At 68.4% G+C, this 53,310-nt stretch carries 67 protein-coding genes and 1 tRNA gene (2 of these 68 cut by a window edge); 10 read left to right on the plus strand and 58 right to left on the minus strand.

Annotated features, from left to right (window positions below; genetic code table 11):
* A protein-coding gene (locus tag AUV07_RS00275; protein ID WP_062632855.1) for a Bug family tripartite tricarboxylate transporter substrate binding protein crosses the window boundary here: on the minus strand, positions 1 to 820 show its 5' portion. Its footprint begins 200 nt before the window's first position; only the first 820 of its 1,020 coding nucleotides appear in the window; it begins with the start codon at positions 818 to 820; its stop codon lies beyond the left edge, outside the window.
* A gap of 160 nt (positions 821 to 980) precedes the next feature.
* Between AUV07_RS00275 and AUV07_RS00280 the strand changes: the two genes are divergently transcribed.
* Positions 981 to 2,201: a PAS domain-containing protein gene (locus AUV07_RS00280; protein WP_062632857.1), complete on the plus strand. Its 1,221-nt coding sequence runs from the start codon at positions 981 to 983 to the stop codon at positions 2,199 to 2,201.
* Between the two features lie 53 nt (positions 2,202 to 2,254).
* Here AUV07_RS00280 and rplQ read toward each other — a convergent pair whose 3' ends face one another.
* From rplQ to AUV07_RS00485, 42 genes are all read right to left on the minus strand, one after another.
* Entirely contained in the window at positions 2,255 to 2,827 is a 573-nt protein-coding gene (gene rplQ, locus AUV07_RS00285) for a 50S ribosomal protein L17 (RefSeq protein WP_062632861.1), read from the minus strand.
* 34 nt (positions 2,828 to 2,861) lie between these two features.
* Positions 2,862 to 3,851, minus strand: a complete 990-nt coding sequence (locus AUV07_RS00290) for a DNA-directed RNA polymerase subunit alpha (RefSeq protein WP_025102386.1) — start codon at positions 3,849 to 3,851, stop codon at positions 2,862 to 2,864.
* A gap of 152 nt (positions 3,852 to 4,003) precedes the next feature.
* Positions 4,004 to 4,402 carry a 30S ribosomal protein S11 gene (gene rpsK / locus AUV07_RS00295; RefSeq protein WP_045249905.1) on the minus strand — a complete coding sequence of 133 codons (399 nt, stop codon included), beginning with the start codon at positions 4,400 to 4,402 and terminating at the stop codon, positions 4,004 to 4,006.
* Positions 4,403 to 4,432: 30 nt separating this feature from the next.
* The gene (rpsM, locus tag AUV07_RS00300; RefSeq protein WP_062632862.1) at positions 4,433 to 4,807 is read right to left on the minus strand and encodes a 30S ribosomal protein S13; all 375 of its coding nucleotides are present in this window, start codon (positions 4,805 to 4,807) and stop codon (positions 4,433 to 4,435) included.
* A gap of 178 nt (positions 4,808 to 4,985) precedes the next feature.
* Positions 4,986 to 5,102 (minus strand): 50S ribosomal protein L36, encoded by a 117-nt coding sequence (gene rpmJ / locus AUV07_RS00305; protein ID WP_005050492.1) that lies wholly within the window; start codon positions 5,100 to 5,102, stop codon positions 4,986 to 4,988.
* A gap of 97 nt (positions 5,103 to 5,199) precedes the next feature.
* A complete protein-coding gene (gene infA, locus AUV07_RS00310) occupies positions 5,200 to 5,421 on the minus strand; it encodes a translation initiation factor IF-1 (protein WP_018171468.1) in 222 nt (73 codons plus the stop codon).
* A gap of 172 nt (positions 5,422 to 5,593) precedes the next feature.
* Entirely contained in the window at positions 5,594 to 6,265 is a 672-nt protein-coding gene (locus tag AUV07_RS00315; RefSeq protein ID WP_062632864.1) for a DsbA family protein, read from the minus strand.
* Positions 6,265 to 7,116, minus strand: a complete 852-nt coding sequence (gene map, locus AUV07_RS00320) for a type I methionyl aminopeptidase (protein WP_062632866.1) — start codon at positions 7,114 to 7,116, stop codon at positions 6,265 to 6,267. Before map ends, AUV07_RS00315 begins: the two co-directional genes overlap by 1 nt.
* Position 7,117: 1 nt before the next feature.
* Positions 7,118 to 7,762, minus strand: coding sequence for an adenylate kinase (locus tag AUV07_RS00325; RefSeq protein WP_062632869.1), 645 nt, complete (start codon positions 7,760 to 7,762; stop codon positions 7,118 to 7,120).
* On the minus strand, positions 7,759 to 9,081 hold the full coding sequence (secY, locus tag AUV07_RS00330) for a preprotein translocase subunit SecY (protein WP_025102391.1): 1,323 nt from the start codon (positions 9,079 to 9,081) through the stop codon (positions 7,759 to 7,761). The genes AUV07_RS00325 and secY overlap by 4 nt, the downstream gene beginning before the upstream one ends.
* 153 nt (positions 9,082 to 9,234) lie before the next feature.
* Complete coding sequence (gene rplO, locus AUV07_RS00335; protein ID WP_082758410.1) at positions 9,235 to 9,852, minus strand: 50S ribosomal protein L15; 618 nt, start codon at positions 9,850 to 9,852, stop codon at positions 9,235 to 9,237.
* Positions 9,852 to 10,037, minus strand: a complete 186-nt coding sequence (rpmD, locus tag AUV07_RS00340) for a 50S ribosomal protein L30 (RefSeq protein ID WP_017201575.1) — start codon at positions 10,035 to 10,037, stop codon at positions 9,852 to 9,854. Before rpmD ends, rplO begins: the two co-directional genes overlap by 1 nt.
* Positions 10,037 to 10,711, minus strand: a complete 675-nt coding sequence (gene rpsE / locus AUV07_RS00345) for a 30S ribosomal protein S5 (protein WP_200838869.1) — start codon at positions 10,709 to 10,711, stop codon at positions 10,037 to 10,039. The genes rpmD and rpsE overlap by 1 nt, the downstream gene beginning before the upstream one ends.
* A gap of 20 nt (positions 10,712 to 10,731) precedes the next feature.
* On the minus strand, positions 10,732 to 11,091 hold the full coding sequence (gene rplR / locus AUV07_RS00350) for a 50S ribosomal protein L18 (protein WP_025102394.1): 360 nt from the start codon (positions 11,089 to 11,091) through the stop codon (positions 10,732 to 10,734).
* A 2-nt stretch (positions 11,092 to 11,093) separates the two neighbouring features.
* Positions 11,094 to 11,630, minus strand: coding sequence for a 50S ribosomal protein L6 (rplF, locus tag AUV07_RS00355; RefSeq protein WP_062632873.1), 537 nt, complete (start codon positions 11,628 to 11,630; stop codon positions 11,094 to 11,096).
* 6 nt (positions 11,631 to 11,636) lie between these two features.
* Entirely contained in the window at positions 11,637 to 12,035 is a 399-nt protein-coding gene (rpsH, locus tag AUV07_RS00360) for a 30S ribosomal protein S8 (protein WP_025102396.1), read from the minus strand.
* Between the two features lie 132 nt (positions 12,036 to 12,167).
* Positions 12,168 to 12,758, minus strand: a complete 591-nt coding sequence (gene rplE / locus AUV07_RS00365) for a 50S ribosomal protein L5 (RefSeq protein WP_025102397.1) — start codon at positions 12,756 to 12,758, stop codon at positions 12,168 to 12,170.
* Entirely contained in the window at positions 12,758 to 13,117 is a 360-nt protein-coding gene (gene rplX, locus AUV07_RS00370; protein WP_025102398.1) for a 50S ribosomal protein L24, read from the minus strand. The genes rplE and rplX overlap by 1 nt, the downstream gene beginning before the upstream one ends.
* A 2-nt stretch (positions 13,118 to 13,119) precedes the next feature.
* A complete protein-coding gene (gene rplN, locus AUV07_RS00375; protein WP_025102399.1) occupies positions 13,120 to 13,488 on the minus strand; it encodes a 50S ribosomal protein L14 in 369 nt (122 codons plus the stop codon).
* A complete protein-coding gene (gene rpsQ / locus AUV07_RS00380; RefSeq protein WP_025102400.1) occupies positions 13,485 to 13,802 on the minus strand; it encodes a 30S ribosomal protein S17 in 318 nt (105 codons plus the stop codon). The genes rplN and rpsQ overlap by 4 nt, the downstream gene beginning before the upstream one ends.
* Positions 13,802 to 14,119 (minus strand): 50S ribosomal protein L29, encoded by a 318-nt coding sequence (rpmC, locus tag AUV07_RS18070; RefSeq protein ID WP_025102401.1) that lies wholly within the window; start codon positions 14,117 to 14,119, stop codon positions 13,802 to 13,804. Before rpmC ends, rpsQ begins: the two co-directional genes overlap by 1 nt.
* Positions 14,119 to 14,538: a 50S ribosomal protein L16 gene (rplP, locus tag AUV07_RS00390; protein WP_025102402.1), complete on the minus strand. Its 420-nt coding sequence runs from the start codon at positions 14,536 to 14,538 to the stop codon at positions 14,119 to 14,121. Before rplP ends, rpmC begins: the two co-directional genes overlap by 1 nt.
* A complete protein-coding gene (gene rpsC, locus AUV07_RS00395) occupies positions 14,538 to 15,290 on the minus strand; it encodes a 30S ribosomal protein S3 (RefSeq protein ID WP_025102403.1) in 753 nt (250 codons plus the stop codon). The genes rplP and rpsC overlap by 1 nt, the downstream gene beginning before the upstream one ends.
* On the minus strand, positions 15,290 to 15,688 hold the full coding sequence (rplV, locus tag AUV07_RS00400) for a 50S ribosomal protein L22 (protein WP_025102404.1): 399 nt from the start codon (positions 15,686 to 15,688) through the stop codon (positions 15,290 to 15,292). Before rplV ends, rpsC begins: the two co-directional genes overlap by 1 nt.
* A gap of 25 nt (positions 15,689 to 15,713) precedes the next feature.
* Positions 15,714 to 15,995, minus strand: a complete 282-nt coding sequence (gene rpsS, locus AUV07_RS00405) for a 30S ribosomal protein S19 (protein WP_017201589.1) — start codon at positions 15,993 to 15,995, stop codon at positions 15,714 to 15,716.
* 12 nt (positions 15,996 to 16,007) lie between these two features.
* Entirely contained in the window at positions 16,008 to 16,847 is an 840-nt protein-coding gene (rplB, locus tag AUV07_RS00410; protein ID WP_025102405.1) for a 50S ribosomal protein L2, read from the minus strand.
* A gap of 20 nt (positions 16,848 to 16,867) precedes the next feature.
* Positions 16,868 to 17,191: a 50S ribosomal protein L23 gene (rplW, locus tag AUV07_RS00415; RefSeq protein WP_025102406.1), complete on the minus strand. Its 324-nt coding sequence runs from the start codon at positions 17,189 to 17,191 to the stop codon at positions 16,868 to 16,870.
* Positions 17,188 to 17,850 (minus strand): 50S ribosomal protein L4, encoded by a 663-nt coding sequence (gene rplD, locus AUV07_RS00420; protein ID WP_025102407.1) that lies wholly within the window; start codon positions 17,848 to 17,850, stop codon positions 17,188 to 17,190. The genes rplW and rplD overlap by 4 nt, the downstream gene beginning before the upstream one ends.
* 2 nt (positions 17,851 to 17,852) lie before the next feature.
* Positions 17,853 to 18,512 (minus strand): 50S ribosomal protein L3, encoded by a 660-nt coding sequence (gene rplC, locus AUV07_RS00425; protein WP_062632874.1) that lies wholly within the window; start codon positions 18,510 to 18,512, stop codon positions 17,853 to 17,855.
* Between the two features lie 8 nt (positions 18,513 to 18,520).
* The gene (rpsJ, locus tag AUV07_RS00430; protein WP_017201594.1) at positions 18,521 to 18,829 is read right to left on the minus strand and encodes a 30S ribosomal protein S10; all 309 of its coding nucleotides are present in this window, start codon (positions 18,827 to 18,829) and stop codon (positions 18,521 to 18,523) included.
* Between the two features lie 865 nt (positions 18,830 to 19,694).
* A complete protein-coding gene (locus AUV07_RS00435) occupies positions 19,695 to 19,907 on the minus strand; it encodes a hypothetical protein (RefSeq protein ID WP_062632875.1) in 213 nt (70 codons plus the stop codon).
* Between the two features lie 144 nt (positions 19,908 to 20,051).
* Entirely contained in the window at positions 20,052 to 21,245 is a 1,194-nt protein-coding gene (gene tuf / locus AUV07_RS00440; protein WP_062632876.1) for an elongation factor Tu, read from the minus strand.
* Positions 21,246 to 21,421: 176 nt separating this feature from the next.
* On the minus strand, positions 21,422 to 23,536 hold the full coding sequence (fusA, locus tag AUV07_RS00445; RefSeq protein ID WP_062632877.1) for an elongation factor G: 2,115 nt from the start codon (positions 23,534 to 23,536) through the stop codon (positions 21,422 to 21,424).
* Positions 23,537 to 23,632: 96 nt separating this feature from the next.
* Complete coding sequence (gene rpsG / locus AUV07_RS00450; RefSeq protein WP_017201608.1) at positions 23,633 to 24,103, minus strand: 30S ribosomal protein S7; 471 nt, start codon at positions 24,101 to 24,103, stop codon at positions 23,633 to 23,635.
* Positions 24,104 to 24,108: 5 nt separating this feature from the next.
* Positions 24,109 to 24,477 (minus strand): 30S ribosomal protein S12, encoded by a 369-nt coding sequence (gene rpsL, locus AUV07_RS00455; protein ID WP_013584051.1) that lies wholly within the window; start codon positions 24,475 to 24,477, stop codon positions 24,109 to 24,111.
* A gap of 227 nt (positions 24,478 to 24,704) precedes the next feature.
* Positions 24,705 to 25,352 (minus strand): hypothetical protein, encoded by a 648-nt coding sequence (locus tag AUV07_RS00460; RefSeq protein WP_062633037.1) that lies wholly within the window; start codon positions 25,350 to 25,352, stop codon positions 24,705 to 24,707.
* 49 nt (positions 25,353 to 25,401) lie between these two features.
* Complete coding sequence (locus tag AUV07_RS00465; RefSeq protein ID WP_231868156.1) at positions 25,402 to 25,830, minus strand: hypothetical protein; 429 nt, start codon at positions 25,828 to 25,830, stop codon at positions 25,402 to 25,404.
* A 71-nt stretch (positions 25,831 to 25,901) separates the two neighbouring features.
* Positions 25,902 to 26,963: a hypothetical protein gene (locus AUV07_RS00470; protein ID WP_062632879.1), complete on the minus strand. Its 1,062-nt coding sequence runs from the start codon at positions 26,961 to 26,963 to the stop codon at positions 25,902 to 25,904.
* A 109-nt stretch (positions 26,964 to 27,072) separates the two neighbouring features.
* Positions 27,073 to 27,225, minus strand: a complete 153-nt coding sequence (locus AUV07_RS17705) for a hypothetical protein (RefSeq protein WP_197462085.1) — start codon at positions 27,223 to 27,225, stop codon at positions 27,073 to 27,075.
* Between the two features lie 88 nt (positions 27,226 to 27,313).
* Complete coding sequence (locus AUV07_RS00475; protein WP_062632881.1) at positions 27,314 to 28,216, minus strand: sugar ABC transporter permease; 903 nt, start codon at positions 28,214 to 28,216, stop codon at positions 27,314 to 27,316.
* A 1-nt stretch (position 28,217) separates the two neighbouring features.
* Positions 28,218 to 29,822 (minus strand): maltose ABC transporter permease MalF, encoded by a 1,605-nt coding sequence (gene malF / locus AUV07_RS00480; protein ID WP_062632883.1) that lies wholly within the window; start codon positions 29,820 to 29,822, stop codon positions 28,218 to 28,220.
* A 72-nt stretch (positions 29,823 to 29,894) separates the two neighbouring features.
* Positions 29,895 to 31,106: a sugar ABC transporter substrate-binding protein gene (locus AUV07_RS00485; protein WP_062632885.1), complete on the minus strand. Its 1,212-nt coding sequence runs from the start codon at positions 31,104 to 31,106 to the stop codon at positions 29,895 to 29,897.
* 222 nt (positions 31,107 to 31,328) lie between these two features.
* On the opposite strand from AUV07_RS00485, the gene AUV07_RS00490 reads away from it, so the two are divergent.
* On the plus strand, positions 31,329 to 31,745 hold the full coding sequence (locus AUV07_RS00490) for a hypothetical protein (protein ID WP_062632886.1): 417 nt from the start codon (positions 31,329 to 31,331) through the stop codon (positions 31,743 to 31,745).
* Positions 31,746 to 31,776: 31 nt separating this feature from the next.
* On the opposite strand, the gene AUV07_RS00495 is transcribed toward AUV07_RS00490, so the two are convergent.
* Positions 31,777 to 32,250 carry an NUDIX domain-containing protein gene (locus tag AUV07_RS00495; protein ID WP_231868157.1) on the minus strand — a complete coding sequence of 158 codons (474 nt, stop codon included), beginning with the start codon at positions 32,248 to 32,250 and terminating at the stop codon, positions 31,777 to 31,779.
* 84 nt (positions 32,251 to 32,334) lie between these two features.
* On the opposite strand from AUV07_RS00495, the gene AUV07_RS00500 reads away from it, so the two are divergent.
* A complete protein-coding gene (locus tag AUV07_RS00500) occupies positions 32,335 to 32,823 on the plus strand; it encodes a YajQ family cyclic di-GMP-binding protein (RefSeq protein ID WP_025102421.1) in 489 nt (162 codons plus the stop codon).
* 114 nt (positions 32,824 to 32,937) lie between these two features.
* Here AUV07_RS00500 and AUV07_RS00505 read toward each other — a convergent pair whose 3' ends face one another.
* Positions 32,938 to 34,215, minus strand: a complete 1,278-nt coding sequence (locus AUV07_RS00505; protein ID WP_082802800.1) for a type II toxin-antitoxin system HipA family toxin — start codon at positions 34,213 to 34,215, stop codon at positions 32,938 to 32,940.
* Entirely contained in the window at positions 34,115 to 34,420 is a 306-nt protein-coding gene (locus AUV07_RS00510; protein WP_062632891.1) for a helix-turn-helix domain-containing protein, read from the minus strand. The genes AUV07_RS00505 and AUV07_RS00510 overlap by 101 nt, the downstream gene beginning before the upstream one ends.
* A gap of 504 nt (positions 34,421 to 34,924) precedes the next feature.
* Here AUV07_RS00510 and AUV07_RS00515 point away from each other — a divergent pair.
* On the plus strand, positions 34,925 to 35,557 hold the full coding sequence (locus tag AUV07_RS00515; protein ID WP_062632893.1) for a GntR family transcriptional regulator: 633 nt from the start codon (positions 34,925 to 34,927) through the stop codon (positions 35,555 to 35,557).
* On the opposite strand, the gene AUV07_RS00520 is transcribed toward AUV07_RS00515, so the two are convergent.
* Genes AUV07_RS00520 through AUV07_RS00540 form a run of 5 tightly spaced genes read right to left on the minus strand, consistent with a single transcriptional unit; the run spans position 35,548 to position 40,432 of the window.
* Entirely contained in the window at positions 35,548 to 36,558 is a 1,011-nt protein-coding gene (locus AUV07_RS00520; protein WP_062632896.1) for an alpha/beta hydrolase, read from the minus strand. The two genes, AUV07_RS00515 and AUV07_RS00520, sit on opposite strands and share 10 nt — an antisense overlap.
* Before the next feature lie 57 nt (positions 36,559 to 36,615).
* A complete protein-coding gene (locus AUV07_RS00525; RefSeq protein ID WP_062632898.1) occupies positions 36,616 to 37,989 on the minus strand; it encodes an FAD-dependent oxidoreductase in 1,374 nt (457 codons plus the stop codon).
* 58 nt (positions 37,990 to 38,047) lie between these two features.
* Positions 38,048 to 39,109 carry a polyprenyl synthetase family protein gene (locus AUV07_RS00530; protein WP_062632900.1) on the minus strand — a complete coding sequence of 354 codons (1,062 nt, stop codon included), beginning with the start codon at positions 39,107 to 39,109 and terminating at the stop codon, positions 38,048 to 38,050.
* Between the two features lie 43 nt (positions 39,110 to 39,152).
* Positions 39,153 to 39,872, minus strand: a complete 720-nt coding sequence (locus tag AUV07_RS00535; RefSeq protein WP_025102427.1) for a class I SAM-dependent methyltransferase — start codon at positions 39,870 to 39,872, stop codon at positions 39,153 to 39,155.
* Positions 39,869 to 40,432 carry a DUF402 domain-containing protein gene (locus AUV07_RS00540; protein ID WP_062632902.1) on the minus strand — a complete coding sequence of 188 codons (564 nt, stop codon included), beginning with the start codon at positions 40,430 to 40,432 and terminating at the stop codon, positions 39,869 to 39,871. The genes AUV07_RS00535 and AUV07_RS00540 overlap by 4 nt, the downstream gene beginning before the upstream one ends.
* A gap of 35 nt (positions 40,433 to 40,467) precedes the next feature.
* On the opposite strand from AUV07_RS00540, the gene AUV07_RS00545 reads away from it, so the two are divergent.
* Positions 40,468 to 41,721 (plus strand): isochorismate synthase, encoded by a 1,254-nt coding sequence (locus AUV07_RS00545; RefSeq protein WP_062632905.1) that lies wholly within the window; start codon positions 40,468 to 40,470, stop codon positions 41,719 to 41,721.
* A 10-nt stretch (positions 41,722 to 41,731) separates the two neighbouring features.
* Here AUV07_RS00545 and AUV07_RS00550 read toward each other — a convergent pair whose 3' ends face one another.
* From AUV07_RS00550 to AUV07_RS00560, 3 genes are read right to left on the minus strand one after another with little or no spacing between them, the layout of a single operon-like run.
* Positions 41,732 to 42,574, minus strand: coding sequence for a polyphosphate kinase 2 family protein (locus AUV07_RS00550; protein WP_062632907.1), 843 nt, complete (start codon positions 42,572 to 42,574; stop codon positions 41,732 to 41,734).
* Positions 42,575 to 42,590: 16 nt separating this feature from the next.
* Positions 42,591 to 44,240: a 2-succinyl-5-enolpyruvyl-6-hydroxy-3-cyclohexene-1-carboxylic-acid synthase gene (gene menD, locus AUV07_RS00555; RefSeq protein ID WP_062633039.1), complete on the minus strand. Its 1,650-nt coding sequence runs from the start codon at positions 44,238 to 44,240 to the stop codon at positions 42,591 to 42,593.
* Positions 44,241 to 44,254: 14 nt separating this feature from the next.
* Entirely contained in the window at positions 44,255 to 44,605 is a 351-nt protein-coding gene (locus AUV07_RS00560; protein WP_062632909.1) for a PLD nuclease N-terminal domain-containing protein, read from the minus strand.
* A gap of 74 nt (positions 44,606 to 44,679) precedes the next feature.
* Between AUV07_RS00560 and AUV07_RS00565 the strand changes: the two genes are divergently transcribed.
* The 3 genes from AUV07_RS00565 (at position 44,680) to AUV07_RS00575 (ending at position 47,941) form a co-directional block, all read left to right on the plus strand.
* A complete protein-coding gene (locus tag AUV07_RS00565) occupies positions 44,680 to 45,102 on the plus strand; it encodes a hypothetical protein (protein WP_062632911.1) in 423 nt (140 codons plus the stop codon).
* 63 nt (positions 45,103 to 45,165) lie between these two features.
* Positions 45,166 to 45,819 carry a DsbA family protein gene (locus tag AUV07_RS00570; RefSeq protein ID WP_062632913.1) on the plus strand — a complete coding sequence of 218 codons (654 nt, stop codon included), beginning with the start codon at positions 45,166 to 45,168 and terminating at the stop codon, positions 45,817 to 45,819.
* 49 nt (positions 45,820 to 45,868) lie between these two features.
* The gene (locus AUV07_RS00575; RefSeq protein WP_062632916.1) at positions 45,869 to 47,941 is read left to right on the plus strand and encodes a bifunctional lysylphosphatidylglycerol flippase/synthetase MprF; all 2,073 of its coding nucleotides are present in this window, start codon (positions 45,869 to 45,871) and stop codon (positions 47,939 to 47,941) included.
* Positions 47,942 to 47,979: 38 nt separating this feature from the next.
* On the opposite strand, the gene AUV07_RS00580 is transcribed toward AUV07_RS00575, so the two are convergent.
* Complete coding sequence (locus tag AUV07_RS00580) at positions 47,980 to 49,254, minus strand: MFS transporter (protein WP_231868158.1); 1,275 nt, start codon at positions 49,252 to 49,254, stop codon at positions 47,980 to 47,982.
* A 70-nt stretch (positions 49,255 to 49,324) separates the two neighbouring features.
* Between AUV07_RS00580 and AUV07_RS00585 the strand changes: the two genes are divergently transcribed.
* Positions 49,325 to 49,990: a TetR/AcrR family transcriptional regulator gene (locus AUV07_RS00585; protein ID WP_062632920.1), complete on the plus strand. Its 666-nt coding sequence runs from the start codon at positions 49,325 to 49,327 to the stop codon at positions 49,988 to 49,990.
* On the opposite strand, the gene arfB is transcribed toward AUV07_RS00585, so the two are convergent.
* The 3 genes from arfB to AUV07_RS17455 all read right to left on the minus strand — a co-directional run bounded on the left by arfB (position 49,956) and on the right by AUV07_RS17455 (position 52,368).
* Positions 49,956 to 50,396: an alternative ribosome rescue aminoacyl-tRNA hydrolase ArfB gene (gene arfB, locus AUV07_RS00590; RefSeq protein ID WP_062632922.1), complete on the minus strand. Its 441-nt coding sequence runs from the start codon at positions 50,394 to 50,396 to the stop codon at positions 49,956 to 49,958. The two genes, AUV07_RS00585 and arfB, sit on opposite strands and share 35 nt — an antisense overlap.
* 283 nt (positions 50,397 to 50,679) lie before the next feature.
* Positions 50,680 to 51,669: an Abi family protein gene (locus AUV07_RS17200; protein WP_082802801.1), complete on the minus strand. Its 990-nt coding sequence runs from the start codon at positions 51,667 to 51,669 to the stop codon at positions 50,680 to 50,682.
* 623 nt (positions 51,670 to 52,292) lie between these two features.
* Positions 52,293 to 52,368 (minus strand) — tRNA-Met (locus tag AUV07_RS17455).
* Between the two features lie 220 nt (positions 52,369 to 52,588).
* Here AUV07_RS17455 and AUV07_RS00600 point away from each other — a divergent pair.
* Positions 52,589 to 53,310, plus strand: partial view of an SDR family oxidoreductase gene (locus AUV07_RS00600; protein WP_062633042.1) — the 5' portion only. The gene runs 106 nt beyond the window's last position; 722 of the gene's 828 nt are visible here — the first part of the coding sequence; it begins with the start codon at positions 52,589 to 52,591; its stop codon lies off the right edge, out of view.

Here is a 53,310-nt window from a genome sequence, read left to right on the forward strand (position 1 = left end):
GCGCGATCACGCCGCGCCAGTTGGTGAGCACGACGTCGTATCCGGAGTCGGTGATCGTGTCGACGTCCGGCAGCTGCGTGACCGGTTCCTCCGACGAGACGGCGAGGGCCTTCATGGTGCCGGCCTCGATGTGCTGCAGGAACTCGCCGACACCGGAGATGCCTGCCGAGACCTTGCCGCCCAGGATCAGCGAGGTCGCCTCGCCGCCGCCCGAGTTGGGCGTGTAGTTGAGCTTCTCGGCGATCTCCGCGCCGTCGAGCCCCGCCTCCTCGAGCAGCAGTCCGGCGAGGATGTGGTCGGCTCCCCCGGCGGAGCCGCCCGTGATCGTGACCTCCTGACCCTTGTCCACGACGTCCTCGACGAGGTCCTCCAGGGTGTCGTACGCGGAGTCCGCGGGGACCACCACGACGAGGGGCTCGTCCGTGAGGCGGGCGATCGGGGTCATGTCCTCGATGCGCACGGCCGAGGCGTTGGTCTCCACCGCACCCACCATCACGAGGCCCATGACCATGAGGGTCGCCGGGTCCTTCTCGTTGGCGAGCTGCGCGAGACCGACCGTACCCCCGGCCCCGCCGACGTTGGTGACCGGCGCCGAGCCGACGATGTCCTCCTGGGTGAGCAGCTGGGAGAGGGCACGACCGGTCTGGTCCCAGCCGCCGCCCGGGTCGGCGGGGACGACGATGTTCACGTCGGTGATGGCGACCGCCTCGTCGCCGCCGTCGGAGCCGACGGTTCCGCCGTCCGCGGTCGAGCACGAGGTGAGGACCAGGGCGGTCGCGGCGACGGCCGCGGCGAGGGTCCCGATGCGGGCGTGATTCATGGCGCTCCTCCTTGAGCGTTCGGGTGCAATCCGTCCACTGTCAAGGCGCGGATGCGCCCGCTCAAGCTTCAGAAACCATTGGTCGCGTTCCGTAACTATTGGTCGTGAACACCTCCGCCGGCGGCTCGCGGCCCGTCCGCCCACCCGGGAGAATGGACCCGTGGCCTCGAAGATGACGCTCCGTGTGCAGCTGCTCGCGCTGCAGGCGCTGATCGTGTTCCTGGTGACCCTCGCCACCGGCATCGCCGCCGGGGCGTTCCAGGAGAACGCGCTCCGCGAGGCCTACAAGGACCGCATGCAGGCGGTCGCCCAGTCCGTCGCCGCTCTTCCCGTCGTCCTCGACGCGTTCGACGACGAGGACCCGGCCGCCGCCATCCAGCCGGTCGCCGAGGTCATCCGCGAGGCCTCCGATCTCGCCTATGTGGTGGTCGCCAACGACGAGGGCATCCGGTACTCGCATCCGAACACCGACCGCATCGGCGAGCGGGTGTCCACCGACCCGTCGATCCCGCTGGGCGGCGACATCTTCGTGGGCACCCAGACCGGGACGCTCGGGACCTCGTGGCGCGTGAAGGTGCCCATCCGCGACGAGGACGGCACGGTCATCGGCACCGCCTCCGTCGGCATCCTGGAGTCCGAGCTGAACGAGGAGTTCACCAGCAACCTCGTCGGACTCATCTCCGCCATGCTCGCCGCGGCGGTTCTCGGGGTCTTCGGCGCCGCGTGGGTGACGTCGTTCATCCGGCGCCGCATCTACCGGCTCGAGCCGCACCAGATCGCTGCCCTGGTCAAGAACCAGGAGACGACCCTGCACGGGTTGAGCGAGGGCGTCGTCACGGTGGACGGCACAGGGCGGATCACCCTGGTCAACGATGCGGCCGCCCGATTCCTCGGCCGCGACGCCGCCGATCTCGACGGCACTCCCGCGGACGAGGTCCTCGGGGAGGAGCTCAGCACGGTGCTTCGCGAGGGCGAGGCCGCGGGACGCCCCGTCATCGTCGGCTCGCACGTGCTCGTCGCGCGGAGCACGGCCTCCGGGAACGGGTCCGCCGACGTGGGGGCGACGCTGCTGCTCCGCGACCACACCGAGCTGCACGACGTCGTGCGCCGGGTCGAGGCGGCCGACGCGATCATCGCCTTCCGGGAGCGGTACGGGCTACCGAAGGGGCTGAGCGCCGAAACGCTGGAGCGGGTCTCCGCCGCCCTCACCGCCCGACCGGACGCCTCCGCGACCGAGATCGGAGAGGACCTCGCCATCTCCCGCGTCAGTGCGCGCCGCTATCTCGAGCACCTCGCCGCCACGGGCCAGGCGGTGCGGTCTCTGGATTACTCCACCAAGGGGCGCCCCGGGGCACGCTACCGGGTCACCGACCCCCGCTGAACGACGAAGCCCGCCACCCCGGAGGGGCGGCGGGCTTCGTGGGAGATCTGTCCTTACTCGGACTTCTTCTCGACAGCGTCCTCGGCGGCGGCCTCAGCGGCCTCGCCCTCGGCCTGCGACTCGGCGCCGGCCTCGGCAGCCGTGTCCTCGGCAGGAGTCTCGTCCGCGGGGGCCTCGACGGTCTCCTCGGCGGGAGCCTCCTCGGCAGCCGGCTTCTCGTCCTTCGGGGCCGCAGCGGCCTTCTTGGTCGACTTCGCCTTCGGGGTGACGGGCTCGAGGACGAGCTCGATCACGGCCATGGGGGCGTTGTCGCCCTTGCGGTTGCCGACCTTGGTGATGCGCGTGTAGCCACCCTCGCGGTCCGCGACGAGCGGAGCGATCTCGTTGAACAGGACGTGCACGACTTCCTTGTCACCGATGACCGACAGCACGCGACGGCGGGCGTGGAGGTCTCCGCGCTTGGCGAAGGTGATGAGGCGCTCGGCGAGCGGACGCAGGCGCTTGGCCTTCGTCTCGGTCGTCTTGATCGACTTGTGGGTGTACAGCGCAGCGGCGAGGTTGGCAAGCAGCAGGCGCTCGTGGGCGGGGCCGCCTCCGAGGCGGGGACCCTTGGTGGGCTTGGGCATAATCGTCTAACTCCTGGTCAGAAAGGGTCGGGTATCAGAAGGACTCGTCTTCGCTGCCGCCGTAGAAGTGGGCGCCGTCGAAACCGGGCACCGAATCCTTGAGCGACAGACCGAGCGAGATGAGCTTGTCGCGCACCTCGTCGACCGACTTCTGGCCGAAATTGCGGATGTTCATGAGCTGCGTCTCCGACAGGGCGACGAGCTCAGAAACGGTGTTGATGCCCTCACGCTTCAGGCAGTTGTACGAGCGGACCGACAGGTCGAGGTCCTCGATCGGCATCGACAGCTCGCTGGAGTTCACAGCCTCCACCGGCGCCGGGCCGATCTCGATGCCCTCGGCCTCGACGTTCAGCTCACGGGCGAGACCGAACAGCTCGGTGAGCGTCTTGGCAGCCGAGGCGACGGCGTCGCGGGGGCTGATCGCCGACTTGGTCTCGACGTCGAGGATGAGCTTGTCGAAGTCGGTGCGCTCACCGGCACGGGTGGCGTCGACGCGGTAGCTGACCTTCAGCACGGGCGAGTAGATCGAGTCGATCGGGATCTGACCGGCCTCGGCGTACTCGTTGCGGTTCTGCGTCGCGGAGACGTAGCCACGGCCGCGCTCGATGGTGAGCTCGAGCTCGAACTTGGCGGTGTCGTTGAGCGTCGCGATGACGAGCTCGGGGTTGTGCACCTCGACACCGGCCGGAGCCGAGATGTCGGCGGCGGTCACTTCACCGGCACCGGTCTTGCGGAGGTACGCGGTGATGGGCTCGTCGCGCTCGCTGGAGACGACCAGCTGCTTGATGTTGAGGATGATCTCGGTGACATCCTCCTTCACGCCGGGGATCGTGCTGAACTCGTGCAGCACACCGTCGATGCGGACGCTGGTGACAGCGGCGCCGGGGATCGACGACAGCAGGCTGCGACGCAGCGCGTTGCCGATCGTGTAGCCGAAGCCGGGCTCCAGAGGCTCGATGATGAACCGGCTCCGGTTCTCGACGATCTTTTCCTCGGTCAGTGTGGGACGCTGTGCAATAAGCACTCTGTGTTCCTTTCGATCACATGCCCGCTATATGACATGTGGTGGGGTGAGGTCTTGAGTTGTGGAAGTCGATGCCCCACGCGGGGCGCCGAGCCGCTCAGCCCGTCATGGCTCCCTGAGCCTGTCGAAGGGCGAGCGGCTCGGCACACGCATCAGACGCGGCGACGCTTCGGCGGACGGCAGCCGTTGTGCGCCTGCGGGGTGACGTCCTGGATCGAACCCACCTCGAGGCCGGCGGCCTGCAGCGAGCGGATCGCGGTCTCGCGGCCGGAGCCCGGACCCTTCACGAAGACGTCGACCTTCTTCACGCCGTGCTCCTGCGCCTGGCGGGCGGCCGACTCGGCGGCCATGCCTGCGGCGTACGGGGTCGACTTGCGGGAGCCCTTGAAGCCCACGCCACCCGACGACGCCCAGCTGATGACAGCGCCGGACGGGTCGGTGATCGAAACGATGGTGTTGTTGAACGTCGACTTGATGTGGGCCTGGCCCAGCGCGATGTTCTTCTTCTCCTTGCGGCGCGGCTTGCGCGCGGCGGCCTTGGGTGCAGCCATGAAAGTGTTCTCCTAGTCCCTGGCCGCTGCTTAGCGGGCCTTCTTCTTGCCGGCGACGGTGCGCTTCGGGCCCTTGCGGGTACGGGCGTTGGTCTTGGTGCGCTGACCGCGGACCGGGAGGCCACGACGGTGGCGGAGGCCCTCGTAGGAGCCGATCTCGACCTTGCGGCGGATGTCTGCGGCCACCTCGCGGCGCAGGTCACCCTCCACCTTGTAGTTGCCTTCGATGTAGTCGCGGAGGGCGACGAGCTGGTCGTCGCTGAGGTCCTTCACGCGGATGCTCTCGTCGATGTCGGTCGCCTTGAGGATCTCGACCGAGCGGGTACGGCCGACGCCGTAGATGTAGGTAAGGGCGATCACCACGCGCTTGTCGCGCGGGATGTCAACGCCGGCAAGACGTGCCATGCGGTTCTCCTGGGTGTTGTGGAGGTGTGGAGCAGGATCGGTGCCCGGGCCTCCGCCCCGAGGTGTCAGCCCCCACGGCTCCGCCGGTCACCCGGTCGCTGAGCCTGTCGAAGCGTCTGATCCTGCCGTGTCGTATTGAGTTATGAGATTGCGAGAGCGGCGCTCACGCAGCGGGGGCTCAGCCCTGGCGCTGCTTGTGACGCGGGTTGCTCTTGCAGATCACCATCACGCGGCCGTGGCGGCGGATCACCTTGCAGTGATCGCAGATCGGCTTGACGCTGGGGTTGACCTTCATGATGTTTCCTGTTCGCTGTCTTCGTGCTGCCCGATGTCCGACCTCCGAGACCTGGGTCCCTGAGCCCGTCGAAGGGCAGCCGTTACTTCTCGACCGATCAGCGGTAGCGGTAGACGATGCGGCCGCGGGTCAGGTCGTAGGGGCTGAGCTCCACGACCACGCGGTCCTCGGGGATGATGCGGATGTAGTTCTGCCGCATCTTTCCGGAGATCGTCGCCAGAACCTTGTGTCCATTGCTGAGCTCAACGCGGAACATCGCGTTGGGCAGAGCCTCCGACACGACGCCCTCGATCTCGATGACACCGTCTTTCTTAGCCATAGCCTCGCTGACGCTTCTGCAGACCGGTCGATCTGCGGTGGGTGGGTGATGTGCGGTACCGGGCCGGATCGGACACGCCGAACGCATGGCACAAGGCACCAAAGATCTATGTTATCCGACGACGCCCCATCCGGCAACTTGGCCGGACGGGGCGTCGAGGGGTCAGTGCGTGTCAGCCGAGCAGGTCGGTGAACCGCTTCATGTCTTCCTGGTTCTGGAGGTCGAGCCGCTCGCCGTCGATCTCGACGGTCGGGGTGCCCTGGATGTCGTTGGCCTTCGCCTGCGCGGCACCGAACTTGCGGTACGTCTCGTCCGTGATGCAGGACACCACATCGTCGCCCGCGCCGACCTGGGTGGCGAACTCGGCGAGCTGCTCGTTCGTGAGGCCGGGGCTGTTCTCCGCCGGCTGGTTCTCGAACAGGACCTTCGCGTAGTCGAAGTAGAGGTCGGAGTCGGACTCGGCGACGCAGAACGCGGCACCGGCCGAACGGGAGGAGAACTCGGTGCCCTGCGAGAAGCGGTCCAGGATCGCGATGGGGTGCTGCTCGAGGGTGATCTCGCCGCTCTGCGCCTTGGCCTCGAGGGCGGCGCCGAACTGGTCCTCGAAGGACTTGCAGACCGGGCACTGGAAGTCGAGGAAGACCGACACCGTGGTGTCGCCGTCACCCATGGAGATGGAGCCGGCCTCGGCGTCGAAGTTGTCGCTCGCGGTCGGGGTGGCGCCGGGAGAGGTCGCCTGGTTGTTGAGGAACACCACGAGTCCGCCGAGGGCCACCAGGACCACGACGACGGCGATGGAGACGCCGATCGCGAACCAGTTGGTGTTGCTCTTCGCCGCTGCCATTACTTTCCGATCTCTCGAGGCTCGACCCCGAACGGGGCGAGTCCGGCTCTTCCACCATCGGGCGCGGTGAGCACCCAGATGCCCCCATCATGCAGGGCGACGCTATGTTCCCAATGTGAGCCGTCCGTGCCGTCGACCGTCGTGACGGTCCAGTCGTCGTCCTCCACGAAGGTCGCCTCGCCGCCGGCGGTCACCATGGGCTCGATGGCGAGCACGAGTCCGGGCTTCACGTCCGCGCCGCGGTCGGGTGTCCGGTAGTTGAAGACGCTGGGCGCCTCGTGCATCTTCCGCCCGATGCCGTGGCCGACGTACTCGCGGAGGATCCCGTAGGGCTCGCCGCTCACGGCGGACGGCCCCTGCGCCTCGATGTAGTCCTGGATGGCGGCGCCGATCTCGTCGATCGAGGATGCCGTCGCCATCGCGGCGATGCCCGCCCACATCGACCCCTCGGTCACGCGGGAGAGCTCCTCGCGGCGGGCGACGAGCTCCGGGCGCTCGGGATCGGGGACGACGACCGTGATCGCGCTGTCACCGTTCCAGCCGTCGAACTGGGCGCCGCAGTCCACCGAGACGATGTCGCCCGGCTGGAGCACCCGCTCCCCCGGGATACCGTGCACGACCTGTTCATTGACCGAGACGCAGATCGTGTGGTGGTAGCCCTTGACGAGCTGGAAGTTCGACTCCGCTCCCCGCTGCACGATCGCGCGGTTGGCGGCGGCATCGAGCTCGATCGTCTTCACTCCGGGCTTGATGAGGGCGCTGACGGCGTCGAGGGCCTCGGCGGTGATGAGGCCGGGCTCGACCAGGGCTCGGAGCTGAGCCGGGGTCTTGTAGATCGAGCGGCGGAACATCTCAGGCGGCGGAGGCGGCGGAGCGCAGTCCGCGAGCGGCCAGGGCAGCGGCGATGCGCTCCGTGATCTCCTCGAGGGACCCCACGCCGTCGATGCGGTCGACGATCCCGCGGCTGCTGTAGACCTCGATGATCGGCGCCGTCTCCTTCTCGTAGATGTCGAGTCGGTGCGCGATGGCCTCGTCGGTGTCGTCGGAACGGCCCTGCTCGGCGGCGCGGAGGGCGAGGCGGGCGATGCTCTCCTCACGGGGGACGTCGAGGAGGATCACCGCGTCCAGCGCCTCGCCGCGCCCTTCGAGGAACGCGTCCAGGTGCGACACCTGCGCGGTGTTGCGGGGGTAGCCGTCGAGGAGGAAGCCGTTCTGCGCGTCGTCCTGGCTCAGCCGGTCGCGCACGATCTCGCTCGTCAGCTCGTCCGGCACGAGATCGCCCTTGTCGAGGATCGCGGTGACCTGCTGGCCGAGCGCCGTCCCCTCCTTGATGTTCGCGCGGAAGATGTCGCCGGTCGAGACGACGGGGATGCCGTAGGACTCGGCGATGCGCACACCCTGCGTGCCCTTGCCGGAACCCTGCGGACCGACGATGAGCAAACGGGCAGTGGGTCGGTGCCCTTCGACGGGCTCAGGGACCAGGTGGGGCACTGTCATCGGAGAAGTCCTTCGTAGTGTCGCTGCTGCAGCTGGGCGTCGATCTGCTTGACCGTCTCGAGACCCACGCCGACGATGATGAGGATCGACGCGCCACCGAACGGGAAGTTCTGGTTGGCGCCGACCGTCGCGAGGGCGATCAACGGGATGAGGGCGATCAGGCCCAGGTAGAGGGAACCGGGGAGCGTGATGCGGGTGAGCACGTAGTCCAGGTACTCCGCGGTCGGACGGCCGGCCCGGATCCCGGGGATGAAGCCGCCGTACTTCTTCATGTTGTCGGCGACCTCGACGGGGTTGAACGTGATCGCGACGTAGAAGTAGGTGAACCCGATGATCAGCAGGAAGTATGCCGCCATGTAGATCGGGCTGTTGCCGGTGGTGAAGTTCGCGCTGATCCAGCTGACCCAGGCGGGCGGCGTCGAACCGTCCTGCGGGGTGTTGAACTGGGCGATGAGCGCGGGGATGTACAGCAGCGACGAGGCGAAGATGACCGGGATCACGCCCGCCATGTTGACCTTGATCGGGATGTACGTGTTGGTGCCGCCGTACGTCCGGCGTCCCACCATGCGCTTCGCGTACTGCACGGGGATGCGCCGCTGGGACTGCTCGACGAAGACGACGAGACCCATCACGATGATGCCGACGAGGAGCACGAGGAGGAACACCTCGAAGCCGCGGGTCTGCCAGATGATCGACATCGCACCGGGGAACGTCGCGGCGATGGAGGTGAAGATCAGCAGCGACATGCCGTTGCCGATGCCGCGCTCGGTGACGAGCTCGGCGAACCACATGATCAGACCGGTGCCGGCCGTCATCGCCATGATGATGAGCACCTGCGCCCACCAGACGTCGTTCGTGAGGAGCTGGGTGCACGCGCCGATGTCGGTCGTTCCGAAGAGCTGACCGGTGCGGGCGACGGTGACGAGGGTCGTCGACTGCAGGAGCGCGAGGGCGATCGTGAGGTACCGCGTGTACTGGGTGAGCTTGGCCTGCCCGGCCTGGCCCTCCTTGTGCAGCGCCTCGAAGTGCGGGATGACGACGCGCAGGAGCTGCGTGATGATCGTCGCCGTGATGTACGGCATGACACCGAGCGCGAAGATCGACAGCTGCAGCAGAGCGCCGCCGGAGAAGAGGTTGACGAGTCCGAGCAGACCCTCGGTGCCGGCATTGGCCGCGAGACACTGCTCCACGTTCGGGAAGTTGACGAACGGCGCGGGGACGTTCGAGCCGAGACGGTAGATCGCGATGATCGCGAGAGTGAAACCGATCTTCCGACGCAGGTCGGGCGTGCGGAAGATCCGCGCGATGGCGCTAAACAAGAACGTTCCTCCTGAAAAGGTGGCCGAACCCCCGAGGGGCGGCTGAAACACCAGGGTAACCCACTCCGAGGTCCGGGGAATGCGGGCGGTCGGCTCCTCCCCCACCGAACCAGAAGAGGGGCCGGAGAATCTCCGACCCCTCTTCCGCAGTGGTTACTTGACGGATCCGCCCGCAGCCACGATCTTCTGCTCGGCAGAACCCGAGACCTTGTCGACCGCGACGGTGAGCTTCACGGCGATGTCGCCGTTGCCGAGAACCTTGACCTTCTCGTTCTTGCGAACCGCACCCTTGGCGACCAGGTCGCTCACGGTGACGTCGCCACCCTGGGGGTAGAGCTCCGCGAGCTTCTCCAGGTTCACAACCTGGTACTCGACGCGGAACGGGTTCTTGAAGCCACGCAGCTTCGGCGTGCGCATGTGCAGCGGCATCTGGCCACCCTCGAAGCCGACGCGCACGGTGTTGCGGGCCTTGGTGCCCTTCGTGCCGCGACCGGCCGTCTTGCCCTTCGAGCCCTCACCGCGACCGACACGGGTCTTCGCGGTGTTGGCACCCGGGACCGGACGCAGGTGGTGGACCTTCAGCACGCCGGGGCGGGACGCCGGGGCGTCCTTCTTCGGCGCAGCCTTGGCGGAGCCGTCGGCCTTCGCGTCGGCGGCAGCGGTCTTGGCCGGTGCCTTCTTCGCGGCGGGCTTCTTGGCGGCGTCGGCCTTGGGAGCCGCCGCCTTCTTCGTGGCCTTCTCGGCCTCGACGGCCTCGTTCTTCTCAGCCATTAGTCGATCTCCTCAACCTTGACGAGGTGGGCGACGGTCTTGACGTAGCCGCGCGTCTGCGCGTCGTCGGGGCGGACGGTGGTGTCACCGATCCGCTTGAGACCGAGGCTGCGCAGCGTGTCGCGCTGGTTCTGCTTCTCGCTCACCTTGGACTTGATCTGCGTGACCTTGAGTCGCGCGGCCATCAGGCACCTACCTTCTGTGCGGCGATGGCCTCGGCCTCGGCGCGGACGAGCCGGGCCGGGGCGACCTGGTCGAACTCGAGACCACGACGTGCGGCGACGGCGCGGGGCTCCTCGAGCTCCTTCAGGGCGGTGACCGTCGCGTGCACGATGTTGATCGTGTTCGACGAGCCGAGCGACTTGGACAGCACGTCGTGGATGCCGGCGCACTCGAGCACGGCGCGGACCGGGCCACCGGCGATGACACCGGTACCGGCAGCGGCGGGGCGCAGGAGCACCACACCGGCGGCCGACTCACCCTGCACGGGGTGCGGGATGGTGCTGCCGACGCGCGGGACGCGGAAGAAGTTGCGCTTGGCCTCTTCGACACCCTTCGAGATCGCCAGGGGGACCTCACGGGCCTTGCCGTAGCCGACGCCCACCAGACCGTTGCCGTCGCCGACGACCACGAGAGCGGTGAAGCTGAAGCGACGACCACCCTTCACGACCTTCGAGACGCGGTTGATGGTGACGACGCGCTCCAGGAACTGGTTGTCGCCGCGGTCGCGCGAGTTGCGGTCGCGGCCGCCCTGGTTGCGGTCACGTCCGCCGCGGCGGCCGTCCCGCTGGTCGCGAGTGGGCTCAGCCTGCGTGGTGCCGGCGGCCGTCTCGGAAGTGGCAGCAGCCGCTTCGGTCACTTCGTTCTCCTTGTTGTCACTCACAGTGCCAGACCCCCTTCACGGGCGCCGTCGGCGATGGCGGCGACACGACCCGCGTAGCGGTTGCCGCCACGGTCGAACACTGCCTCGGAAACGCCTGCGGCCTTCGCACGCTCGGCGAGGAGCTCGCCGACCTTGCGAGCCTTGGCGGTCTTGTCGCCATCCAGCGAACGCAGGTCGGTCTCGAGCGTCGAGGCCGAGGCGACCGTGTGGCCCTTGCTGTCGTCGACGAGCTGCACGAAGACGTGACGCGCCGAACGGTTGACGACGAGGCGCGGACGCACCTCGGTGCCCACGATCTTCTTGCGAAGACGGGCGTGACGACGCGCGCGGGCGTCGGACTTCGACTTCACAGCCATGGTTACTTACCAGCCTTTCCGGCCTTGCGACGCACGACCTCGCCGGCGTAGCGCACACCCTTGCCCTTGTACGGCTCGGGCTTGCGGATCTTGCGGATGTTCGCAGCCGCCTCGCCGACGGCCTGCTTGTCGATCCCGCTGACGGTGAGCTTGTTCGTGCCCTCGACCGTGAGCGTGATGCCGGCGGGCGGGTCGACCAGGACCGGGTGCGAGAAGCCGAGGGCGAACTCGACCGAGTTGCCCTTCTGCTGCACGCGGTAACCGGTGCCGACGACCTCGAGACCCTTGGTGTAGCCCTGGGTCACGCCGATGATGTTGTTGTTGATGAGCGTGCGGGTCAGGCCGTGAAGCGACCGCGACTCGCGCTCGTCGTCGGGGCGGGTGACGAGAATCTGGTTCTCCTCGACCGACACCTCGATGGGGCTGGCCACCGTGAGGGTGAGCTCACCCTTGGGGCCCTTCACCGCGACCTCACGGCCGTCGACCGAAACGGTCACGCCCGCGGGAACGTCGATGGGAAGTCGTCCAATACGCGACATTTCGGATTACCACACGTAGGCGAGAACTTCTCCGCCCACGCCCTTCTGCTCAGCCTGGCGGTCCGTGAGGAGACCGGAGGAGGTGGACAGGATGGCCACGCCGAGGCCGCCGAGGACCGTGGGGATCTCGGTCGACTTCGCGTACACGCGGAGGCCGGGCTTCGACACGCGCTTGATGCCCGCGATCGAGCGCTCGCGGTTCGGGCCGTACTTCAGCGTCAGCGTGAGGTTCTTGCCCACGCGCGCGTCGGAGGTCTCCCAACCGGCGATGTAGCCCTCCTGCTGGAGGATCTCTGCGATGTGCGTCTTGAGCTTGCTCGACGGCAGCGTCACGGTGTCGTGGTGCGCCGAGTTCGCGTTGCGCAGACGGGTCAGCATGTCTGCGACCGGGTCTGTCATTGTCATTGTTGTCTACTTTCGTTCATGAGGTTCCGGCTGCCGTTACACGACAGACGGCCTGCGATGAGCACGCAATCTTCAATTGTACGTGCACATCGACGGGCTCAGTGACACGAGACCACTGAGCCCGTCGAAGGGTCACGCCTGGGCGTCGTCCGCGCGGAACGGGAAGCCGAGGTGACGCAGCAGCGCCCGACCCTCGTCGTCCGTCTTCGCCGAGGTCACGACGGTGATGTCGAAACCACGGACGCGGTCGATCTTGTCCTGATCGATCTCGTGGAACACGCTCTGCTCCTGGAGACCGAAGGTGTAGTTGCCGTTGCCGTCGAACTGCTTGGCCGACAGACCGCGGAAGTCGCGGATGCGGGGCAGCGCGAGCGAGACCAGGCGGTCCACGAACTCCCACGCACGGTCGCCACGGAGGGTGACGTGCGCGCCGATGGCCTGGCCCTCACGCAGCTTGAACTGCGCGATGGACTTGCGGGCCTTGGTGACGATCGGCTTCTGGCCGGTGATCTTGGTGAGGTCGTCGACCGCACCATCGATCACCTTGCTGTCGCGAGCAGCCTCGCCGACACCGGTGTTCACGACGACCTTGACCAGGCCGGGGATCTGCATGACGTTCTCGTAGCCGAACTCGTCCTGCAGAGCCTTCTTGATCTCGGCGTTGTACTTCGCCTTCAGGCGGGGCTGGATCTTGCCAGCCACCGCAGCGTCGGTCGTTGCCATCAGAGGTCCTTACCGCTCTTCTTCGCGAAGCGCACGCGGACGGTGCGCTTCACGCCGTCCTTGGTCTGCTCCTCGACCCGGTGGCCGACCTTGGTCGGCTTCTTGGTCGAGGGGTCAACGAGTGCGACGTTCGAGATGTGGATGGGCGCCTCGACGGTCTCGAGGCCACCCGTCTTCGTACCACGCTGCGTCTGACCGACGCGCGTGTGCTTGGTGACGTAGTTGACGCCTTCGACGACGACACGGTTCTGCTCGACGAGGACGTCGAGGACCTTGCCCTGCTTGCCGCGGTCGCCACCACGCTCGGGCTTGGCGCCCGAGATGACCTGAACCAGGTCGCCCTTCTTGATCTTCGCCATGATCAGATGACCTCCGGTGCCAGCGAGACGATCTTCATGAACTTCTTGTCGCGAAGCTCACGGCCGACCGGCCCGAAGATACGGGTGCCGCGGGGCTCCCCGTCGTTCTTCAGGATGACGGCGGCGTTCTCGTCGAACTTGATGTAGGAGCCGTCGGGACGACGGGTCTCCTTCTTGGTGCGGACGATGACCGCCTTGACGACGTCGCCCTTCTTGACGTTGCCACCGGGGATCGCGTCCTTGACGGTCGCGACGATGGTGTCGCCCAGACCGGCGTACCGGCGGCGCGAGCCACCGAGGACGCGGATCGTGAGCAGCTCCTTGGCGCCGGTGTTGTCGGCGACCTTGAGACGGGACTCCTGCTGAATCACTTGGCCTTCTCCAGAATCTCCACCAGACGCCAGCGCTTGGTGGCGCTCAGCGGGCGGGTCTCGTTGATCAGGACCAGGTCGCCGATGCCGGCGGAGTTCGCCTCATCGTGCGCCTTGACCTTCGACGTCCGGCGGATGACCTTGCCGTAAAGCGGGTGCTTCACGCGGTCCTCGACCTCGACGACGATCGTCTTGTCCATCTTGTCGCTGACGACATAGCCACGACGGGCCTTGCGGTACCCGCGGGCGTCGGCGTCGCGCACGTCGTGAGCGGCGTGCTCAGCCTCGACGGCGGCTTCCTTCTTGGTGGCCATCACTCAGCCTCTTCCTTCGGGGCGTCCTCGGCGGCGTCCGCCTTCTTCGCCTTCGACTTGGTCGCCTTCTTCGCGGGAGCCTCGACCGGAGCGGGCGTCGCACGGATGCCCAGCTCGCGCTCGCGGATCACCGTGTAGAGGCGCGCGATGTCGCGCTTGACGGCGCGGATGCGGCCGTGGCTCTCCAGCTGGCCGGTGGCCGACTGGAAACGGAGGTTGAACAGCTCCTCCTTGGCCTTGCGCAGCTCCTCAACGAGGCGCTGGTCTTCGAACGTGTCGAGCTCTGCCGGAGCGAGCTCCTTGGTGCCGATCGCCATTACGCGTCGCCCTCCTCGCGCTTGATGATGCGTGCCTTGAGCGGCAGCTTGTGGATTGCACGGGTCAGTGCCTCGCGAGCGAGCTGCTCGTCGACACCCGCGACCTCGAAGAGGACGCGGCCCGGCTTGACGTTGGCGACCCACCACTCGGGGGAACCCTTACCGGAACCCATGCGGGTCTCGGCCGGCTTCTTCGTGAGCGGACGGTCCGGGTAGATGTTGATCCACACCTTGCCGCCACGCTTGATGTGACGGGTCATCGCGATACGAGCGGACTCGATCTGACGGTTCGTCACGTACGCGGGGGTGAGGGCCTGGATGCCGAACTCGCCGAAGGAGACCTTCGTGCCGCCGGTGGCCTGACCCGAGCGCCCCGGGTGGTGCTGCTTGCGGTACTTGACCTTACGGGGGATGAGCATTATGCCGACGCTCCTTCTGCAACAGGTGCCTCGTTGCGCGGGGCACGGCGGCGGTCACCACGGTCGTCACGGCGCGACTTCGGCGCGTTGGCCTGCTCGCGCGCGAGCTCCTTGGCGGTGAGGTCGCCCTTGTAGATCCACACCTTCACGCCGATGCGGCCGAAGGTGGTCTTGGCCTCGTAGAAGCCGTAGTCGATGTTCGCGCGCAGCGTGTGCAGCGGCACACGACCCTCGCGGTAGAACTCCGACCGGCTCATCTCGGCGCCGCCGAGACGGCCCGAGACCTGGATGCGGATGCCCTTGGCGCCGGCGCGCTGCGCGCCCTGCAGACCCTTGCGCATCGCGCGACGGAACGCCACGCGAGCCGAGAGCTGCTCGGCGATGCCCTGGGCGACCAGCTGAGCGTCGGCCTCGGGGTTCTTGACCTCGAGGATGTTCAGCTGGATCTGCTTGCCCGTGAGCTTCTCGAGGTCGCCGCGGATGCGCTCGGCCTCTGCACCACGACGACCGATCACGATGCCCGGGCGGGCGGTGTGGATGTCGACGCGGACGCGGTCACGGGTGCGCTCGATCTCGATGTTCGAGACGCCGGCACGGTCGAGCTGCGTCTGCAGCAGGCGACGGATCTTGATGTCCTCGGCCACGTAGTCGGCGTAACGCTGACCCGGCTTCGTCGAGTCGGAGAACCAGCGCGACACGTGGTCCGTGGTGATGCCGAGGCGGAAGCCGTACGGGTTGACCTTCTGTCCCATTACTTGCTCGCCTTCTTGTTGCTGTCGCCGGCCGCGGCAGGAGCCGCCTCCGGCGTCGAGAGCACGACCGTGATGTGGCTCGTGCGCTTCTTGATCTGGAAAGCGCGACCCTGTGCACGGGGCTGGAAACGCTTGAGCGTCGTGCCCTCGTCCACGTACGCGTTCTTCACGTACAGGTCCTGCTCGTCGAGGTACTCGCCGTCACGATCCGCCTTGACCTGCGCGTTGGCCATGGCCGACGCGACAAGCTTGTAGATCGGCTCACTGGCGGACTGCTGAGCGAACTTCAGGATCGCCAGAGCCTCCTGGGCCTGCTTGCCCTTGATGAGCGCGACGACACGACGAGCCTTCTGAGGGGTCACGCGGATGTGTCGCACGCGTGCGATGGACTCCACCATTTCTCTCTCCTCTATCGCCGCCGCGTCAGCGGCGACGGCCCTTCTTGTCGTCCTTCTCGTGGCCGCGGAAGGTGCGGGTGGGCGCGAACTCGCCCAGCTTGTGACCGACCATGGTCTCGGAGACAAACACGGGGATGTGCTTGCGACCGTCGTGGACCGCGATCGTGTGACCCAGCATGGCCGGGATGATCATGGACCGGCGGGACCAGGTCTTGATGACGTTCTTCGTGCCGGCTTCGTTCTGCACGACCACCTTGCGAAGCAGGTGCTCGTCGACGAAGGGGCCCTTCTTGAGACTGCGAGGCATCTTCTCTTACTCCTACTTGCGCTTCTTGCCGGCGTTGCGACGACGCACGATGTACTTGTCGCTTTCCTTGTTGGCGTGGCGGGTGCGGCCCTCGGCCTGACCCCACGGGGAGACGGGGTGACGTCCACCGGACGTCTTGCCCTCACCACCACCGTGCGGGTGGTCGACCGGGTTCATCGCGACACCGCGGACGGTCGGGCGGACGCCCTTCCAGCGCATGCGGCCGGCCTTGCCCCAGTTGATGTTCGACTGCTCGGCGTTGCCGACCTCGCCGATGGTCGCGCGGCAGCGCGCATCGACGTTGCGGATCTCACCGGAGGGCAGACGCAGCTGGGCGTAGGGGCCGTCCTTGGCGACGAGGCGGACCGACGCACCGGCCGAGCGCGCCATCTTCGCGCCGCCGCCGGGGCGGAGCTCGATGGCGTGGATGACGGTACCCGTGGGGATGTTCTTCAGCGGGAGGTTGTTTCCCGGCTTGATGTCCGCCGCGGGGCCCGACTCGACGATGTCGCCCTGCTTCAGCTTCGCCGGCGCGAGGATGTAGCGCTTCTCGCCGTCGAAGTAGTGCAGCAGCGCGATGCGCGCGGTGCGGTTGGGGTCGTACTCGATGTGCGCGACCTTGGCGTTCACGCCGTCCTTGTCATTGCGACGGAAGTCGATGACGCGGTACTGGCGCTTGTGGCCACCACCGATGTGACGGGTCGTGATGCGGCCCTGGTTGTTGCGACCACCGGTCTTCGAGATCGGGCGCAGCAGCGACTTCTCCGGCGTCGATCGGGTGATCTCGGCGAAGTCAGCCACCGACGAGCCGCGACGGCCCGGGGTCGTGGGCTTGTACTTGCGAATAGCCATGATTGTCCTTATCCCCCGGATCAGCCGATTGCCGTGAAGATGTCGATGGTGCCCGACTTCAGGCTCACGATGGCGCGCTTGGTGTCCTTGCGCTTACCGGTGCCGAAGCGGGTGCGACGGGCCTTGCCGACGCGGTTGATCGTGTTGACGGACGCGACCTTGACGCCGAAGATCTTCTCGATGGCGAGCTTGATCTCGGTCTTCGAAGCGCGCGGGTCGACGAGGAAGGTGTACTTGCCCTCGTCGATCAGGCCGTAGCTCTTCTCGGACACGACCGGCTTCAGGATGATGTCGCGCGGGTCCTTGTTCAGGGCCGTCTGGAGAACAGATGCCTGCTCGCTCATGCGGAGACCTCCTGGTTGGCGCCGGACTTGGAGGCGATGAAGCCCTCGAGCGCGGCCTGGGTGAAGACGATGTCGTCGGAGACGAGCACGTCGTAGGCGTTGAGCTGGTCGAACGTCAGCACGTGGACGTGGCCGAGGTTGCGGATGCTCTTGAGCGCGAGCTCGTCGCCGCGCTCGATGACCACGAGGACGTTCTTCGACGTGGCGACCTGGGCGAGGAAGCCCGCGGCGGCCTTGGTCGACGGCGCGCCGTCGGTGCCGAACGTGTCGATCGCGTGCAGACGGTCACCGCGGAAGCGGTCGCTGAGCGCGCCCAGCAGGGCGGCCGCGATCATCTTCTTGGGGGTGCGCTGCGAGTAGTCGCGCGGCTTCGGGCCGTGCACGATGCCACCGCCGGTCATGTGCGGCGCGCGGATCGAGCCCTGACGGGCGTTACCCGTGCCCTTCTGCTTGAAGGGCTTGCGGCCGGCACCCGAGACCTCGCCACGACGCTTGGTCGAGTGCGTGCCCTGGCGAGCCGCCGCGAGCTGCGCGACGACGACCTGGTGGATGAGCGGGATGTTCGTCTTGACGTCGAACAGCGCGGCGGGAAGCTCGACGGAGCCTGCCTTCTTGCCGTCTGCCTTGAGGACGTCGAGCGCGAGAGTGGAGTCAGCCATGATCAGGCACCCTTCACTGCGTTGCGGACGTAGACGATGCGGCCGCGAGCACCGGGGACGGCGCCCTTGACGAGCATGAGTCCCTTCTCGATGTCGATGGCGTGCACCGTGAGGTTGAGGACGGTCACGCGCTCGCCACCCATACGGCCGGCCATGCGCATGCCCTTGAAGACGCGGCTCGGGGTCGACGATGCGCCGATGGAGCCGGGCTTGCGGTGGTTGCGGTGCGCACCGTGCGATGCCGAGACGCCCTTGAAGTTGTGGCGCTTCATGACACCGGCGGTGCCCTTGCCCTTGCTCGTGCCGACGACGTCGACGAGCTGGCCGGCCTCGAACGTGCCGTCCACCGTGAGCTCCTGGCCCAGCGTGTAGTCGGCGGCGTCGGCCGTGCGGACCTCGGTCACGTGGCGACGCGGCGTGACGCCGGCAGCCTCGAAGTGAGCCGAGAGGGGCTTGTTCACCTTGCGCGGGTCGATCTGGCCGTACGCGATCTGCACGGCGTTGTAGCCGTCCTTCTCGGGGGTACGGATCTGGGTGACCACGTTCGGCGCGAGCTCGATGACGGTGACGGGAACGAGCTTGCCGTTCTCGTTCCAGACCTGGGTCATGCCGAGCTTGGTGCCGAGCATGCCCTTAGAAACCTTGGAGTTGATGTCAGCCATGTCGAACCTCAGAGCTTGATCTCGATGTTGACGTCGGCCGGCAGGTCGAGACGCATCAGCGAGTCGACGGCCTTGGGCGTCGGGTCGACGATGTCGATCAGGCGCTTGTGGGTGCGCATCTCGAAGTGCTCGCGGCTGTCCTTGTACTTGTGGGGCGACCGGATGACGCACACGACGTTCTTCTCGGTCGGAAGGGGCACGGGTCCGACGACGGTCGCGCCCGCACGGGTCACGGTGTCGACGATCTTGCGTGCGGACGTGTCGATGACCTCGTGGTCATACGACTTCAGGCGAATGCGGATCTTCTGTCCCGCCATTGTCTGCTCTCTCTCTTTAAGCGTCTTACCGTCCGGGACCGGGTGGCCCTGGGGCATTGGACGCACGTCGGCGCTGTTCGCGCCTCGGCACTCGTCTTCTCGGGCCCTCGACCTCGCGGTCGGGGAGCCTGTCGAAGAGGCTGCACCACTGTTCTGCTGTCAGCCGCGCACCCGAAGGTGACGGATGCCCGACCCCCGCCGCGCACGGCAGTGCCCTCGATGATGAAGGTGTCGGGATTGTGTTCTGCTGCCCGCGGCCTAGAACCCTGCAGCCTCCCGGAGGAGGCGCCGTCTATGCACTGCCCTGGCAGTGATCCGGCGCACGCACAGCGGCGACGGAATATCGAACCTGTCTATTCTGCCACGGCGGATTTCACTTCTGCAAACCCGGGCGTGTCGCGCTCACCGGACTCTCAGGGACCTCCCCCTCCGCGCGCGTTCAGTCGCCGGAGGAGCGCGGGGCGAGGCATCCCCATGCCTCGCCCCGCTTGGGGAGGGCGTTCGGTGCGAGGGGGCACACCGAACGCGAGGAGCCCAGCGTGAAGGGACGCCGGACGCCTCGACCGAGGGCACGGCGGAAGACCCGCCGCGCAGGCGGGGAGACGCTCAGGCGCACGGAGTGCGCGCGTCGCACGATGATCCCCAAAATCGTTTTCCCCAGATTTCCAACGCGGACGAACCGCGTGATTCGGGAGCCGAACCCCTTCGGCGTCCCCGACCGCAAGATCCCCAGGCGGTCGAGATGATCCTACTCGATCCATCCGAGAATCCGCCACATCCGAGGGCGCCCATCGGAATACCCCCGACACAGAAGAGCGGCGGCCCCGATCTCGGGGGCCGCCGCTCGCCGTGGAGACGTCGGTCTCTACTCGTTGCCGATGCTCTTGTCCGCACTCTCGCGGATCTCGTCGATCTTGTCGGCCGCGCCGGGTGCGATCTTCTTCGCGAAGTCCGCGACACCGTCCAGCACCTTGTCGCTGATGTCCTCGGCCTGCTCGCTCTTGACGGCTTCGGCGAGCTTGTCCTTGTTCTGCTCGTACAGGTCCTTGCCCTTGTTGACGGCGTCCTCGATACCCATGTGAATCCCCTTCGGAGGTGAACTGCCGGCGATCGCGCCGGACTCCTCATTCTGCCTGGCAGAACCGGGCAGCGGAACCCTGGACCGGAGAACGACAAAGGGGCCGAGCCCGAAGGCTCGACCCCTTTGCGAGGAAGCAGATGCTTACTTGATGATCTTCGTCACCGTACCGGCGCCGACCGTACGACCACCCTCACGGATGGCGAAGCCGAGGCCCTCCTCCATGGCGATCGGCTGGATCAGCTCGACCGTCATGTCGGTGGTGTCGCCGGGCATGACCATCTCGGTGCCCTCGGGCAGCGTGATGACGCCGGTGACGTCCGTGGTGCGGAAGTAGAACTGCGGACGGTAGTTCGTGTAGAAGGGGTTGTGGCGGCCACCCTCGTCCTTGGACAGGATGTAGGCCGTGCCCTCGAAGTCGGTGTGCGGCGTGACCGAACCCGGCTTCACGATGACCTGGCCGCGCTCCACGTCCTCGCGCTTGGTGCCGCGGAGGAGCAGACCACAGTTCTCGCCGGCCCAGGCCTCGTCGAGCTGCTTGTGGAACATCTCGATACCGGTGACGGTCGTCTTCTGCGTCGGGCGCAGACCCACGATCTCGACCTCGGAGTTGATGGCCAGGGTGCCACGCTCGGCGCGACCCGTGACGACGGTGCCACGACCGGTGATCGTGAAGACGTCCTCGACGGGCATGAGGAACGGCTTGTCACGGTCACGCTCCGGGTCCGGAACGCTGTCGTCGACAGCCTGCATGAGCTCGAGGATCGCGTCGACCCACTTCTCGTCGCCCTCGAGGGCCTTGAGAGCGGAGACACGGACGACGGGAGCGTTGTCGCCGTCGAAGCCCTGGCTCGAGAGCAGCTCGCGGACCTCGAGCTCGACGAGCTCCAGGATCTCCTCGTCGTCGACCGCGTCGGACTTGTTGAGCGCGACGAGCAGGTAGGGGACGCCGACCTGCTTGGCGAGCAGCACGTGCTCGCGCGTCTGCGCCATCGGGCCGTCGGTGGCCGCGACGACGAGGATCGCGCCGTCCATCTGCGCCGCACCCGTGATCATGTTCTTGACGTAGTCGGCGTGGCCGGGGGCGTCAACGTGGGCGTAGTGGCGCTTCGGGGTCTCGTACTCGATGTGCGAGATGTTGATCGTGATACCGCGCTGGCGCTCTTCCGGCGCCGAGTCGATGGAAGCGAAGTCACGCTGCACGTTCGTGTCGGACGGGTACTTGTCAGCAAGCACCTTCGAGATCGCTGCGGAGAGCGTGGTCTTGCCGTGGTCGACGTGACCGATCGTTCCGATGTTGACGTGCGGCTTGGTCCGCTCGAACTTGGCCTTAGCCACTGGGTCCTCCTCAGGACGTCGTTGTAGAGGTGCCGGGCACTGGTTTGCGACCGGTTCTCTACGGGTTAGGTTCTCAGTTTAGTAGAGAGGGAATGTGAAGTTGTAGGTGACCTGACCCTTCGACAGGCTCAGGGCCCCATTATGGGTTGCTGAGCCTGTCGAAGCGCCGGGAAGTGTTACTCGCCCTTGGCCTTCTGGACGATCTCGTCGGCCACCGCGCGCGGGACCTCGGCGTAGCTGTCGAACTCCATGGAGTAGACGGCACGGCCCGAGGTCTTCGAGCGCAGGTCGCCGATGTAGCCGAACATCTCGGACAGCGGCACCGCGGCGCGCACGACCTTGACGCCGGCGGCGTCCTCCATCGACTGGATCTGGCCACGACGCGAGTTCAGGTCGCCGATGACGTCGCCCATGTACTCCTCCGGAGTACGGACCTCGACGGCCATCAGCGGCTCGAGCAGCACAGGGTTGGCACGGCGAGCGGCCTCCTTGAAGCCCATGGAGCCCGCGATCTTGAACGCCATCTCCGAGGAGTCGACGTCGTGCGCCGCACCGTCGACGATGGTCGCCTTGACGCCCACCATCGGGTAGCCCGCGAGGACACCGACGTTCATGGCGTCCTGGAAACCGGCGTCGATCGAGCCGATGTACTCGCGCGGGATGCGGCCACCGGTGACCGCGTTCACGAACTCGTACGTCTTCTCGCCGTCGAGCTCGAGCGGCTCGATGTTGAACTGGATCTTGGCGAACTGGCCCGATCCACCGGTCTGCTTCTTGTGCGTGTAGTCGTGCTTCTCGACGGCCTTGCGGATCGTCTCGCGGTACGCGACCTGCGGCTTGCCGACGTTCGCCTCGACGCGGAACTCGCGCTTCATGCGGTCCACGAGGATGTCGAGGTGCAGCTCGCCCATGCCCTTGATGGTCGTCTGACCGGTCTCGGGGTTGAGCTCCGTGCGGAAGGTCGGGTCCTCTTCAGCGAGCTTCTGGATCGCGAGACCCAGCTTCTCCTGGTCGGCCTTGGTCTTCGGCTCGATGGCGACCTCGATCACCGGCTCCGGGAACGTCATCGACTCGAGGACGACCGGCTGCGCGATGTCGGCGAGGGTGTCACCCGTGGTGGTGTCCTTCAGGCCGATGACGGCGTAGATGTTGCCGGCGGTCAGCTTGTCGACCGGGTTCTCCTTGTTGGCGTGCATCTGGAAGATCTTCCCGATGCGCTCCTTCTTGCCCTTGGTCGAGTTGATGACCTGGGCGCCCGACTCGAGCTCGCCCGAGTAGACGCGCACGTACGTCAGACGACCGAAGAACGGGTGCACGGCGACCTTGAAGGCCAGGGCCGCGAACGGGTCCTTCGCGTCGGGGTGACGCTCGATGATCTTCTCCTCGTCCTTCGGGTCGTGCGCCTCGATGGCGGGCACGTCCAGCGGGGACGGGAGGTAGTCGACGACGGCGTCCAGCATGGGCTGCACACCGCGGTTCTTGAAGGCGGAGCCACAGAGGACCGGGTAGATCTCGCTGGCGATGACCATCTTGCGGATGGCGCCCTTGATCTCCGCGACGGTGAGCTCCTCGCCGCCGAAGAACTTCTCGAGAAGCTCCTCGTCGGTCTCGGCGACCGTCTCCAGCAGCTGCTGGCGGTAGTCCTCGGCCTTGTCCTTGAGGTCGGCCGGGATCTCCTGCACCTCGTAGGAGGCACCCATGGTCACGTCACCCTTGGCGTCGCCGGGCCACACCAGCGCGCGCATCTCAATGAGGTCGATGACGCCGACGAAGTCGTTCTCGGCACCGATCGGGAGCTGCAGCACCAGCGGCTTGGCGCCGAGGCGGTTGATGATCGTGTCGACCGTGAAGTAGAAGTCCGCGCCGAGCTTGTCCATCTTGTTGACGAAGCAGATGCGGGGGACGTTGTACTTGTCGGCCTGACGCCACACGGTCTCGGACTGGGGCTCGACGCCCTCCTTGCCGTCGAACACGGCGACCGCGCCGTCGAGGACGCGGAGCGAGCGCTCCACCTCGACCGTGAAGTCCACGTGACCGGGGGTGTCGATGATGTTGATCTGGTTCTTGTTCCAGAAGCAGGTCACGGCGGCAGACGTGATCGTGATGCCGCGCTCCTTCTCCTGCTCCATCCAGTCGGTGGTCGAGGCACCGTCGTGCGTCTCGCCGAGCTTGTGGTTGACGCCCGTGTAGAACAGGATGCGCTCGGTCGTCGTGGTCTTGCCGGCATCGATGTGCGCCATGATGCCGATGTTGCGGACCTTGCTCAGGTCCGTGAGCACGTCTTGTGCCACAGGAGTGTCCTTATCTATTGGAGCAGCAGGTGTACTGCGAAGAGGGGGTGCGACGGGCCCAGGAACGCGGAAGGGCCCCTGAGCCCGTCGAAGGGGTTACCAGCGGTAGTGAGCGAACGCGCGGTTCGACTCGGCCATCTTGTGGGTGTCCTCGCGGCGCTTGACCGCGGCACCGAGGCCGTTCGACGCGTCCAGGATCTCGTTCTGGAGACGCTCGGTCATCGTCTTCTCACGACGACCCTTGGCGTAGCTCACGAGCCAGCGCAGCGCGAGGGTGTTCGCGCGGTGCGGCTTGACCTCGACCGGAACCTGGTAGGTCGAGCCACCGACGCGGCGGCTGCGGACCTCGAGCGTGGGGCGCACGTTGTCGAGCGCCTTCTTCAGGGTGGCGACGGCGTCCTGGCCGTTCTTCGCCTCGACACCGCGGAGGGCGCCGTAGACGATCGACTCGGCCAGCGACTTCTTGCCGTCGACGAGGATCTTGTTCACCAGCGAGGTGACGATCGGAGCGCCGTAGACCGGGTCGTTGACGACGGGGCGCTTGGGGGCGGGACCCTTACGAGGCATCTAACTCAACCCTTCTTCGCGCCGTAGCGGGAACGAGCCTGCTTACGGTTCTTGACGGCCTGGGTGTCCAGAGCGCCACGGACGATCTTGTAACGCACACCGGGGAGGTCCTTCACACGACCGCCGCGGACGAGCACCAGGGAGTGCTCCTGCAGGTTGTGGCCCTCACCGGGGATGTACGCGGTGACCTCGGTCCCGTTGCGGAGCTTCACACGAGCGACCTTGCGCATCGCCGAGTTCGGCTTCTTCGGGGTGGTGGTGTAGACGCGGGTGCAGACCCCGGCCTGCTGCGGGTTCGACTTGAGCGCGGGCGCCTTGGTCTTCGAGACCTTGGGCGAGCGACCCTTGCGAACCAACTGCTGAATGGTTGGCACGTTCTCTCCTCATAGTGCTGCACGGTGACAGCGTGATGGGTTTCACATCATGACCCACCGGCACGCCGGAACCGGCGAGCTTTTGGTGTGGTGGGTATGCCGTGGGGGCGGACCGGCGAGGTGCCGACGCCCAGCGCGCACGTCAGGACGTGCACACACCTGATCAAGTGTAATGCCGCGTAACCTGACGGTCAAATGACGGTCGCCCTCGCGGGAACCGCGCGGAGTCAGGGGATGTCGGGGTCGAACGGCGAGTCCAGCGACTCCGTCAACTCGGCGAGGAGCGCCTCGATCTGCGGCTCGACGTGCCGGGACACCGCCGCCTGGATCGTGATGCGGTGTCGGAGCAGGATCCCGCAGATCTCCCGGCCGACGAGGTTCGCGTACTCGTCCGCGAGGGCGACCTCCTGTCGCAGTGCCGTCTTGGCCTCGTCGGAGAGCGGCGGCAGCGGCGGCAGCTCGGCCGCGGAGTCGTCGGCGAGGCCGGCGATCGTGAAGAGGAAGGGGGCGCCGGGCACCGGCTCCGGGTCCAGCGGCATGCCCTCGAACTCAGGGTCGAGGTCCTCGGTCGGTCGATAGCTGCGGGCCCTGTTGCGCGCGGCCTGCTGGTCGAGCTCGCGCTGCAGTGTCGGGAGGTTCCGCGCGGTGTACTCGCCGACCGCATGGTCGACGATCGTCTTGATGCGCGTCGACAGGCCGTGCTGGACGCCGTGCGGGGTGGTGCCGGCGATTCCCGCGGCGGCGAGGATGGGCGAGCCGAGACAGCGTCGACAGGGCGCGGTCCGGCCGCGGTGCGTCGCCGGCTCCCAGCGCGGCACCCAGCGCAACCAGGCCTCGACGGCCTGGTCGACCTGCGTCTCCAATGAGCGCTCCACCCCACCAGCGTACGGCGCGTCGCCGCTCACGGCGCGGATTTCCGGGGTGTCATTCCCCCTCGTCGCGCTCCCACGGCCATCGCGGCTGCGCCGACTTCGTGCGGCGCAGGGCGATCCCACCCCAGGCGGCCACCGCCGCCGCGGCGAGGAGCACGAGACTCGCGCCGCCGCGGACGAGATCTCCGGCGACGGCCGTGGCCACGACCACGTCGCTCGTCGCGACGAGCACGGCGAACCAGACGGTGGCGAGGTGCACGAGTGCCGTGAGCAGCGCGATCACGGGAGCGGAGCCGAAGGAGGCGTGTCCCCGCCGCACCGTCGCCCACAGGACCAGCGCGAACACCACGACCGCCGCGACCATGCCGGACACCCCCGGGACCTGCCCGAGGCCCGGCGCGTCGATGATGTCCCGGTCGGTCGCGACGCTGAGCGCACCGAGGCCGAAGACGGCGAGAGCGAAGAAGGCGATGGTGGCCATCACCGCCGCGAGGACAGCCGAAACCCCCGCGGACTCGGGCCCGCGGGGGTTCGGCGTGGTGGTGTTCGTGATTACCTCGACAGGGTGGGACCGGCCTCGAGGGTGCGTTCGTACTCGCGCTGCGCCTCCTCGTTCAGCTCGGTCTTGCGGGCGCCGCTGCGGGCCACCCAGGCGCCGAACCAGATCGTGAGCTCGCGGGCGAAGACGAAGGCCGCGATGGCCAGCGGAGCCAGCAGCTGCTCCCCCGCGAGTTCGAGACCCTGGGACGGGCTCAGCTTCCAGAACGGCGCCTCGAAGAGCTGGCCCAGGATGTGTCCCGCGTAGGCGATGAGGCCCACGATGAGGCCGAACACCACCCAGAGGCCCCAGCGGCCGCGGTTGATGATCGCTCCGAGGAACCAGAAGCCGAGGAAGAACACGACCACCGGGGTCCAGAACCCCCAGGTGAGCAGCGGGGCGACGAGAGCCTCGCCGATGTTTTCCCCGTTCACGTCGCCGGCGAGGGCGCCGAGACCGAGGATGGTCGCGAGGTAGAGCAGCGCGAAGGCGACGGTGGCGAGCAGGCCGATGGCCCCGGCGGTGCCGCGGTTGCCGCGCTCGCGCGGCGGCTCCGGCGCCTGCACGAAGATCGGCTGCGGCTGCTGCGGCTGCGGCGCGGCGGCGGCACCGTTCGTGAGCGGCTCGGAGGGCACGATCCGAGTGTCGGTGTCGTCGGCGTGGGAGGCGTAGGCGGCGCCCGCCATGGCCGACTCCTCGTGCGCGGGGCTGGTCGGCGTCGCGTAGAGCGAGGTCTCCGGCGTCGCGTCGTGACGGTCGGCGTCACCGCGATCAGCGCCGAAGCGGTCGCTGTCGGTTCGCGAGGGCGTCGGCACCGTTGACGCGAAAGTGCCGGGGTGTTCGCGCTCGGCAGCTTCGAAGGCGGCGAGATCAGGGTCGACCGCCGGCTCCTGCCGCGTCACGGCGGGGTCGGTCGGCGCATCGGAGACGCGCGAGTCATCCGCTCGCGAGTCGTCCACGGCACCGGAGACATCTCCCCGGGCCGCTGCTGCGGCATCGAGACCGGCGTTCGCGCTGCCGACGACGTCGTCGACGTCGCGCGGCTTCTCGGGCTGACGAGCCTCGGGATCACTCATGGGGTGCGCCTCTCATCGGGGATGTGCAGTGCGAGATTACCGCCGCCTGTCCCGGCGCTTCCGGAGGCGTGCCGACGTGTCGCCATACGCGCGTCGCCCCGCCTGCCGTTCACGGAAAGACCGTACGAAGGGCGTCGCCGGCGACCTGCGCCAGAACCGGGAGCATCGGCAGGGAGAGCCACACCAGAGCCCCGACGATACCCGCGCACACGATGCCGGCGAACCAGCTCATCCCGAGGTTCCGTCCACCCACCCGTGCCATGGTCCCACCGTAGGCCCGAGCCCCCGCGCAGGCCGTGAGCAACGCCGCGACGCGGCGGCCTCGGTCAGCGGACGCCGCGGCCGCTCGATCAGCCCTTGGTCGCCCCCGCGGTGAGACCGCCAACGATGTACTTCTGCAGGAAGAGGAAGAGCACCATCACCGGGATCGCCGCCATGACCGCGCCGGCGGAGAAGGCCGACCAGTCGGCGTAGCGAGGGTTCGCCACGAGCTTGGTCAGACCGACGACGAGGGTCTGCTGATCCACGTCGACGAGCATGACGCTGGCGATCACGTACTCGTTCACCGTGCCGATGAAGGAGAGCAGACCGACGACCGCGAGGATCGGGGCGACCAGGCGGAGGATGATCGTGAAGAAGATCCGCGCGTGCCCTGCGCCGTCGATGCGGGCGGCCTCGTCGATCTCCTTCGGGATCGTGTTGAAGAAGCCGTACATCAGGTAGGTGTTCACGCCGAGCGCGCCGCCGAGATAGACGAGGATCAGGCCGGTGTGCGTGTTGAGGCCGATCGCCGGGAACCAGTCCCCCAGCGTCGACATCAGCAGGAAGATCGCGACCACCGCGAGGAGCTGCGGGAACATCTGCACCACGACGATGGTGACGAGCCCCACGCGACGGCCCGCGAAGCGCATGCGGGAGAAGGCATATGCCGCACACGCTCCGATGAACACGGTGACCGCGCCCGTCACGACCGCGATGAGCAGCGTGTTCAGGAACCACGTCCCGTACGGGTTCTGCGGGTCGCTGAGGATGCGCACGTAGCTGTCGATCCCGATGGCCGAGAAGAGCTGGTTCGATCCGGTGAGCGTGCCCTGCGGGTTGAGCGAGGCCGACACGACGTACAGGAGCGGGAAGAGGGCGAAGGCGCTCACCACGATGGCGACGAGGTGACGCCATCCGGTGTCGGCGAACCAGGCGCCGAACGAACGACGCCGCGGAGCGGTGCGCGGGGCGGTGCTGGGGACGGTGCTCATGTCAGTTCAGCTCCTCGAGGGCCTTGGTCTTGCGGAAGCTGATGATCGAGATCGTCGCGACCACGACGAAGATCAGGATCGTGAAGGCGGAGGCGAGACCGTAGTCGCGGGTCTGCCCGGTGAAGGCCACCTTGTAGACCATCGAGATGAGGATGTCGGTGTGGCCGACGGGGATCGACACGTCGCTGAAGCGCGGGCCGCCCTTGGTCAGCATGTAGATCAGGTTGAAGTTGTTGAAGTTGAACGCGAACGACGAGATCAGCAGCGGCGCCACAGTCACCAGCAGCAGCGGCAGCTTGATGCGGCGGAAGATCTGCCACGCGTTCGCGCCGTCCATCACGGCGGCCTCGTTCACGTCGTCCGGGATGCCCTGCAGCGCGCCCATGCAGACGAGGAACATGTACGGGAAGCCGAGCCAGAGGTTCACCAGCAGCACGGACACCTTCGCCAGCACCGGATCGGTGAGCCACGGGATGGACGCACCACCGAACAGCACCTGGTTGATGAACCCGAAGCTCTCATTCATCATCCCTGCCCAGACGAGCGCGGAGAGGAACGCCGGGAAGGCGTACGGGAGGATGAGGATGATCCGGTAGCCGTTGCGGAAGCGCATCCGCGTGTTGTTGAAGACGAGCGCGAGCAGCAGGCCGAGGAAGAAGGTCGTCGCGACGGACACCAGCGCGAAGACGAAGGTCCAGACGGTGACCGAGATGAGCGGACCGCGGATGGACTCGTCGGTCACCGCGCGGACGAAGTTGTCGAAGCCGACCGTGGTCTGCCAGCCGGGCAGCAGCTGCTCGCCGTCCTCCGCGGTGAACGCACCGTCGCCGGTGTCGCTGTAGACCGTGCCGGTCGCGGTGTCCGTGATCGTGTCGGCATCGGCGTCGTAGGTCAGCGTCGAGACGTACAGGTAGCCGTTCTGCCCGTCGGGTGCACGGAGGCTGCCCTCGTTGGGGTCGTCGCTGAAGGGGACGGAGAGCTGCTCCAGCTCCTCCGACAGCGTGAAGACGGTGGCGAGCGGAAGCGTGGTCCACCCGTCGACGGCGACGGCCTTGCCACCCTCGAACTCCGCGTCGACCTCGGCGAGAGGCTGCTCCGCCGTACCGAGGAGGGCATCCCCGTCCTCGGGATCCGTGACGAGGAGGCCGTAGGTGCCGAACTGCTCGACCACCGTGACGGGGTACGTCGGAGAGTCCTCGACGCGCTCCTGCGCGGAGGCGAGCAGCGACGAGATCGCCTGCTCCTTGCTCCCGTTGTGACCGGTGCCGTAGTTCGTGAAGCCGATGTAGCCCGTGTAGAGGAGCGTGAAGACCTGGAACAGGACCAGGAAGATGATGCCGGGCGTGAGGTACTTCGCCGCGATGCGCTTGCGGGAGAAGTAGATGTAGTTGACGACGACCGTCACCGCGACGACGAGGCCGAGGACGAGCCACTCGTGCTGCACGAGCAGCACGAACACGGCATAGACGGCGATCGCGTCCACGATCGCCAGCAACAGGATCTTGAGCAGCATCCACCCGATCGGTCGGGAGGCCGCCTCGGCGATCTTCGCCGCCTGGCGCTGCCGAGGCGTGGGGGGCGCGGTGCGCTCTTCGGTGTCGGTCATGTCGTCCTCGTCATGGTCCTGCCGGGGCGGGCTGGGTGGCCCGCCCCGGCAGGGTGGTCATCTTGTCGGCCGTTACTCGATCGCGGCGGTCACGTCGTCGACGAGCTTCTGCCACGTCGCCTGCGGGTCCTCGCCGTTGATGATGGCGGCCTCGGCCACGCCCCAGAACTGCCAGACCGCGCCCATGGCGGGGATCGCCGGCATGGGGACCGCGTCGGCGCCGACGGCCTGGAAGCCGGCGATGATCGGGTCGGACGCCGCGGTGTCGGCGGCAGCCGTGAGGGCCGGGAGGACGTTGCCGGCCTTGAACAGCTCCAACTGCACGTCCTCCGTGCCGAGGTAGTTGACGAGGAAGTCGTTGGCCGCGACCTTGTTCTTCGACTCCGCGCTCACGAAGAAGCCCTTGACGCCGGCGAACGGCGAGGCCGTCTCCCCTGTCGGGCTCGGGATCGGGTCGATCTCGACGTTGATGCCTGCCTCGGTGGCCGCGCCCACGTTCCACGGGCCGGTCAGCCAGAAGGCGGCGGTGCCGTCGAGGAACTGCTGCTTGGCGATCTCACCGTCGATGTCGGTGTTCAGCGTGCCGGCCGCGCCCTGCGCGCCCAGCCAGTCGGCGAAGGCGAAGCCGCCCTCGCTGCCGAGCTGCAAGTCGGTCGGGTCGTAGCTGCCGCTGTCGTCGGTGCCGAAGACCGGAGCGCCGAACGCGGTCTGGAACGGGTACAGGTGGTACGGGTTGCCCTCGGCGCCCTGCTCCACCACGAAGGTGCCCTTCGAGACCATGTCGTCGAAGCTCGTCGCGGGCTCGGGGACGAGGTCCGCGTTGCGCAGGACCGCGATGTTCTCGACCGCGTACGGGAGCATGTAGACGGTGCCCTCGTAGGTCGCCGCCTGGAGCGCGACAGGGAGGTAGTCCTCGGAGCTGTCGCCGAGCTCGATCGGCGCGACGACACCGTTGGTCGAGAGCTCGCCGAGCCAGTCGTGAGCGCCCATGACCACGTCGGGGCCCTTGCCGGTCGGGACCTGCTGGATGAAGTCGTCCTTCATGTCGTCGACGGACTTCCCCACCAGCTTGACCGTGACACCGGTCTTCTCCTGGTACGCGTCCGCCGCGCCCTGCAGCGCGTCGACCCGCTCGGCGTCGACCCAGACGGTCAGCGTGCCGCCGCTGTCCCCACCGGAGGAAGAGTCGTCGCCGCCGGAGCCGGTCGAGCAGCCGGCGAGCGTCAGAGCCGAAACGATGGCGATGGCGCCCGCGGCGACCATGCCCCTCTTGTTCACCTTCATTGGTGTGTGCCTCTCTCAGTGCTGAGCGCCTGCAAGACTGCAAGCGCTTACAGTATGCATCGTTTCGAAAGACGATCACAATCCGCAACAGCGTCGATATCAACCCGTAATCGGCCCGGCGCCCGGCGGGAGGCATGAAAACGCTTCCATCTCCGCCGGAGTTCGAACCTTTCGCGACTGCGCGGGGTTCCACGTACGGCTCATCTGCGAGAGCATCGCTGGATGGGGATCCACGTTCGGGCGGCTGCCGCCGTCGTCGTCCTGTCCACGGTCGCGCTCACCGGATGCACCAGCGTGGGAGCCGCATACGCCGTGCTCGATCGGGAAGCCGGGGCGCGGGACGAGGTTCCGGCAGATCTGCCCGGCTACGCGTGGGACGACGTGGACCAGGCGACAGCCCGGTTCGTCGGCGAAGACGAAGGGACATCCCTGTGGCTCGCTCGCGCCCGCGACGACGCTTCCGCATGCCTCCTGGCGTACGCCGACGAGGAGAGCTGGGTGCTCGGGTGCGGCGGTGACGGCGCGCCCTTCTCGGTGGGAGGCATCACGGGCACGTTCACCGTCGTCCCCGACGGTGCGCCCGCTCCGGAGGGGATGACTCGGATCTCCGAGAACGTCTACACGGCGAGCGCCGGCTAGCGGGCCCCCGGGCCAGGTGGTGGCGCACGCGTCAGCGCACGGGCTCCCCGACACCACGATGCGGCGCATCGCGGATGACGCGGTCGATCCAGTCACGCCGCGGCAAGGAGGCGATGGCCTCTCGGGGGAACCAGCCCAGTTCGACGATCTCGTCCATGTCGGGTGCCGGGTCACTGAGCAGTTCGCACTCGTAGGCGACCGTGACGTAGCCGACCTGGTCGCCGTTCGGATAGGTCACCGCCATCGGGTCGCCACCGTACGCGCCGATCAGCCCTGTGATCCGCAGACGCGCTCCCGTCTCCTCGAGGACTTCGCGGGCGACCGCGTCCGCGGGCTCTTCACCGGGCTCCATGCCGCCCCCGAGCAGACTCCACACGCCGGAGTGCGTGTGCCGGGCCAGCAGGAACCGTTCGCCGTCGCGAATGACGGCGGTGACACCGGGCAGCAGGAGGAAGTCGTGTCCGATCCGCGCACGGATCGCCTCGACGTAGGGCGACATCGGCATCGACGAAGTCTAGGAGCCCGGCGACGCGCTCCCGGGGCGCCGCGCCCACGGGACTTTCCGCACACCCCCGGATACAGTTGAGGCATGGCTGACAGTTCCTTTGACATCGTCTCGAAAGTGGATCGCCAGGAGGCCGAGAACGCTCTGAACCAGGCGCGCAAAGAGGTGGAGCAGCGCTACGACTTCAAGGGGACCGGTGCTTCGATCGCCTGGAGCGGCGAGCAGATCCTCATCACCGCGAACACCGAGGAGCGCGCGAACGCCGTCCTCGACGTGTTCCAGTCCAAGCTCATCAAGCGCGGCATCTCCCTGAAGAGCCTCGACTCGGGCGAGCCCTTCGCCAGCGGCAAGGAGTTCCGCATCCTGTCGAGCCTGAAGGACGGCATCTCCTCCGAGAACGCGAAGAAGATCGGCAAGATCATCCGCGACGAAGGCCCCAAGGGCGTGAAGAGCCAGATTCAGGGCGATGAGCTGCGCGTGCAGTCCAAGAGCCGCGACGACCTCCAGGCCGTGATCGCTCTCCTCAAGGGCAGCGACCTCGACATCGATCTGCAGTTCATCAACTACCGCTGACTCTACTCCGCGGCCCGAGCATTCCTGGTTCAGTCCACCGGGAGCCCGCGCGAGCCGGAATCACACCGACAGAAGCGCCCGTTTCCCGACGGGCGCTTCTTGCGTCACGGGTCGTCAGCCCAGGGCGGCAGCGGCGGAGGCGATTCGTGTGGCCATCATCTCGATCGAGACGGCGTCCGCACCGTGGGCTTCCGCGACACGCGGCATCCGACGCACCACAGGCCGCAGCCGGTCGAGGAACTCGGTGACTTCTGACTGCTTCACGCGGAACAGATCGAGCGCATCCCTTCGGAGAAAGGAATCGAGGACGAGGTCGCGGTTGCCGAAGAGGGAGAGCTGATGCTCGTTCCCGTCGGAGAGCGGCTCAGGGTTCACATCGAATGCCGGAGAGGGCCTCCAATCTGCCCCCCAGCGCAGGAAGCCATGGTTCCGAAGGTGGTCGTCAAGGTTCCCGATGAGCGCACCGAAGACTGCTCGTCTCCAGAGCTCGGTCGTATCGGAGCCGGAGACCTGCGCGAAGTCGACCACGTCGAGCCAGTCACCACCCTCGCCGTCGGTGGCTTCCAGTGCGGTCATCGCGGAGATGTACGGGACTCGGATGTCGTCTTCTCTGCGATCGAAGCGCTTGAGGAACAGGACCGTCCGTTCGATTCCGTCCACCGCGATCCGCTTCGTCTGATGCGGAGGGACGTCTATGCCGACTGCTCCCATCGCATCGAGCATCACCCCCTCCCACGCCATCACGTTCCACTCATCACCGACGGGCTTGGGGAACTTCGCGAGCCAGAGGTCAGCACCGATCCTCACGTTGGCTTTGGGACGAGCACCCCCGAGGGAACCGGTGGCACGGAAGAGTCGCCGAACCGCAACGTCGTCGATGTCCTGTTCTCCCCGCTCGACCTGATCGGCGACGTGGATGATGTCGGCGAGATCGGCCTCCACCGGCACGCCGTCCCCCGGCGCGACCGCGACGCCGTCGGCCCAGAACCGCGTTGCTCCTTGGCGCCCCTCGTCGTTGACGCCGAACATCAGAGTCAACTCGTCAAGCCGGCGACCGGCTGCGCGATTCTGCACCTTCCGACCCCAGGTGTCGGGGGCCGAGTCTCCGAACGGATTGTTGGGAAGGAGTGGTTGGGCGCCAGGAAACAGGCCCAGAGCGGGGGCCAACTCGAACGCCGTCCGCATGCGCAGGTATCCAGAGTCATACTCGAATGAGCCCGAGGCCCGGGTGCGGTAGATCCTGCCCGCAAGGACCTCGTTCCCGTTGACGACGGTCGTGACATCGTAGACATCAACCATCGGAGCGCACCCGTACGCGTTCGGGCAGCTTCTCGTCCGCCAGGAGGCGCCCCCGCTCGGTGTTGAACGGATCACTGGCCGCGACGACCGCATCCATGAGTCCGAGAACGCGCATGACTCGGAGCGTGACCTCGAGAGTCGTGCCTTCGCCGTTCTCAAGCCGGCTCATCGTCTGAGGAGTAGTTCCGGCCCGCTCAGCGACCATCTTGGCGGTCAGTCCCAGCAACTTGCGCTGGGTCGCGAGGTTTTGCCCGATCGTGCGGACAGCCCGCTTCACGGGGATCGGTGTCGTGGCCATGCGATCAGTTTAGATCACTAAATAATGATCCAAAACTCCTTTACATCCAAATAACTAGATGCAACGTTCCAAGCATGCGCTCTGCCTCCGCGCGACTCCCTGATGATCAGCGCATTCTGGCCCGCCGTCACGAGCTTCTTTTCCCCGGTCAACGCATACCGAGATATCGGTGTTCTTCGTCGAGACTGGAAGCGGTCGTGACTCGTCACGACTCCGACGCCATCCCCGCCCGACACCCGATCGCCGCGGTGGGTGCGCTTCGAGGATGCCACGCCGGCTCAGGGGAGGGAGCGGCGCGGGCCCCCGAAGCTCGCGTCGGCCTGGGGTCTGCCGACGTCGCACGCCGACCGGTCCCGGGTTCATGACAGGCCTCCCCGCCCGCTGCGCGCCCTCACGCGGATCGGCCCCCCCGAGGAGGCATGACGGCAATCCTGCGGCCGTCGCTCCCCTCATCGCCCGGGAGCGGACGTCGGGCGCAGACCAAGAACCACCGGGGGCTGGGCCATGGCGCAGATCGAGTCGAAGAGCATCGGAGAGAACAAGCAGCTGCTGGCGGATGAGGTGTTCCACCACATCGGGCGGCTGATCACGGAGGGAGAGTTCGCCGAGGGCGACCGGATCCGGGACGTCGACGTGGCGGACGAGCTTCACGTCTCGCGGACGCCGGTGCGCGAAGCACTGCAGCGCTTGGAGCGACTGGGACTGGTGACGATGTACCCGAGCCGGTACACGGAGGTGACGACGGTCACGCCGCAGGTGGTGGCCGAATCTCTGGAGTTCGCCGGCTACCAGGGCGGCATCACGGCCCGGATGGCGGTGCCGCGACTGAGCGCGGTCCAGCGCGAACGGGTGCAGGAGCTCATCGCTCGGATGCAGGACTCGCTCACGGACGGCGCGTCCACGGCACGGGCGCGATGGGCGGTCTTCGCCTACCTCGCCGACCACAGCGGGAACCGTCAGCACCGGATGCTCATCGACGATGTCGCCGTCGCGGTGACCCGGAACCTGCGCGCCTGGGTGGTGCGCCCCGGCGATCGTGAGCGGATGCGACAGGTGTATGCCGACTTCGCCGAAGCGGTGCGCACCGGCGACGGCGACGAGGCGGAGCGCCTCGCGCGCGCGATGTACTACGTCTGAGCGGCGCGCCAGCCGACGACCCAGCGGTGCAGGCGACGATACGCGTCCTCGCGGGCTTCATGCCGGGACAGGAAGACGTCGTGCAGGGCGCCGTCAATCCGTTCGACGGTCACGGAGGAACCGAGCCGCAGGGCCGCGCGGGCGATGTCGTCGACGACGAGGACGGAGTCGGCGGACGTCAGCTCCTCCGACCACCGGGTCGGCGGCACGAACCGCTTCGACAGCAGGACGCAGACCGGCGCCGCAATGTCCAGACCCGCGGCGACGGCCTTGTGCCCGGTGAGGATCGCGTTGAGCCACCCGGCGTACACGGCCATCGTCTGCACGGGACGCCACGCGGTGTTGACCTCCACCGGGTCGTCGGGGTCGGCCACCTCCTGCTGCGCCCGGGTGTAATAGCCGAGATCGACCTGCGGCGCGACGTCGAGCGGCCGGATCCGCGCCTGGAACTCCACCATCGGGGCGATCGCGGCGCGCACGGGGGCGAACTGGAACTCGAGCCAGGGACTGTTCAGGATGAGGGCATCGGCCGCGCCGGGATGCCGGGCCGCCCACAGGCTCAGCGTCAGCCCGCCGGTCGAGTGCCCGAGCAGGATCAGGCGTCGCCCGCTCTCCGCGCCGCCCTCGCCGCGCCCCATCACGTCCAGGGCCGCGGCGATGTCCTCGTCGTAGGTGGACAGGTCGGTGATGTAGCCCGGGGTCTGGCCCTCGCGCAGACTGCGCCCGTACTTGCGGAGGTCGAGGGCGAAGAAGCGGGCACCACGAGCGGTCCAGAATCGGGCCAACCGCTTCTGGAAGAAGTAGTCCGACCACCCGTGGATGTAGAGCACGTCCACGCCCTCGAGCAGCGGGCGACGGCGCCGGGCGCGCTCCCACCACGGGACCGGAGCTGGCAGCGCGCGCACGAGGGTGGCCACCACCGGACCCTGCTCGTCACTGCCGAGGTCGAGGGTGAGCTGGGCGAACTCGTCTCCGAGCACATCCGGGATCCACTCGGCCATGCGTCCTCCCCCTCGTGCCCAGGCTAGCCCACGAGACCTCCGGGGAGCGGGAGTACGCTACTCGCCGCGGGAGACGCGCACCATCTCCTCGCGCGGGACGACCTTCACGCGTGCCCGCTCCTGCGGCGCGCCGAGGCTGATCTCGTGCTCGTCGAGGCGGTGCCAGCCGTCCAGGTCGGTCCAGGCGACGCCGCGCTCGGCGAGCAGTGCCGGGATGGCCTCCTCGGACGGGTCTTCCGGGTGCCACCACGAGCCCTGGTCGTTGATGAGGTGACGGACGGTCTCCATGGCGTCGGACTTCGTGTGGCCGATGAGGCCGACCGGGCCGCGCTTGATCCAGCCGGTCGCGTAGACGCCGGGGACGCGGTCGTTGGAGTCCTTCGCGAGCACCTGGCCCTCGTGGTTCGGGATGACGCCGTGCTTCTTGTCGAAGGGGACGCCCGGCAGCGGCGAGCCGAAGTAGCCGATCGCGCGATACAGCGCCTGCACGGGTACCTCGCGCAGCTCACCGGTGCCGACCGCACCGCCCTGGCCGTCCGGCTGGGTGCGCTCGTAGACGAGGGCGGCGACGCGGCCGTTCTCGTCGGTGCGCACCTCGACCGGGCGCGCCCAGAAGTGCAGGTGCAGGCGGCGCGAGGCGGTGCCGCCGGCGTTGTTGACGGAGTCGCGCTTGCGCCAGGACTGCAGGATGCGGTCGATGACCATGACCTGCTTGTTGCTCGCGACCGCGTCCTTCGAGGCCTCGTCGTAGTCGAAGTCCTCGTCATAGACGACCATGTCGACGTCGCGGAGTTCGCCCAGCTCGCGGAGCTCCAGCGGCGTGAACTTCACCTGGGCAGGTCCCCGGCGGCCGAACACGTGCACGTCCGTGACGGCGCTCGCCTTGAGCCCCTCGTACACGTTCTCGGGGACCTCGGTGACGAGGAGGTCCTCCGCGTGCTTCGCGAGCATGCGGGAGACGTCGAGGGCGACGTTGCCGTTGCCGAGGACCGCCACCGACGCGGCATCCAGCGGCCACTCGCGCGGCACGTCGGGGTGTCCGTCGAACCAGCTCACGTAGTCGGCGGCGCCGTAGGAGCCCACCGCGTCGATGCCGGGGATGTCCAGCGACGTGTCACGGATCGCCCCGGTGGCGAAGATGACCGCGTTGTAGTGCTTCTTGAGGTCGTCGAGCGTGATGTCCTCGCCGAACCGGACGTTGCCGAAGAGGCGGATGTCGCCACGGTCGAGCACGTCGCGCAGAGCGGTGATGATGCCCTTGATGCGGGGGTGGTCGGGAGCGACGCCGTACCGGACGAGTCCGTAGGGGGCGGGGAGCTGCTCGAACAGGTCGATGGACACGTCGAACTTGCGCTCGGCCTTCAGCAGGATGTCCGCGGCGTAGATGCCCGCGGGGCCGGCGCCGACGATGGCCAGTCTCAGCTTGGTCATGGAGGTCCTTTCGTGTGCCGTCGCGGCAGTCACCCGGGCACGCGGCCCGTGCGCGGTGTCAGCTGGAGCGCTCGGCGAGGGTCTCGGCGAATCGGGTGAGCGCTTCACGCACGGTGCCGCGCGGAAGAGCGGTGAGGGCGTCGATCGCCTCCTGCGTCCACGCGTGGGCGAGCTCGAGGGTCTTCTGGGTGACGGCGTGGTCGCGGAGCTCGTCCAGCGGTCCGTCGAGGATCGCCGGGTCGGCGCCGTCGGCGATGAGGGCCACGCCGTCGTCGATGCGGGCGGCGAGATCGGCCGCCGCCGCATCCCCTTCCGCCTTGAGCAGCAGGTACGGCATGGTGGGCACGCCCGCGCGCAGGTCGGTGCCCGGGACCTTGCCGGTCTCCTCGGGCTTGGCCGACAGGTCGATCACGTCGTCGAGGAGCTGGAAGGCGACGCCGATCTTCTCGCCGTAGACGCGCAGTGGCTCCTCGTACTCCGCCGGCGCGTTCGAGAAGATCACGCCGCCCTGGGTGGCCGCCGCGATCAGCGAACCGGTCTTGTCCGCGAGCACCTGGATGTAGAACGCGATCGGGTCGTCGTCCGGCTGCGGACCGAGGGTCTCGTGCATCTGCCCGAGGACGAGGCGCTCGAACGTGTCCGCCTGGAGCCGGATGGCGCGCTCGCCGAGCCGCGACATCAGCTGGCTGGCGCGCGAGAAGAGGATGTCGCCGGTGAGGATGGCGATGTTGTTGCCCCACACCGTCTGCGCGGCCGGGACACCGCGGCGGCGGTCGGCGCCGTCCATGACGTCGTCGTGGTAGAGCGAGCCGAGGTGGGTGATCTCCAGCGCCTTCGCGACGTCGATCACCTCTCGGGTGTTGCCGTCGCCGAGCTGGGCCGCGAGCAGCGTGAGGACGGGGCGGATGCGCTTACCGCCGGCTTCGTACAGATAGCGGCTGGCGGCGTCGGCGAGGGGGTCGGCGACACGCACGTCGTCCGCGAGCCCGGTCTCGACCAGCTCCAGTCCGTCTTCGATGGTGCGGGCGATGCGACGCGCGGCGGGACCGACGAAGACGCGATCGCTGAAGCCGAGACGGCTCGCGAGTCGCGAACCCGGGGCGCTGGGGCTCGAAGTCACGCTCCCAGCCTACCTGCGTCGGGTGCCGCCGTTCGCGCCGCGCTCACGCGGGCTTGCGCGCCCGGTGCAGGGCCACGATGCCGAAGGTGAGGTTGCGGTAGGCGACGTCCTGCCAGCCGGCCTCCCTGATCCATGCGGACAGCCGCTTCTGGTCGGGCCAGTCGCGGATCGACTCGTTCAGATAGTCGTAGGCATCGCCGTTTGTTCCGGCGACCCGGGCCACGCGCGGGAGCACCTGCGCGTTGTAGAACCGGTAGGCCCCGCGGAAGAGCTTCCCCGGAGGGGTGGAGAACTCGTTGATGACGAGGCGACCGCCCGGCTTGGTCACCCGGTAGAGCTCGCGCAGCGCCTTCTTCGGGTCGTTCACGTTGCGCAGCGCGTACGACATCGTCACCGCGTCGAACTCGTCGTCCGCGAACGGCAGGGCGGTGGCATCCGCCTGCACGAAGGAGAGGTTGCGCATCGCCCCGTGGCGGCGCTGACCCTCGGCGAGCATGCCGGGCGAGAAGTCCGCCGCGACGACCTGCGCGCCGCTGCGGGCGAGGGAGGCGGAGGAGGATGCCGTTCCCGCTCCGAGGTCGAGGATGCGCTCCCCCGGCTTCGGGGCGACGGCGCGGGTGGTCGCGGCCCGCCACAGCGCGTCGTTGCCGAACGTCATCGCGGTGTTCGTGCGGTCGTACCCGGCGGCGACCTGGTCGAACATGCCGCTGACGCGGGCGGGGTCCTTGCCGAGATCGGCGCGGTTCTTGTCGTTCGCGGTCACGCGTCCAGTCTAGGCGCGAGGTCCAGCGCTTCGAGTCGGTCCAGCCAGGGATCGGCCGTGGCGTCGTCGAACGGCGCCGTGCGTTCCCTGACCCTCGTCTCGAGGTCGAGCGCCAGCTCCTCCAGACGCCGCATGACGGGGGCCGGGTAGCCGTAGCGGGCGCTGTGCTCCACCCACTCGTCGCGGTCGTCGACCCAGGTGCCGCGCTCGCCCTCCACGCGGACGACGTCGAGGTCCATGTCGATGCCCGTCGCGAGCAGCGGGTCGTCCGACCACCGCACGTCCCACCCGAGGTCGATGTAGACACGCATCCCCCGGGGGTGCCGGCGATTGACGGTGAGCGCGAAGTCGGCGCTCGGCGGGACGAGGGTGACGTTCGGCGTGGCCGCGTGGAACTCCGCCCCCGGGCGGGCGCTGTGCCAGCCGGCGGGCTGGCCCACCCAGTCGCCCCACCGGTCGGCACCGAGGTACACGCACTCGTGGCGCCAGTGCGGCGACCCGTCCCACTTGCGCCACTGGAAGATCATCTCGGCACCGGCTGCGGGACGCGCATCGCTCATCCGCCCACCCTACGTCCGCGGAATAGGCTGGAGTCGTGCAGCACACCCCCCTGGTCGTGGAGACCCGAGAGATCGATCCGGTCGAAGACCTCCTCTCCTTCGCGGACCCCGCCCGCCCGCTCGCCTGGTTCCGCCGTGGCGACGGGATCGTGGCGGTGGGTGAGCCGGTCGCCGAGCTCCGCCCGTCGGCCGAGGAGGGACGCACCCGCGCCGAGACCCTCGCGGCGCTCTGGCAGGGGCTCGCGGCGGCGGCCGAGGTCTCCGATCCGCTGCGTCTCCCCGGAACCGGACTCGTCGCGTTCGGGGCCTTCACCTTCGACGAGGACTCCCGCGCCGACAGCGTGCTCGTCATCCCGTCGCGGATCCTCGGCCGCCACGGCGAGCGCTTCTGGGAGACCCGCATCCGCCGCTCCGGCGACGAGCGTGCGCCGGGTGCCGTCGAGGCCGCGGAGTACGGACCGCATTGGGCGGGCACCGTGGGCCCCGGAGCGCAGAGCCCCCAGGGGTACCAGGACGCCGTGCGGGGCGCGTTGGACCGCATCGCGGACGGCGAGCTCAGCAAGGTCGTCCTCGCGCGCGACCTCCAGGGCACCATCCCCGCGGGCTCCGACCTGCGGCGACTCGTCCGCGCGCTCGCCACCGGATACCCGGACACCTGGGTCTTCGCCGTGGACGGACTCATCGGCGCGAGCCCGGAGACCCTCGTCACGGTGCAGGACCGGACGGTGACCGCGCGCGTGCTCGCCGGAACGATCGGACGCGGGGCCGACGCGGACGCGGACACCGCGGCCTCCGCGCACCTCGCCTCCAGCACCAAGGACCTCGACGAGCACCAGTACGCCGTGCAGAGCGTGCTCGCGTCCCTCCGCCCGTACACCAGGGCCCTCGCGGCGAGCGAGCAGCCCTTCCTCCTCAAGCTCCCCAACCTCTTCCACCTCGCGACCGATGTGGAAGGCGAGCTGGAGAACGGCCGCTCGGCCCTCGACCTGGTGCGCGCACTCCACCCGACCGCGGCCGTCGCCGGCACCCCGACACCGACGGCCATCGCCGCCATCCGGGAGCTCGAACCGTTCGACCGCGGGCGCTACGCCGGACCGGTCGGATGGGTCGACGCGGACGGCAACGGCGAGTGGGCCATCGCCCTGCGGTGCGCGCAGTTCACGACGACGGACGACGCGATCGCGGTCACCGCCTACGCCGGGGCCGGGATCGTCGCCGGATCCGATCCGGAGAGCGAGCTCCTCGAGACGCGGGTGAAGTTCCGCCCGCTCGTCGACGCGCTCGCCTGAGCCCCCTCGGTCAGCTCGCGGCGAGGCGCTTCTTCTCGGCCTCGACGTCGAAGTCGGCCACCGGCCACTGCGGATCGATGTCCTCGAGGGCGGCGAGCAGCAGCTCCTGCACGGCCAGCCGCGCGTACCACTTGGCGTTCGCCGGCACGACGTACCAGGGCGCAGCCTCGGTCGACGTGCGATCGAAGACGGCCTGGTACGCCTCCATGTACTGCGGCCACAGCATCCGCTCGTCGACGTCGCCCGGGTTGTACTTCCAGTGCTTGTCCGGGCGCTCCAGGCGCTCCATCAGTCGCGCCTTCTGCTCCTCCGGGGAGATGTGCAGCATGACTTTGACGATGCGGACACCGGAGGCCGCGACGCGCTCCTCGAACGCGTTGATCGCGTCATAGCGCCGCTCGATCTCGGGGGCGTCGGCGAGCTGCCGCACCCGTCCGATGAGCACGTCTTCGTAGTGCGAGCGGTCGAAGACCCCGATGAACCCGGGCTCCGGCAGCCTCTTCTCGACGCGCCACAGGAAATCGTGCTGCCGCTCCTCCGCCGTCGGCGCCTTGAACGCGGCGAGCGCGACGCCCTGCGGATCGACGCCCCCGACCACGTGCCGGACGATGCCGCCCTTGCCTGCGGAGTCCATCGCCTGCAGGACGAGCAGCACCGCGTCCTGCGCCGTGCCCACCCGGCTCTCGGCGAACAGCCGCTCCTGCAGATCGTTCAGGCGTTCGAGACCCGCTTCGAGGTCGGCCGTGCCGCGGGACTTGCCGTGGTCGTAGCCGGGCTTGCTGTCGGGATCGACGTCGGCGAGGCGGAAGCCGGGCCGCACCCGCAGGTTCTGCGTCCAGGTGTGCGCGTTCATACGCACATGATGCCAGTCACCGCGGCAGCGGCACCTCGATGATCTGGCGACCGCCGCGCGGCGTCGTCAGCGCCTGGTCGAGGGCGGTCCGCGTGGTGACCCGCTGATACTCCCAGCCGTAGGCGAGCGCGAGGTGCTCCAGACGGACACCGTGCGGGGTGTAGAACACGCGATCGAGGTGCGCGGCGGGCGCGGTGCCCGCCACCTCCAGGCCGTCGAAGATCGTGCCGCCGCCGTCGTTGCCGACGATGACCTGGAGACGCGGCTCCGTCTCGTCGCTCGGGAACAGCAGCGCACCGACGTCGTGGAGGAACGCGAGGTCGCCGAGCAGCACCCGGGTCACGCCCGGAGCCCCGGCGGCCTGGCTGGCGACGGCGATGCCCGTGGCGGTGGCGATCGTGCCGTCGATCCCGGCGAGACCGCGGTTGGCGTGCACGGGGACCTTCTTGCCGCCGAGCACCTCGTCGGCGACGCGGACCAGGCGGGACGACCCGAACACCAGTCGGTCATGCGGCCAGGTGGCCCGCCACACCGCATCCACGAGGCGCTCCCGGTCGAGCGGGCGCCGCACGGCGTCGAGTTCCGCGCGCACGGCGTCACGACGGGCGGCGAAGTCGGTGGAGGAGAGCCCTTCGGTGTCCGGGGCGTTCTCGCTGAGATCCACGGCCTCGTCGGCGGCGGCCCGCATCCACGCGCCGAGCCACTCCCGGTCGGTCTCTCCCTGGGCGACCGTGACGGCCGCGACGGCGCGCGTGCGGTGATTCAGATTCAGCTCCTCGCCGCCCCTGCGGACCGCGATCACCTCCACGTCCGTGCGGGACAGCAGGCGCGCGGCCTCGCGGCTGAGCGTCGGGTGTCCGAGCACGACCACCCGTTCGATGCGTCCGCCGAGGTCGTCGCGGGACAGCAGCCGGCGATACCCGTGCACCACCTGGCGTCCGAAGCGTGCGCCGCTGATGATCTCCGCGATGAGCGGCCACCCGCCGGCATGGGCGATCTCCTCCGCCGCGGCACCCGCATCGGCGCCCGCGAGGACCACTGTTCGCGGCCCGCGCTCCAGCGCGAACGCCTCCGGCTCCGGAAGCCGCGGCGCCTCCCCCGGCGTCAGCGTCCGTGCCGGCATCGCGCCCGACAGCGGTTCCCGGGACGGCAGGTTCAGGTGCACGGGGCCGGCGACGCCGGGAAGCCCGGACTCGGGTTCCGCCGCCCCCAGCGCGAGGGCCACCACGCGCGCGGCGAGGCCGTCCCACTCGCCGTCTCCGGGAACGGGCGCGTCGATCTGCGCCCGGACCCAGGGGTGGAACAGACCCTCCTGGATGGTCGCCTGGTTCGCACCGACTCCCCGCAGCTCGGGAGGCCGATCGGCGGTGAGCAGCAGCAGCGGAACCCCGGAGTGGAAGGCCTCCATCGTGGCCGGGAGGAGGTTCGCGACAGCCGTGCCGCTGGTGCACACGAGCGCGACGGGGACCCGGGTCTCCCGTGCGATGCCCAGGGCGGTGAATCCGGCGACCCGCTCGTCGATCCGCACATGCACGCGCAGCGCGCCCTCGTCGGCGAAGGCCGCCGCGGCGAGCGCGAGAGCCTGTGACCGCGAGCCGGGAGACAGCACGACATCACGCACGCCGTGAGTCACGAGGTCGGCGAATAGGGAGGCCGCGGCCTCCATCGCGGGCGACGACGTCACGGGCGCGGATCCGCGGCGGGCGGCTCGTCGGTCTCCTCGTCGAGCCGCGCGAGCTCCTCCTCGAGACGACGGATGCGGGCGTCCTGCTCCGCCTTGCTGATGCTGCGGAGGAACGCGGGGTCGTCGTCGGGAGCGATGGTGCGCGGCACGCCCTGGTCGTTCGCCCGGCGACGGCCGATGACGAACCAGAGGATCCCGCCGATGACGGGGATGAGGACGACGATGGCGACCCAGGCGGCCTTGGGCACGCCCCGGTGCCGCGTCGCCGGCTGCACGGCACAGTCGACGATGCTGTACACCCAGAACACGGCGGCGAGGAAGCCGCCGACGATCAGTAGTCTCGCCACCCCTCCAGTGTAGGCATGTCGGGGTCGGACGGGCCCGGGGCGGGCAAAGGCTCCGTTGTTAGACTGCGCGGGACATGCCACCCCTCGCCCCCGTCCCGACGCCGCGAGCGCGCGCCGAGCGGATCCTGCAGAGCCGGATCGTCATCGCCGTCGGCCTCGCGCTCCTGCTCGTCGTCGGCGCGTGGTCGGCCTCGCACGGGACGGCGGATGCGCACGCGACCCTGTGCCTCGCACCGGGCGTCTCTCAGGCCGCCGACACCTCGGCCGCAGGACCAGTCGCCGAGCCCGCTCCGGCGGATCCGGCCGCCGACGCGGCGGCGTGCGCGATGGCCGCCCTCTGCTGCGTCGCCCTCGTCCTCCTCTTCCGGCGTCTATGCACCCGCAGCGGGATCCGTCTCCGCGGCCTCCTCCCCCGGGCGACCGCTGCCCTCCGCGCCGGCCCCCGCCCGTTCCTGCCCGCGGTCTCGCTCACCCAGCTCTCCATCTCCCGCACCTGATCCGACGCCGGCTCCGGCCGCCTCCGCGGCACCCTCGTCGTATCACCCGTGTTTGGAGACCCCATGAAGACCCCCGTCAAGGCGACCCTCATCGCCGTCGCCGTCGCCGTCGTGCTGCTCGTCGTCGGCATCGTCTATGCCCTCAGCCAGCAGCCCGCGCAGCCCGACCCGGAGGCCGGCGAGAAGCTGCCCACCGTCCGCACCGACTCCCACGTGCTCGATGAGGGCGGCCCCGACGCCGTCACGGTCGTCGAGTTCCTCGACTTCGAGTGCGAGGCGTGCGGCGCGTTCTACCCGATCGTGGAGGAGCTGCGCGCCACCTACGACGGCGACATCCGGTACGTCACCCGGTACTTCCCCCTGCCCGGGCACGTGAACTCGACCCAGGCCGCGCTGGCCGCCGAGGCCGCCGCGCAGCAGGGCCGCTACGAGGACATGTTCCACCGCCTGTTCGAGACCCAGGCGCAGTGGGGCGAGCAGTCGACGGAGACGCCCGAGGTGTTCCGCGCGTTCGCCGAAGACCTCGGCCTCGACCTGGCCGCGTACGACGCCGCGGTCGCGGATCCGGCGACCCTCGCCCGTGTGCAGCAGGACAAGCGCGACGGGGAGCGGCTGGGCGTGAGCAGCACCCCGACCTTCTTCGTCGACGGCGAGAAGGTGGAGCTCGTCGAGTGGAACGACCTGGAGGAGGCGATCGCCGCGGCCGTCGCCGAATGATCCGGTCGGTGGGGTCGCCGTGCGGCGGCCCCACCTCTACGCTGAGCGCATGACCTCGGAGCGCCCCTCGTCGGCCCGCCTCCTGTTCGGGGCCCTGCGGACCACGCCGGCGACGCTGACGATGATCGGTCTCGTGCTGCTCACGGGCGTGATCTGGCAGGGGCTGTGGCGGCCGTTCGAGGACTCGGCCCTCTTCCCCGCCGTCGCCTACGGGCTGCCGAGCCTGGCTGAGGGCAAGTGGTGGACGCCGGTCACGGGGACGTTCTTCGTCAACCAGCCCTGGGTGTACCTCTTCACCATCGCCGGGTTCTGGGGTATGGGCTACCTGGAGCACCGCCGCGGCACCCGGGTCGCCCTCGCCTACTTCACGGTCGGACAGCTCTTCGCGATCTTCGCGACGGCTCTGTTCCTTCTGCTGGTGTCGCAGCTGCCGTGGGCGTGGGCGCAGACCCAGGCGCAGGCCCTCGACGTCGGGGCGTCCGGCGGCACCATGGCGTGCATCGCCGCCGCCGTCGGGCTGTTCCGTCCGCCGTGGCGGGTGCGCGCGTGGCTGGTGCTCCTCGGATTCGTGTTCGTCGCGATGATGTTCTGGGGAAAGCTCGCCGACCTGGAGCATCTGTTCGCGGTGCTGCTCATCCTCTTCGTCGACCGGAGCCTGCGCGTGCGGCGCACGACGGTCCGGGAGCAGCGGCTGATCGCCGTGATGGCCGTGCTCACGCTCGTGGCCATCGAGATCATCACGGTCCTCGTGCCGACCGATGGCCCGTTCGGCCCCACGGACCCGGCGTCGGGCGGATTCATCGACACGGCGATCGACGTCGCGGTGATCCTGGTCATCGCGAACGGCCTGCGGCGCGGTCGCCGCTGGGCGTGGGTCGTCGCCGTCATCCTCGGACCCCTCAACGTGCTGGCCGCCACCCTCGTGCTGGTCCTCATCATCCTCACGAGCGAAGCACGGCTCGAGATGGTGATCGACGCCGAGACCGAGCTCACGCTCGCCACGGGCGTGCTCTGGGCTCTCGTGCTCGTGTATCTCGTCGCGGTGCGGCGAGCGTTCCGCGCACGCCGCACGACGGCTCTGGGCCGGCAGCCCGCCCCGAACGCAGACGAACTCCGGCGCGAACTGCGGGCGCACGGCGGGGGCACCCTGTCCTGGATGACGACGTGGGAGGGCAACGGCTATGCCCGCGTGGACGGCGGGATCGTCGCGTACCAGCGCCGCAACGGCGTGGCCCTGGTTCTCGCCGACCCGATCGGCCCGGCCGAGTCCCGCGCAACGGCGGTGCGCGACTTCATCCGCGTAGCCGAGGACGCCGGCCTCGTGCCGTGCTTCTTCAGTGCGGACGAGGCGACGAGGGCGGCGGTCCCGGAGACCTGGCGCAGCCTCGTGGTGGCGGACGACACGATCGTCGACCTCCCGGGTCTCACCTTCACCGGCAAGCGCTGGCAACCGGTGCGCACCTCCCTCAACCGGGCGGGGCGGGAGCAGATGACCTTCCGGCTCACCCACCTCGCCGCGGAGACCTGGGGTCTGCGGCAGCAGCTCCGCGCGATCTCGGAGGCGTGGGTCGGCGACAAAGACCTTCCGGAGATGCGGTTCACGCTCGGGACTCTGGAGGAAGCGGAGGACCCGGAGGTCCGCCTCGCGCTCGCGATCGCCCCGAACGGCGACGTCGACGGCTTCCTCTCCTGGCTGCCCGTGTACGGGGAGGGCGGGGTGGTGCGCGGCTGGACCCTCGACCTCATGCGACGCCGCGAGGGCGGTTTCGGACCGGTGATGGAGTACCTGATCGGCGCCTCCGCCCAGCAGTTCTCGGAGGAGGGCGCCGAGATCATGTCGCTCTCCGGCGCTCCGCTCGCACACGACTACCCGCCGGACGCGGGCGTGATCGCCGCGTTGAGCGAGCGCCTCGCCGATGCGCTCGAGCCCGTCTACGGCTTCCGCTCGCTGCACCGGTTCAAGGAGAAGTTCCACCCCCGCTACGAGACCCTCTACCTCCTCTTCCGCGACGAGAGCGACCTCACCCGTATCGGCGGAGCCCTCACCCGGGCCTTCCTCCCCGATGCCACGCTGCGGCAGTTCGCCGGGGCGGGGGTGGAGCTCGTCCGCGGGGAGCGCTGACCCCCGCGGACCCTCGACGCTGCACCGGTTCCTTCTGCTCAGACCCGCGCTTCGGCCGCCTCGACGGCCACCTGCGCCTGCGGCTCGCGCTTCGCCGTGTTCGCGATGTGCGCCCGCGCGACGACGAGTGCGGCGACGACCATGATCCCGACGCCCAGCCAGTACGGCGCGGCATGGCTGACCGCGGTGTAGAGGGCGGCCGCGATCAACGGGGCGATCGTGCCCATCGCGGCGTTGAGGGACTGCGTGGCCCCTCCGAGCCAGCCCTGCTCGTCGTCGCCCACGGCGTTGGACATCGCGCCGTCCATCGCGGCCTGCGCCGCGCCCTGACCGGCGGCGAGCAGGAGCGCCCCGACGATGAAGAGCCACGGCTGGGCGAGCAGCGAGGCCACGATCGCGAGGCCGGCGAGACCGACCGCCTGCGCGGTGATGGCGCTGACGATCACGCCGCGCTCCCCCATCCGCGGCAGCAGGATGCCGAGCAGCACGCCCTGGATGAGGATGTCGATGATGCCCACGCCTGCCGTGAGCAGGCCGATCTGCGTCGGCCCCCACTGGATGGCGTCGAGGGCCAGCACGCTGAAGTTGTTCACGAAGAATCCGAACGGCAGCGCGAGCAGTGCGAACGCGATCATCAGCTCGCGGAGCTCGGGCCGACCGAACGCGGTACGGAACACCCCGAACGGCTGGACGTCGCGGAGAGCGATCCGGGCGATGCGGTTCTCCGGCCGCAGGCTCTCCGGCAGCAGGAAGATGCTGAGAACCGCGATCGTGAGCCCGACCGCCGCGGTGAGGAACACGGGCAGGCGCAGGTCGATCGCGGCGAGCAGACCGCCGATGGCGGGGCCGATCATGGTGCCGATGCCGGTCAGCGCGCCGAGGAGGCCGAAACGCTGCGCGCGCTTCTCGGGCGGCGTGATGTCGGCCAGGTAGGCGAACAGCGCGGGGAGGTCTCCGGCCGTCAGCCCCTGGATGACACGGGCGAGCACGAGCACCCAGATCGCCCCGCCCACGCCGAACAGCGCCATTGAGAAGGCCGCGCCGAACGCCGCGACGATGATGACGGGTCGTCGTCCGAACCTGTCGGAGAGCCGCCCCAGGAGCGGTGCGGCGAGGAAGGCGCACAGGCCGTTGACCGCTTCCAGCACGCCGACCCAGAGAGCGAGGTCGTGTTCGTGCGCGACGTACTGCAGCACGACGAACGGCAGGACAGGGAGGACGACGGTCATGCCGATGACCGTGAGCATCGTCAGGACGACGAGCATGACCCAGGCGCGGCCGGCGCCACGAACGGGGAGATGAGGTGGAGTCATACCGAAAGTGTATCGATACCAGTTTTGGTGTCAATACAGTTTCGGTTCCGATGCGCGATAAGGTGGCCGCATGACGACCCCCCCGCCCCCGGGCCGCCGCGAGCGCAAGAAGGCCGCGACCCGCAAGAACATCTCCGACGTGGCCACCCGGATGTTTCTGGAGCGCGGATTCGACAACGTGAGCATCCGCGAGGTCGCCGACGCCGCCGACGTCTCCCCCACCACCGTGTTCGCCCACTTCCCGCAGAAGGAGGCTCTCGTCTTCGACGAGGACGACGAGCAGCGCGATCGCCTCGTCTCGGCGGTGCGCGACCGGCCGACCGGCGTGACGATCAATCGGGCCATCCACGACTTCTACGCGGCCGAGGTCGGCGCCAACCTCGACGAGCACGGCGACGACGTGGCCCGCGTCTTCCTGCGCTTTCTCAACGAGACTCCGGCGCTCCGCGACTACGCGTCGAAGATGTGGCTGCGCCATGAGGATGCGCTCGCCGCGGCCATCGCCGACGAGCTCGGCATCCCGACCCCCACTCCCGAGGTCCGGGTGTACGCGCGGTTCGTCCTGCAGATGCAGATCCTCGTCACCGAGAGCGACGACCAGCAGGAGGTGCTCGACGCCGGCTCGGCCCTGCTCGAACACGGCTGGGCGCCGATCGAGGAGCGGCTCACCGGCTCGCCGAGCGCAGAGCGGCCGGCGAACGTCAGTCCTCGCGGGGGCGCCGTCGCAGGCTCTTGACGTCGGTGCGGCGGTGCTTCGCCGTCAGCCGCCGCTCCTTCGATCCCCGACTCGGCTTCGTCGCCCGCCGGGCCGGCGCCGGCGGACGCATCGCCTCCGCGACGAGCGCGGCGAGCCGTTCCCTGGCCGCTTCCCGATTGCGCAGCTGCGCGCGGTGCTCGGAGGCGGCGACCGTCAGCACGCCGTCGACCAGTCGTCCGCGGAGCCGCTCCAGGGTCCGGTCGCGCTGCGTCGACGACAGGGCCGCGGAGTTCGCCGCATCCCACACCAGCTCGACCCGCGAGTCGGTGGTGTTCACGCCCTGACCGCCGGGCCCCGAGGACCGGGAGAACCGCCAGGACAGCTCGGCCTCCGGGATCGTCAGACCCGCGGAGACCCGGAGTCCGAGGCGAGGGGCGGAAGGCATGCCTCCATCATCCGGGATGTAAGGCCGCGAGCGCCGCGATGCGCGTGGCGAGGCGCTGGTGTCGTGGTGGCGCGGCAAGACGCAGGCCAGTCCCGAGCACTTCTACAAGCTGCGTTGGAAGCTTGCGTGGCCGATGAACTCGGGAAGCTACCCCAGGTTCCGGAAACGCCTCTGTGGGGCGATCTAGCCCTGCATAGGTAGTCCGTGGCACTGAGCGCCCGAATCGCGAAGGAGAAATGAACCTGGCAATTCAGGGCGCATAGACGCGACGCGCGCCCCCTTCTCAGCCTTCGCTCTCTGGTTTCTTCCAGAGCTCAAGATCGCGCCACCCCTCGGGGAAGCCCATCGTATTCTCCAACGTCATGCCTCCGACGCTACCTAGCTTCTTTGCTTGAGTCGGGAGCGCCGACCATGCCCACGTGCTCTGCGGGTTCACGGCGTGCTCGAGATGTGCAGTCAGAGCGATCAGCAGATAGATCTTCTGGCGCTGATCGTTACTGATGTCGTTGAGATGGTGCAGCTGCGCAGGCGCGACCTGGGCCGAGAACTTTGGCGGAACGTCGACTGTGGCGCGGTTCCAGATCCTGTTGCTGTGGGCGCAGTTGTTGCGGAGGATGTTGAGCGCGCGGAGCCATCGGTAGAGGGTGTCAGAGCCGTTGCCTTTCAGCCCGAATCCCTCGGCGATCTTCTTCCGGTCGCGAGCATCCATCAGGGAGTACAGCCGGATCACGCAGCCGAAATCCATGAAGCCGGTCGCTACCCAGATCGGGATCTCGCCGCCGTAGTGCAGGATGTGGTGTTTGACGTACTCCTCGTCCTTCGCGTCCTTGCGGAGCTTCTCGTAACGCAGCACCCATGCAGCGTGTTCCGTCAGTCCATCTTGATTGAGTTGACTACAAGCCGATGCGTCGAGGTGTTCCACCTTGAGATGACCGTCGCCGGCTCGCTTGCCCAACGTGTATCCGACCTTCGTAGCAAAGCCGATCTCAATCTCTTGAAGGGCCTGCAACAGGACAGCCCGGAGCTTACGATCGAACTCGTAGAGGTGGAGAGCATCCTCAAGACGGGCACCCGATCGGAAGTTCTCGGAGCGTGTACGCTTCGCCGCAGCGTCCGCCTCGGTGGGCGGTTCCCTAAATGGGTAGGTGTAGGCCGAGAGTCGGTAGTAGCCGATTCGCTTCAGCGCAGCGATCGCGGCCGGACGGCCCTCGCTCGTGAGGCCACGGCCAAGCATCTTCGCGAGCTGCTCGTCGTATTGGAGATGAGGTTTCACGCTGTCCAACGTCGGAAAGAAGAAAACCAGCCCATGTCATCTCGGTGACTCGAAAGTCTGTGAGTGACAGAGGGGCTGGTGTTTATGGCGATCACGTTACCCGGATCCGGGGACATCAACCAAGCCAGTTCCGGATCCTCATGACTTCTCATAGCCGTCCAGAGTTTTCGTTGTAGGTACACCACAGCGACCCGCGGTAGAGGGTGACAGCCGTCAGTGGTACTCAGCGGCGGGAGACCCATCGGCCCTTTTCTCGGCTCACGCCGAAGGTGTGCGTGTTGCCGGCGAAGAACTCGTGGTCTCCGTCGTGACCTTCGCTCTGTATGCAGCGAACGTCAGTTACACGCTGTGTCGCGCCACGGGCTGTTCAAACCATCACGTCGGCGTGAAATGGGCAATCGTCCATGCGGCACAAGATAGCGCAGCAAGACCGCCAGGTGGCGACCAGTCCCGCGGTCCGAGCTTGCGGCCTCAGAACTGGTTGCAGCTGCTCACCGGCGGCTTGGCTGTCTGTGGCCGAATGATGGGCGCGAGGACCGCAGCGGCTGCGGAGACACCGCTGCTGCCACCGATAGCCACAAGGCTCGGCGAGCGAGCTGGTTCGTCGCGGCGAGAGCGCCGAGTGGACGCGACGGCGGGAGTCGAACCCGCAACGCCTCCGGATATGAGCCGGGGCCCGGGACCGCCCGGATCGCCGCGATGGGGATGACGTTACCCGGCCGTGATCATCCCCACCAGGACCGTTGCCTGGGATAACACTATGAGTCGCCGGATGACGGGGATGGCTAGCGTCGCCGTCGCTCGCCGTCAACCGGTTCGACCGCGCCGCGCCGCCCCCGTACCGTCGCTCGCACCGATGACGCCCGAGCAGGAGGCCGACATGTCCGAATCTCAGCACAACGACAAGACCCCGACACCGATGGCGGAGGCCGGAGAGCCGCAGGCGCGACTGGAGGCCGAGGCCCGCCGCGCGATCGTGACCGGTGCCGACTCCGGGATCGGTCGCGCGACCGCCGTCGCCCTGGCCGCGGCGGGTATCGACGTGGGCATCACCTGGCACCGCGACGAGGCCGGCGCCCAGGAGACCGCGGACGAGGTGCGCAGCCACGGCGCCCGTGCGGTGCTAACGCAGCTCGACGTCTCCGACATCCCCGCGTGCGGCGACGTGGTCGACAGGCTGATCGCGGAACTCGGCGGCGTCGACGTGTTCGTCAACAACGCGGGCGCCGGGCTCCAGACCCCGTTCCTCGACGTGACGCTCGAGGAGTGGAACCGTGTGCTCGACACCGACCTCACCGGCGCCTTCGTCTGCCTGCAGCGAGCGGCCCGGTCGATGGTCGCCGCGGGGCGCGGGGGGCGGCTCATCGCCGTCACCAGCGTGCACGAGCACCAGCCGATGGTGGGGGCGAGCGCGTACGACACCGCCAAGCATGGTCTCGGCGGACTCATGAAGAACCTCGCACTCGAGCTCGGCCGGTACGGGATCAGCGCCGTGAGCGTGGCCCCCGGTGAGATCGCGACCCCGATGACCGGGCAGACCGACACCGACCCGCACGCCGAGGACCGTCCCGGCATTCCGCTCGGCCGCCCGGGCGATGCCCGCGAGGTCGCCGCCCTGATCGCGTTCCTCGCCTCGCCGGA

Source organism: Microbacterium sp. CH1 (assembly GCF_001595495.1).
GTDB lineage: Bacteria > Actinomycetota > Actinomycetes > Actinomycetales > Microbacteriaceae > Microbacterium.

Bases quoted from the DNA above. Each gene is read 5' to 3' on its own strand.
- AUV07_RS00485 (WP_062632885.1), bottom strand. From the start codon at position 31,106: ATGAAGGTGAACAAGAGGGGCATGGTCGCCGCGGGCGCCATCGCCATC.
- AUV07_RS00510 (WP_062632891.1), bottom strand. From the start codon at position 34,420: ATGGCCACGACACCGATCCCCGTGAAGCGGGCTGTCCGCACGATCGGG.
- arfB (WP_062632922.1), bottom strand. From the start codon at position 50,396: ATGCCTTCCGCCCCTCGCCTCGGACTCCGGGTCTCCGCGGGTCTGACG.
- menD (WP_062633039.1), bottom strand. From the start codon at position 44,240: ATGGAGGCCGCGGCCTCCCTATTCGCCGACCTCGTGACTCACGGCGTG.
- rplC (WP_062632874.1), bottom strand. From the start codon at position 18,512: ATGGCTGACATCAACTCCAAGGTTTCTAAGGGCATGCTCGGCACCAAG.
- rplB (WP_025102405.1), bottom strand. From the start codon at position 16,847: ATGGCTATTCGCAAGTACAAGCCCACGACCCCGGGCCGTCGCGGCTCG.
- rpsG (WP_017201608.1), bottom strand. From the start codon at position 24,103: ATGCCTCGTAAGGGTCCCGCCCCCAAGCGCCCCGTCGTCAACGACCCG.
- AUV07_RS00570 (WP_062632913.1), top strand. From the start codon at position 45,166: ATGAAGACCCCCGTCAAGGCGACCCTCATCGCCGTCGCCGTCGCCGTC.
- rplD (WP_025102407.1), bottom strand. From the start codon at position 17,850: ATGGCTGACTCCACTCTCGCGCTCGACGTCCTCAAGGCAGACGGCAAG.
- AUV07_RS00550 (WP_062632907.1), bottom strand. From the start codon at position 42,574: ATGAACGCGCACACCTGGACGCAGAACCTGCGGGTGCGGCCCGGCTTC.
- rpsJ (WP_017201594.1), bottom strand. From the start codon at position 18,829: ATGGCGGGACAGAAGATCCGCATTCGCCTGAAGTCGTATGACCACGAG.
- AUV07_RS00585 (WP_062632920.1), top strand. From the start codon at position 49,325: ATGACGACCCCCCCGCCCCCGGGCCGCCGCGAGCGCAAGAAGGCCGCG.
- map (WP_062632866.1), bottom strand. From the start codon at position 7,116: ATGTTCCGCCGCTCGATCTACAAGACCCCGGCTCAGCTCCGAGCCCTG.
- rplE (WP_025102397.1), bottom strand. From the start codon at position 12,758: ATGGCAACGACCGACGCTGCGGTGGCTGGCAAGATCCAGCCCCGCCTG.
- AUV07_RS00540 (WP_062632902.1), bottom strand. From the start codon at position 40,432: ATGAGCGATGCGCGTCCCGCAGCCGGTGCCGAGATGATCTTCCAGTGG.
- AUV07_RS00495 (WP_231868157.1), bottom strand. From the start codon at position 32,250: ATGCCGATGTCGCCCTACGTCGAGGCGATCCGTGCGCGGATCGGACAC.
- rpsH (WP_025102396.1), bottom strand. From the start codon at position 12,035: ATGACAATGACAGACCCGGTCGCAGACATGCTGACCCGTCTGCGCAAC.
- AUV07_RS00435 (WP_062632875.1), bottom strand. From the start codon at position 19,907: ATGGGTATCGAGGACGCCGTCAACAAGGGCAAGGACCTGTACGAGCAG.
- rplR (WP_025102394.1), bottom strand. From the start codon at position 11,091: ATGGCTGTGAAGTCGAAGTCCGACGCCCGCGCGCGTCGTCACGCCCGT.
- AUV07_RS00470 (WP_062632879.1), bottom strand. From the start codon at position 26,963: ATGAGTGATCCCGAGGCTCGTCAGCCCGAGAAGCCGCGCGACGTCGAC.
- AUV07_RS00490 (WP_062632886.1), top strand. From the start codon at position 31,329: ATGGGGATCCACGTTCGGGCGGCTGCCGCCGTCGTCGTCCTGTCCACG.
- rpmC (WP_025102401.1), bottom strand. From the start codon at position 14,119: ATGGCGATCGGCACCAAGGAGCTCGCTCCGGCAGAGCTCGACACGTTC.
- rplQ (WP_062632861.1), bottom strand. From the start codon at position 2,827: ATGCCCAAGCCCACCAAGGGTCCCCGCCTCGGAGGCGGCCCCGCCCAC.
- rplF (WP_062632873.1), bottom strand. From the start codon at position 11,630: ATGTCGCGTATTGGACGACTTCCCATCGACGTTCCCGCGGGCGTGACC.
- AUV07_RS00475 (WP_062632881.1), bottom strand. From the start codon at position 28,216: ATGAGCACCGTCCCCAGCACCGCCCCGCGCACCGCTCCGCGGCGTCGT.
- AUV07_RS00520 (WP_062632896.1), bottom strand. From the start codon at position 36,558: ATGGCCGAGTGGATCCCGGATGTGCTCGGAGACGAGTTCGCCCAGCTC.
- AUV07_RS00580 (WP_231868158.1), bottom strand. From the start codon at position 49,254: ATGACTCCACCTCATCTCCCCGTTCGTGGCGCCGGCCGCGCCTGGGTC.
- AUV07_RS00515 (WP_062632893.1), top strand. From the start codon at position 34,925: ATGGCGCAGATCGAGTCGAAGAGCATCGGAGAGAACAAGCAGCTGCTG.
- rpsQ (WP_025102400.1), bottom strand. From the start codon at position 13,802: ATGGCCACCAAGAAGGAAGCCGCCGTCGAGGCTGAGCACGCCGCTCAC.
- AUV07_RS00315 (WP_062632864.1), bottom strand. From the start codon at position 6,265: ATGGCAGCGGCGAAGAGCAACACCAACTGGTTCGCGATCGGCGTCTCC.
- rpsS (WP_017201589.1), bottom strand. From the start codon at position 15,995: ATGCCTCGCAGTCTCAAGAAGGGCCCCTTCGTCGACGAGCACCTGCTT.
- rpsK (WP_045249905.1), bottom strand. From the start codon at position 4,402: ATGGCTGCACCCAAGGCCGCCGCGCGCAAGCCGCGCCGCAAGGAGAAG.
- malF (WP_062632883.1), bottom strand. From the start codon at position 29,822: ATGACCGACACCGAAGAGCGCACCGCGCCCCCCACGCCTCGGCAGCGC.
- AUV07_RS17705 (WP_197462085.1), bottom strand. From the start codon at position 27,225: ATGGCACGGGTGGGTGGACGGAACCTCGGGATGAGCTGGTTCGCCGGC.
- AUV07_RS00325 (WP_062632869.1), bottom strand. From the start codon at position 7,762: ATGACAGTGCCCCACCTGGTCCCTGAGCCCGTCGAAGGGCACCGACCC.
- AUV07_RS00525 (WP_062632898.1), bottom strand. From the start codon at position 37,989: ATGACCAAGCTGAGACTGGCCATCGTCGGCGCCGGCCCCGCGGGCATC.
- infA (WP_018171468.1), bottom strand. From the start codon at position 5,421: ATGGCTAAGAAAGACGGTGTCATCGAGATCGAGGGCGTCGTGTCGGAG.
- rpsM (WP_062632862.1), bottom strand. From the start codon at position 4,807: ATGGCACGTCTTGCCGGCGTTGACATCCCGCGCGACAAGCGCGTGGTG.
- AUV07_RS00505 (WP_082802800.1), bottom strand. From the start codon at position 34,215: ATGCGGTCGTCGCGGCCAGTGATCCGTTCAACACCGAGCGGGGGCGCC.
- rpmJ (WP_005050492.1), bottom strand. From the start codon at position 5,102: ATGAAGGTCAACCCCAGCGTCAAGCCGATCTGCGATCACTGCAAGGTG.
- AUV07_RS00500 (WP_025102421.1), top strand. From the start codon at position 32,335: ATGGCTGACAGTTCCTTTGACATCGTCTCGAAAGTGGATCGCCAGGAG.
- rplW (WP_025102406.1), bottom strand. From the start codon at position 17,191: ATGAGCGAGCAGGCATCTGTTCTCCAGACGGCCCTGAACAAGGACCCG.
- AUV07_RS00575 (WP_062632916.1), top strand. From the start codon at position 45,869: ATGACCTCGGAGCGCCCCTCGTCGGCCCGCCTCCTGTTCGGGGCCCTG.
- rpmD (WP_017201575.1), bottom strand. From the start codon at position 10,037: ATGGCCGCGCGACTCAAGGTCACGCAGATCAAGTCCAAGGTGAGCGAG.
- rplP (WP_025102402.1), bottom strand. From the start codon at position 14,538: ATGCTCATCCCCCGTAAGGTCAAGTACCGCAAGCAGCACCACCCGGGG.
- AUV07_RS00465 (WP_231868156.1), bottom strand. From the start codon at position 25,830: ATGGCCACCATCGCCTTCTTCGCTCTCGCCGTCTTCGGCCTCGGTGCG.
- rplO (WP_082758410.1), bottom strand. From the start codon at position 9,852: ATGGCTGAGAAGAACGAGGCCGTCGAGGCCGAGAAGGCCACGAAGAAG.
- rplX (WP_025102398.1), bottom strand. From the start codon at position 13,117: ATGGCGAAGATCAAGAAGGGCGACCTGGTTCAGGTCATCTCGGGCGCC.
- rplV (WP_025102404.1), bottom strand. From the start codon at position 15,688: ATGGTGGAGTCCATCGCACGCGTGCGACACATCCGCGTGACCCCTCAG.
- rpsC (WP_025102403.1), bottom strand. From the start codon at position 15,290: ATGGGACAGAAGGTCAACCCGTACGGCTTCCGCCTCGGCATCACCACG.
- AUV07_RS00565 (WP_062632911.1), top strand. From the start codon at position 44,680: ATGCCACCCCTCGCCCCCGTCCCGACGCCGCGAGCGCGCGCCGAGCGG.